Annotated in this window: 50 protein-coding genes and 1 pseudogene (2 of these 51 only partly in view); 38 read left to right on the top strand and 13 right to left on the bottom strand. The window is 70.5% G+C overall.

The window, feature by feature from the left end:
• Window positions 1-795, top strand: partial view of a tRNA pseudouridine(38-40) synthase TruA gene (truA, locus tag ACZ5CR_RS37480; RefSeq protein WP_468866130.1) — the 3' portion only. Its footprint begins 60 nt before the window's first position; the window shows 795 of its 855 coding nt (coding positions 61-855); the start codon falls outside the window, past its left edge; the stop codon is at window positions 793-795.
• Window positions 796-846: 51 nt separating this feature from the next.
• Here the strand turns inward: truA and ACZ5CR_RS37475 are convergent, their stop codons facing one another.
• Window positions 847-1,698, bottom strand: a complete 852-nt coding sequence (locus tag ACZ5CR_RS37475; protein WP_468866128.1) for a hypothetical protein — start codon at window positions 1,696-1,698, stop codon at window positions 847-849.
• Between the two features lie 73 nt (window positions 1,699-1,771).
• On the opposite strand from ACZ5CR_RS37475, the gene ACZ5CR_RS37470 reads away from it, so the two are divergent.
• From ACZ5CR_RS37470 to glmM, 4 genes are all read left to right on the top strand, one after another.
• Window positions 1,772-2,983 (top strand): glycosyltransferase family 87 protein, encoded by a 1,212-nt coding sequence (locus tag ACZ5CR_RS37470; protein ID WP_468866125.1) that lies wholly within the window; start codon window positions 1,772-1,774, stop codon window positions 2,981-2,983.
• Window positions 2,984-3,195: 212 nt separating this feature from the next.
• Window positions 3,196-3,639: a 50S ribosomal protein L13 gene (gene rplM / locus ACZ5CR_RS37465; RefSeq protein ID WP_468866123.1), complete on the top strand. Its 444-nt coding sequence runs from the start codon at window positions 3,196-3,198 to the stop codon at window positions 3,637-3,639.
• A 45-nt stretch (window positions 3,640-3,684) separates the two neighbouring features.
• A complete protein-coding gene (rpsI, locus tag ACZ5CR_RS37460; RefSeq protein ID WP_361716623.1) occupies window positions 3,685-4,206 on the top strand; it encodes a 30S ribosomal protein S9 in 522 nt (173 codons plus the stop codon).
• A gap of 145 nt (window positions 4,207-4,351) precedes the next feature.
• Window positions 4,352-5,710, top strand: coding sequence for a phosphoglucosamine mutase (glmM, locus tag ACZ5CR_RS37455; RefSeq protein ID WP_468866121.1), 1,359 nt, complete (start codon window positions 4,352-4,354; stop codon window positions 5,708-5,710).
• A 15-nt stretch (window positions 5,711-5,725) separates the two neighbouring features.
• On the opposite strand, the gene ACZ5CR_RS37450 is transcribed toward glmM, so the two are convergent.
• Window positions 5,726-6,673: a DUF389 domain-containing protein gene (locus ACZ5CR_RS37450; RefSeq protein ID WP_468866119.1), complete on the bottom strand. Its 948-nt coding sequence runs from the start codon at window positions 6,671-6,673 to the stop codon at window positions 5,726-5,728.
• 36 nt (window positions 6,674-6,709) lie between these two features.
• Window positions 6,710-7,708, bottom strand: a complete 999-nt coding sequence (gene coaA / locus ACZ5CR_RS37445) for a type I pantothenate kinase (protein ID WP_468866117.1) — start codon at window positions 7,706-7,708, stop codon at window positions 6,710-6,712.
• A 100-nt stretch (window positions 7,709-7,808) separates the two neighbouring features.
• Between coaA and ACZ5CR_RS37440 the strand changes: the two genes are divergently transcribed.
• From ACZ5CR_RS37440 to tsaE, 6 genes and pseudogenes are all read left to right on the top strand, one after another.
• Entirely contained in the window at window positions 7,809-8,177 is a 369-nt protein-coding gene (locus ACZ5CR_RS37440) for a holo-ACP synthase (protein WP_361837256.1), read from the top strand.
• Between the two features lie 49 nt (window positions 8,178-8,226).
• The gene (locus ACZ5CR_RS37435) at window positions 8,227-9,690 is read left to right on the top strand and encodes an NAD(P)H-hydrate dehydratase (RefSeq protein ID WP_468866115.1); all 1,464 of its coding nucleotides are present in this window, start codon (window positions 8,227-8,229) and stop codon (window positions 9,688-9,690) included.
• Window positions 9,691-10,143: 453 nt separating this feature from the next.
• Window positions 10,144-11,034 (top strand): L,D-transpeptidase family protein, encoded by an 891-nt coding sequence (locus ACZ5CR_RS37430; protein ID WP_468866113.1) that lies wholly within the window; start codon window positions 10,144-10,146, stop codon window positions 11,032-11,034.
• A gap of 50 nt (window positions 11,035-11,084) precedes the next feature.
• A complete protein-coding gene (gene alr, locus ACZ5CR_RS37425) occupies window positions 11,085-12,236 on the top strand; it encodes an alanine racemase (RefSeq protein ID WP_468866111.1) in 1,152 nt (383 codons plus the stop codon).
• Between the two features lie 13 nt (window positions 12,237-12,249).
• Window positions 12,250-13,549: pseudogene (locus ACZ5CR_RS37420) on the top strand (alpha/beta fold hydrolase).
• Window positions 13,482-14,000: a tRNA (adenosine(37)-N6)-threonylcarbamoyltransferase complex ATPase subunit type 1 TsaE gene (gene tsaE / locus ACZ5CR_RS37415; RefSeq protein ID WP_468866109.1), complete on the top strand. Its 519-nt coding sequence runs from the start codon at window positions 13,482-13,484 to the stop codon at window positions 13,998-14,000. The pseudogene ACZ5CR_RS37420 and the gene tsaE overlap by 68 nt, the downstream one beginning before the upstream one ends.
• A 442-nt stretch (window positions 14,001-14,442) precedes the next feature.
• On the opposite strand, the gene ACZ5CR_RS37410 is transcribed toward tsaE, so the two are convergent.
• Window positions 14,443-14,994: a hypothetical protein gene (locus ACZ5CR_RS37410; RefSeq protein ID WP_468866107.1), complete on the bottom strand. Its 552-nt coding sequence runs from the start codon at window positions 14,992-14,994 to the stop codon at window positions 14,443-14,445.
• A gap of 108 nt (window positions 14,995-15,102) precedes the next feature.
• Here ACZ5CR_RS37410 and tsaB point away from each other — a divergent pair, with 108 nt between their 5' ends.
• Genes tsaB through ACZ5CR_RS37390 form a run of 4 tightly spaced genes read left to right on the top strand, consistent with a single transcriptional unit; the run spans window position 15,103 to window position 17,627 of the window.
• Window positions 15,103-15,759, top strand: coding sequence for a tRNA (adenosine(37)-N6)-threonylcarbamoyltransferase complex dimerization subunit type 1 TsaB (tsaB, locus tag ACZ5CR_RS37405; RefSeq protein ID WP_468866105.1), 657 nt, complete (start codon window positions 15,103-15,105; stop codon window positions 15,757-15,759).
• Between the two features lie 29 nt (window positions 15,760-15,788).
• Window positions 15,789-16,262: a ribosomal protein S18-alanine N-acetyltransferase gene (gene rimI / locus ACZ5CR_RS37400; protein ID WP_468866143.1), complete on the top strand. Its 474-nt coding sequence runs from the start codon at window positions 15,789-15,791 to the stop codon at window positions 16,260-16,262.
• On the top strand, window positions 16,255-17,373 hold the full coding sequence (gene tsaD / locus ACZ5CR_RS37395) for a tRNA (adenosine(37)-N6)-threonylcarbamoyltransferase complex transferase subunit TsaD (protein ID WP_468866104.1): 1,119 nt from the start codon (window positions 16,255-16,257) through the stop codon (window positions 17,371-17,373). Before rimI ends, tsaD begins: the two co-directional genes overlap by 8 nt.
• Window positions 17,370-17,627, top strand: coding sequence for a hypothetical protein (locus tag ACZ5CR_RS37390; RefSeq protein ID WP_468866102.1), 258 nt, complete (start codon window positions 17,370-17,372; stop codon window positions 17,625-17,627). Before tsaD ends, ACZ5CR_RS37390 begins: the two co-directional genes overlap by 4 nt.
• A 22-nt stretch (window positions 17,628-17,649) precedes the next feature.
• Here the strand turns inward: ACZ5CR_RS37390 and ACZ5CR_RS37385 are convergent, their stop codons facing one another.
• Window positions 17,650-18,276: a TetR/AcrR family transcriptional regulator gene (locus tag ACZ5CR_RS37385; RefSeq protein WP_468866141.1), complete on the bottom strand. Its 627-nt coding sequence runs from the start codon at window positions 18,274-18,276 to the stop codon at window positions 17,650-17,652.
• Here ACZ5CR_RS37385 and ACZ5CR_RS37380 point away from each other — a divergent pair.
• Genes ACZ5CR_RS37380 through ACZ5CR_RS37370 form a run of 3 tightly spaced genes read left to right on the top strand, consistent with a single transcriptional unit; the run spans window position 18,206 to window position 20,766 of the window.
• A complete protein-coding gene (locus ACZ5CR_RS37380) occupies window positions 18,206-19,021 on the top strand; it encodes an MFS transporter (protein ID WP_468866138.1) in 816 nt (271 codons plus the stop codon). The genes ACZ5CR_RS37385 and ACZ5CR_RS37380 overlap by 71 nt on opposite strands.
• 42 nt (window positions 19,022-19,063) lie before the next feature.
• Window positions 19,064-19,420: a YciI family protein gene (locus tag ACZ5CR_RS37375; RefSeq protein WP_468866100.1), complete on the top strand. Its 357-nt coding sequence runs from the start codon at window positions 19,064-19,066 to the stop codon at window positions 19,418-19,420.
• Window positions 19,421-19,476: 56 nt separating this feature from the next.
• On the top strand, window positions 19,477-20,766 hold the full coding sequence (locus ACZ5CR_RS37370) for an RNA polymerase sigma factor (protein WP_468866098.1): 1,290 nt from the start codon (window positions 19,477-19,479) through the stop codon (window positions 20,764-20,766).
• Between the two features lie 121 nt (window positions 20,767-20,887).
• Here ACZ5CR_RS37370 and ACZ5CR_RS37365 read toward each other — a convergent pair whose 3' ends face one another.
• A complete protein-coding gene (locus tag ACZ5CR_RS37365) occupies window positions 20,888-22,099 on the bottom strand; it encodes a class I SAM-dependent methyltransferase (protein WP_468866096.1) in 1,212 nt (403 codons plus the stop codon).
• An 82-nt stretch (window positions 22,100-22,181) separates the two neighbouring features.
• On the opposite strand from ACZ5CR_RS37365, the gene ACZ5CR_RS37360 reads away from it, so the two are divergent.
• The 4 genes from ACZ5CR_RS37360 (at window position 22,182) to groL (ending at window position 25,760) form a co-directional block, all read left to right on the top strand.
• Entirely contained in the window at window positions 22,182-23,174 is a 993-nt protein-coding gene (locus ACZ5CR_RS37360; protein ID WP_468866093.1) for a polysaccharide deacetylase family protein, read from the top strand.
• Window positions 23,171-23,503: a hypothetical protein gene (locus ACZ5CR_RS37355; protein ID WP_468866091.1), complete on the top strand. Its 333-nt coding sequence runs from the start codon at window positions 23,171-23,173 to the stop codon at window positions 23,501-23,503. Before ACZ5CR_RS37360 ends, ACZ5CR_RS37355 begins: the two co-directional genes overlap by 4 nt.
• A 187-nt stretch (window positions 23,504-23,690) precedes the next feature.
• Window positions 23,691-23,999 carry a co-chaperone GroES gene (gene groES, locus ACZ5CR_RS37350; protein WP_006347174.1) on the top strand — a complete coding sequence of 103 codons (309 nt, stop codon included), beginning with the start codon at window positions 23,691-23,693 and terminating at the stop codon, window positions 23,997-23,999.
• Window positions 24,000-24,134: 135 nt separating this feature from the next.
• Window positions 24,135-25,760: a chaperonin GroEL gene (gene groL, locus ACZ5CR_RS37345; protein WP_468866089.1), complete on the top strand. Its 1,626-nt coding sequence runs from the start codon at window positions 24,135-24,137 to the stop codon at window positions 25,758-25,760.
• Window positions 25,761-25,908: 148 nt separating this feature from the next.
• Here the strand turns inward: groL and ACZ5CR_RS37340 are convergent, their stop codons facing one another.
• Both ACZ5CR_RS37340 and ACZ5CR_RS37335 read right to left on the bottom strand, forming a co-directional pair.
• Window positions 25,909-26,682, bottom strand: coding sequence for an SDR family NAD(P)-dependent oxidoreductase (locus ACZ5CR_RS37340; RefSeq protein ID WP_468866087.1), 774 nt, complete (start codon window positions 26,680-26,682; stop codon window positions 25,909-25,911).
• 9 nt (window positions 26,683-26,691) lie between these two features.
• Window positions 26,692-27,405, bottom strand: a complete 714-nt coding sequence (locus tag ACZ5CR_RS37335) for an MOSC domain-containing protein (protein WP_468866084.1) — start codon at window positions 27,403-27,405, stop codon at window positions 26,692-26,694.
• Between the two features lie 79 nt (window positions 27,406-27,484).
• On the opposite strand from ACZ5CR_RS37335, the gene ACZ5CR_RS37330 reads away from it, so the two are divergent.
• Window positions 27,485-28,381, top strand: coding sequence for a LysR family transcriptional regulator (locus ACZ5CR_RS37330; protein ID WP_468866082.1), 897 nt, complete (start codon window positions 27,485-27,487; stop codon window positions 28,379-28,381).
• A gap of 49 nt (window positions 28,382-28,430) precedes the next feature.
• On the opposite strand, the gene ACZ5CR_RS37325 is transcribed toward ACZ5CR_RS37330, so the two are convergent.
• Window positions 28,431-28,748 carry a WhiB family transcriptional regulator gene (locus ACZ5CR_RS37325; RefSeq protein WP_383275763.1) on the bottom strand — a complete coding sequence of 106 codons (318 nt, stop codon included), beginning with the start codon at window positions 28,746-28,748 and terminating at the stop codon, window positions 28,431-28,433.
• A 389-nt stretch (window positions 28,749-29,137) separates the two neighbouring features.
• Between ACZ5CR_RS37325 and ACZ5CR_RS37320 the strand changes: the two genes are divergently transcribed.
• The 4 genes from ACZ5CR_RS37320 (at window position 29,138) to ACZ5CR_RS37305 (ending at window position 33,508) form a co-directional block, all read left to right on the top strand.
• Window positions 29,138-29,749, top strand: a complete 612-nt coding sequence (locus ACZ5CR_RS37320; RefSeq protein WP_003948568.1) for a response regulator transcription factor — start codon at window positions 29,138-29,140, stop codon at window positions 29,747-29,749.
• Between the two features lie 266 nt (window positions 29,750-30,015).
• Window positions 30,016-30,591 carry a sigma-70 family RNA polymerase sigma factor gene (locus ACZ5CR_RS37315; RefSeq protein WP_389904291.1) on the top strand — a complete coding sequence of 192 codons (576 nt, stop codon included), beginning with the start codon at window positions 30,016-30,018 and terminating at the stop codon, window positions 30,589-30,591.
• A gap of 140 nt (window positions 30,592-30,731) precedes the next feature.
• Window positions 30,732-32,237 carry an IMP dehydrogenase gene (gene guaB, locus ACZ5CR_RS37310; RefSeq protein ID WP_468866079.1) on the top strand — a complete coding sequence of 502 codons (1,506 nt, stop codon included), beginning with the start codon at window positions 30,732-30,734 and terminating at the stop codon, window positions 32,235-32,237.
• Between the two features lie 146 nt (window positions 32,238-32,383).
• Window positions 32,384-33,508 (top strand): GuaB3 family IMP dehydrogenase-related protein, encoded by a 1,125-nt coding sequence (locus ACZ5CR_RS37305; RefSeq protein ID WP_383319643.1) that lies wholly within the window; start codon window positions 32,384-32,386, stop codon window positions 33,506-33,508.
• A 56-nt stretch (window positions 33,509-33,564) separates the two neighbouring features.
• Here ACZ5CR_RS37305 and ACZ5CR_RS37300 read toward each other — a convergent pair whose 3' ends face one another.
• Window positions 33,565-34,818, bottom strand: a complete 1,254-nt coding sequence (locus ACZ5CR_RS37300) for a nucleotide sugar dehydrogenase (protein WP_468866076.1) — start codon at window positions 34,816-34,818, stop codon at window positions 33,565-33,567.
• Window positions 34,819-35,057: 239 nt separating this feature from the next.
• Here ACZ5CR_RS37300 and ACZ5CR_RS37295 point away from each other — a divergent pair, with 239 nt between their 5' ends.
• Window positions 35,058-36,764, top strand: a complete 1,707-nt coding sequence (locus tag ACZ5CR_RS37295; RefSeq protein ID WP_468866074.1) for a glycerol-3-phosphate dehydrogenase/oxidase — start codon at window positions 35,058-35,060, stop codon at window positions 36,762-36,764.
• A gap of 203 nt (window positions 36,765-36,967) precedes the next feature.
• Here the strand turns inward: ACZ5CR_RS37295 and ACZ5CR_RS37290 are convergent, their stop codons facing one another.
• Complete coding sequence (locus ACZ5CR_RS37290; RefSeq protein ID WP_468866072.1) at window positions 36,968-37,111, bottom strand: hypothetical protein; 144 nt, start codon at window positions 37,109-37,111, stop codon at window positions 36,968-36,970.
• A gap of 135 nt (window positions 37,112-37,246) precedes the next feature.
• On the opposite strand from ACZ5CR_RS37290, the gene ACZ5CR_RS37285 reads away from it, so the two are divergent.
• The 7 genes from ACZ5CR_RS37285 (at window position 37,247) to ACZ5CR_RS37255 (ending at window position 52,121) form a co-directional block, all read left to right on the top strand.
• Window positions 37,247-39,409, top strand: coding sequence for a serine/threonine-protein kinase (locus tag ACZ5CR_RS37285; protein ID WP_468866070.1), 2,163 nt, complete (start codon window positions 37,247-37,249; stop codon window positions 39,407-39,409).
• Window positions 39,410-39,553: 144 nt separating this feature from the next.
• On the top strand, window positions 39,554-42,442 hold the full coding sequence (locus ACZ5CR_RS37280) for a protein kinase (protein WP_468866068.1): 2,889 nt from the start codon (window positions 39,554-39,556) through the stop codon (window positions 42,440-42,442).
• A gap of 412 nt (window positions 42,443-42,854) precedes the next feature.
• On the top strand, window positions 42,855-44,642 hold the full coding sequence (locus ACZ5CR_RS37275) for a serine/threonine-protein kinase (protein ID WP_468866136.1): 1,788 nt from the start codon (window positions 42,855-42,857) through the stop codon (window positions 44,640-44,642).
• 103 nt (window positions 44,643-44,745) lie between these two features.
• Entirely contained in the window at window positions 44,746-46,389 is a 1,644-nt protein-coding gene (locus ACZ5CR_RS37270) for a serine/threonine-protein kinase (RefSeq protein ID WP_468866066.1), read from the top strand.
• Between the two features lie 131 nt (window positions 46,390-46,520).
• The gene (locus ACZ5CR_RS37265) at window positions 46,521-48,392 is read left to right on the top strand and encodes a serine/threonine-protein kinase (protein WP_468866063.1); all 1,872 of its coding nucleotides are present in this window, start codon (window positions 46,521-46,523) and stop codon (window positions 48,390-48,392) included.
• Window positions 48,393-48,585: 193 nt separating this feature from the next.
• The gene (locus tag ACZ5CR_RS37260; RefSeq protein ID WP_468866062.1) at window positions 48,586-50,202 is read left to right on the top strand and encodes a succinic semialdehyde dehydrogenase; all 1,617 of its coding nucleotides are present in this window, start codon (window positions 48,586-48,588) and stop codon (window positions 50,200-50,202) included.
• An 80-nt stretch (window positions 50,203-50,282) separates the two neighbouring features.
• Entirely contained in the window at window positions 50,283-52,121 is a 1,839-nt protein-coding gene (locus ACZ5CR_RS37255; protein ID WP_468866059.1) for a GMC family oxidoreductase N-terminal domain-containing protein, read from the top strand.
• 159 nt (window positions 52,122-52,280) lie between these two features.
• On the opposite strand, the gene ACZ5CR_RS37250 is transcribed toward ACZ5CR_RS37255, so the two are convergent.
• Window positions 52,281-53,372, bottom strand: a complete 1,092-nt coding sequence (locus tag ACZ5CR_RS37250; protein WP_468866057.1) for an LPXTG cell wall anchor domain-containing protein — start codon at window positions 53,370-53,372, stop codon at window positions 52,281-52,283.
• Between the two features lie 159 nt (window positions 53,373-53,531).
• Between ACZ5CR_RS37250 and ACZ5CR_RS37245 the strand changes: the two genes are divergently transcribed.
• Window positions 53,532-53,969 carry a hypothetical protein gene (locus tag ACZ5CR_RS37245; protein ID WP_468866055.1) on the top strand — a complete coding sequence of 146 codons (438 nt, stop codon included), beginning with the start codon at window positions 53,532-53,534 and terminating at the stop codon, window positions 53,967-53,969.
• A gap of 351 nt (window positions 53,970-54,320) precedes the next feature.
• Window positions 54,321-54,905 (top strand): hypothetical protein, encoded by a 585-nt coding sequence (locus tag ACZ5CR_RS37240; RefSeq protein WP_468866054.1) that lies wholly within the window; start codon window positions 54,321-54,323, stop codon window positions 54,903-54,905.
• A 767-nt stretch (window positions 54,906-55,672) separates the two neighbouring features.
• Here the strand turns inward: ACZ5CR_RS37240 and ACZ5CR_RS37235 are convergent.
• Window positions 55,673-55,960, bottom strand: coding sequence for a chorismate mutase (locus ACZ5CR_RS37235; protein ID WP_361389652.1), 288 nt, complete (start codon window positions 55,958-55,960; stop codon window positions 55,673-55,675).
• A 516-nt stretch (window positions 55,961-56,476) separates the two neighbouring features.
• On the opposite strand from ACZ5CR_RS37235, the gene guaA reads away from it, so the two are divergent.
• Window positions 56,477-56,568, top strand: partial view of a glutamine-hydrolyzing GMP synthase gene (guaA, locus tag ACZ5CR_RS37230; protein WP_389904259.1) — the 5' portion only. It continues 1,495 nt past the right edge of the window; the window shows 92 of its 1,587 coding nt (coding positions 1-92); the start codon lies at window positions 56,477-56,479; its stop codon lies beyond the right edge, outside the window.

Below are 56,568 nucleotides of genomic sequence, written 5' to 3'. Positions count from 1 at the left end.
AAGGATTTCTCCGGCTGGGCCAAGCAGCGCCAGGGGCAGCGGACCGTCCAGCAGGAGATCGAGGACGCGCTGCGGACCGTGACGCGGTCGCAGGAGACGTACGAGCTGACCGTCGCGGGGCGGACCGACAGCGGGGTGCATGCCCGGGGGCAGGTCGCCCACGTCGATCTGCCGGAGAGTGTGTGGGCCGAGCACAGTGACAAGCTGCTGCGCAGGCTCGCGGGGCGCCTTCCGCACGATGTGCGGGTCTGGAAGGTGACCGAGGCCCCCGCGGGGTTCAACGCGCGGTTCGCGGCCGTGTGGCGGCGCTACGCCTATCGCGTGACCGATCACCCGGGCGGAGTCGACCCGCTGTTGCGCAGTCATGTGCTGTGGCACGACTGGGAGTTGGACCTCGACGCGATGAACGCCGCGGCGGAGAAGCTCCTCGGAGAGCATGATTTCGCCGCCTACTGCAAGAAGCGCGAGGGTGCCACGACCATTCGTACGCTCCAGGAACTGCGCTGGGAGCGGCGGCCGGACGGGATCCTCGAAGCGACCGTGCGCGCCGATGCCTTCTGCCACAACATGGTGCGGTCGCTGGTGGGGGCGATGCTGTTCGTGGGTGATGGGCACCGGCCCGTGGAATGGCCCGCCAAGGTGCTCGCCGCCGGGGTGCGGGACTCCGCCGTGCATGTCGTACGGCCGCACGGGCTGACCCTGGAGGAAGTCGGTTACCCCGCCGACGAGTTGCTCGCCGCGCGCAGCAAAGAAGCGCGCAACAAGCGGACGTTGCCCGGCGCCGGGTGCTGCTGAGCCCCGGCCTACGGACTAATCGGAAGCCCTGGCTTCCGGCTGCTCGGCGGGCTACTCGGGGGCGTTGGCCGCGGCGGAAGCCTGGGCCTCGCCCCGCCGGTTGATCTGGCCGAAGGCGAAGCGGGCCAGGTCGTCGCCGACCGTGTAGACCTTGCGCTCCTTCTCCGTGACGTCCTTGTCGCTGGTGAACCCGGACGTCGTGAAGTAGGCGTAGCGGCCGTAGGCGTTGTACGTGCCCCGGCAGACCGCCGTACGGCAGAAGCTGGGCACGCCCTTGCCGGGCAGCGAGATGACGAGGCCTTCGTTCGCCTGCTCGTTCACCTTCTTGGCCTGGGCCGCCGTGTCGAAGACGGCGACGCCGACCGTCACGGCGATGTTGTCCTTCACGTAGCTCGCGCGGAAGAGCTCGGTGCAGTCGTTCTTGGTGAGGATCGTGCCGAGCTTGTCCTGGGTGACGCTCGCGCACTTCTTCGTACTGTCCGTGGCGCCCTTCTTGTAGACGCGGTCGCCCGAGGTCAGCGACTTGCCCGGGAAGAGCGTGTCGGGGCCGAGCGGCGCCTTGTCCTTCTTGGCGCTGGAGATGAACTCCTTGGGGTCCGGCGGGGGCGGCGGTGTCGTCTTCTCGAACGACGGGCCGGGGTTCTCGCTCGCGCCCGGGATGTCCGCGGTCGAGGGCAGCTCGCTCGCCGGTTTGTTCGCGGCGGAGGTGTCGTCGCTGTTGGCGGAGACGACCGCCACGGCGACGGCGGCCGCGACCACGACGGTGGCGAGCGCGCCACCGCCGACCATCAGCCATTTGCGACGCCGGGCGCGCGATTCGGACGCCTCGGCGAGCGCCGCCCAGTCAGGGGTCTGCCCTGAATCCCCTGGACCCCACTGAGGTCCCCCTTGCCCAAAGCTCATGCGCCGCATCTTAGACGGGGAGTTGGGGATGTTGAGCGAGGGCAGGGGAGGGGTCCGACCTAGCCTGATCCATATGAATACGGGCAAAGTAGCTGTTAGCGGGTGGTTGTTGCGGCCGGCGACCTGGCACGCCTGGGCTGCGCTCGGGGCGGTGCTGCTCGCCGTGGCCGTCCGGGTGGGGCTGCGGCTCCCGGACGGCGGGATGGACAACGCCATCGTGGTGCGGGCGGCCGATGCCTGGCTCGACGGGCGTTCGCCCTATGCCGACCGGCACTTCCTCTATCTGCCGGGCGCCGTGCTCGCCGCGGTTCCGCAGACGCTGCTTCCGCAGTCCGTCGTGCGGTTCCTCGTCCCTGCGGGGGTCACGGCCTCGCTCGTCGTCGGCTGGGGGTGCGCGCTGCGGATCCACGGGGTGGCCTGGCGCAGCCGGTTCGCGGTGCTCGGCCTGCTGGCGCTCGCGCTGGGGTTCGCGCCGTTCGGGCACCTCGTCGACCTCGGCAACTGGACCGTGGCGTCGGCTGCCGCGCTGCCGCTCGCGCTGCTCCTCGTGTGCCGGGGGAAGTGGGTGGCCGCGGGTCTGGTGATCGGGGCGGCCGTCGCCGTGAAGCCGCTGCTCGCGCCGGTGGTGCTGCTCTTCGTCTTCGCGCGGCGGTGGCGGGGGCTCGGGTGCGCGGTGCTCGTGCCCGCGGTGGTGTCCGTGGGGGCGGCGCTCGCCATGCCGGACCCCGCGGGGTTCTTCACGCGGACGCTGCCGTTCCTGCTGCGGGGCGACGACAGCTTCGTACGGCTCTACGAGGCGTCGCCGGCCGCTGTCCTGCCGCGGCTCGGGGTGCCGCAGGGGGCGGCGTCGCTGCTCGCTCTCGTGGCCGCGGGTACGGGCCTGTGGTGCGCGTGGCGGCGCTGGCGGGGTGGTGCGGGGCCGCAGGAGCAGCGCGTGGTGGAGACGGCCGTGATGCTGATGCTGGCGGCCTTCCTGGTGTCGCGGCCGTCGTACGACCACTACCTGGTCGTCGTCGTGCCGCTGCTGCTCGCCGGGGTGCTCGTGCCGGGTGCGGTGGCCCGCCGGAAGTGGTTCTGGCTGGCGCTCGTCCCGCAGATTCCCGGGTTCACCTGGCCTTGGCTGGAACCCGGCACCCGGCGGGCTTTCCGGGACTGCGTCACCCTGTGTGTACTGGCCTTCACGGTCGCCCGGTCCTGCCTGCGGCCCAGTGCGGTTATCCTGGGTGGCGCAGAACCGCCTGAGGCGGTGGAGTCCGGGGTGCCGGTCTCCAGATCCGCGTTTTGACCCGTACGGGGCGGCGTGGGTATTCTCAAGGATTGTTATACGTATTGGCTTCGTCGTTCTCACGCGAAGGGCCCTTACGTAAGGTTCCCTGGAGCAGTTACCAGTGGCTCGCATACGGGCAGCGTCCCCGGCATTGTGAGCCCCAGCTGCATGATCGCTTCCGGGATGCCGTGTGTCTGGACCCCATCCACTGAAGAAGCGAAGGCTACGAAGTGCGTACGTACAGCCCCAAGCCCGGCGATGTGACCCGCCAGTGGCACGTCATCGACGCTCAGGACATCGTCCTGGGCCGTCTGGCGACCACTGCTGCCAACCTCCTGCGGGGCAAGCACAAGGCGATCTACGCGCCCCACATGGACATGGGCGACTTCGTCATCATCATCAACGCCGAGAAGGTTCACCTCTCCGGCAACAAGAAGACCCAGAAGATGGCGTACCGCCACTCCGGTTACCCGGGTGGTCTGCGTTCCGTCCGCTACGACGAGCTTCTTGAGAAGAACCCCGAGAAGGCCGTCGAGAAGGCCATCAAGGGCATGATCCCCAAGAACACCCTGGGCCGTCAGATGCTCTCGAAGCTGAAGATCTACGCGGGCGACCAGCACCCGCACGGCGCTCAGCAGCCGGTCCCGTTCGAGATCACCCAGGTCGCGCAGTAGTTCCGGCCACCACCCCCAAAGACGTAAGAAATTCTGAGGAGAATCGTGGCCGAGACCACCGTTGAGCAGCCGGTCGAAGAGACCGAGGTTGTTGACGTCGAGCAGTACACCACCGAGTCCGAGGTGCCCGTCGAGGGCGAGTACACCTCCGAGTCGAACGCCGCGCGCTTCGGCGACCCCCAGCCGGCCGCCGGCCTGGGCCGTCGCAAGAACGCCATCGCCCGCGTCCGGATCGTCCCGGGCACCGGCAAGTGGAAGGTCAACGGGCGCACGCTCGAGGACTACTTCCCGAACAAGGTTCACCAGCAGGAAGTCAACGAGCCCTTCAAGGTGCTCGAGCTCGACAACCGCTACGACGTCATCGCCCGCATCTCGGGTGGCGGCGTCTCCGGTCAGGCCGGTGCGCTCCGTCTCGGTGTCGCCCGTGCGCTGAACGAGGCCGACGTCGACAACAACCGCGCCGCCCTCAAGAAGGCCGGTTACCTCAAGCGTGACGACCGTGCGGTCGAGCGCAAGAAGGCCGGTCTCAAGAAGGCCCGCAAGGCTCCGCAGTACAGCAAGCGTTAATCTGCCTGCTTGTACTTTTCGTTCGCCCCGGCGGCACGTTGTGTGCTGCCGGGGCGTTCGTTTATCGGAAACCCTGGTGATCCTTCCTGGTGATCCGGGTCGGGACCCCGGTGATCCCGGGGTAGAAGTCCGGAGGAGGACAGCAGTGGGACGACTCTTCGGCACGGACGGCGTGCGCGGTGTCGCCAACGCGGATCTGACGGCCGAGCTCGCGCTCGGGCTCTCCGTGGCAGCGGCTCATGTGCTCGGCGAAGTGGGTACGTTCGAGGGCCATCGCCCGGTCGCGGTGGTCGGGCGGGATCCCCGCGCGTCAGGGGAGTTCCTGGAGGCCGCGGTGGTCGCCGGTCTCGCGAGCGCGGGCGTGGACGTCCAGCTCGTCGGTGTGCTGCCCACCCCCGCGGTGGCGCATCTCACCGGTGCGCTGGGCGCCGACCTCGGCGTGATGCTCTCCGCGAGCCACAACGCCATGCCGGACAACGGCATCAAGTTCTTCGCGCGCGGCGGCCACAAACTGGCCGACGAGCTCGAGGACCGCATCGAGTCCCTGTACGAGGAGCACCGCACCGGCGCTCCCTGGCAGCGCCCCACGGGCCAGGGCGTCGGCCGTGTACGGACGTACGACCAGGGCCTCGACCAGTACGTCGCCCATCTCCTGGGTGTCCTCCCCAACCGCCTCGACGGACTGAAGATCGTCCTCGACGAGGCGCACGGCGCCGCCGCCCGTGTCTCGCCCGAGGCGTTCGCGCGCGCCGGTGCCGAGATCATCACGATCGGCGCCAAGCCGGACGGCCTGAACATCAACGACGGCTGCGGATCCACGCACCTGGGCCTCCTGAAGGCCGCCGTCGTCGAGCACGGCGCCGACTTCGGTGTCGCGCACGACGGCGACGCGGACCGCTGCCTCGCCGTGGACCACACGGGTGCCGAGGTCGACGGCGACCAGATCCTCGCCGTCCTGGCGCTCGCCATGCGGGAGCACGGCACGCTGCGCGAGAACACCGTCGTCGCGACCGTCATGTCGAACCTGGGCTTCAAGCTCGCCATGGAGCGCGAGGGCCTCTCCCTCGTGCAGACCAACGTCGGCGACCGGTACGTCCTCGAATCGATGAAGCAGCACGGCTTCGCCCTCGGCGGCGAGCAGTCCGGGCACGTGATCATCCTCGACCACGCGACCACGGGCGACGGCACGCTGACGGGGCTTCTGCTCGCGGCGCGCGTCGCCGAGACCGGGCGCAGCCTCGCGGATCTCGCCGGGGTCATGGAGCGGCTTCCGCAGATCCTGATCAATGTGCCCGACGTCGACAAGTCGCGGGTCACGACCTCCGCCGAGCTGACGTCCGCCGTCGCCGAGGCCGAGCGTGAACTGGGCGCCACGGGACGGGTGCTGCTGCGCTCGTCCGGTACGGAGCCGTTGGTGCGCGTCATGGTCGAGGCCGCCGACATCGACCAGGCCCGGACCGTGGCCGGGCGGCTCGCCGACGTGGTGAAGTCCGCGCTGGGCTAGGGCCTCTCGGCCGGATCAGGCAGGGCGCTTCCTGGCCGTACGTTCGTGCTGTCTGGCCCAGAGGAACTTCTGGGCCAGCAGCGTGAGGGTGCCCGCCAGGACGATGCCCAACAGGTTGAGCAGGAGCTGCTCGGTGGAGCCCCACGCCTGCTTGTACTCGGCGTAGCTGAAGGCGACGGCGGCGTTCGCGGCAGCCGGGACCGTCGTCACCGAGATCGCCACTCCCACAAGGGCGCCCGACTTGGCCGAGGTGAGCGAGAGCGTGCCCGCCGCACCCGCGAGGACCGCCACGACGAACGAGAACCAGTCGGGGCGGTAGATGAAGTTCGTGTTCGGGCGCTCCGACTTCAGGGCGCCGTCGCTGAACAGGTTCATCGCGTCCATGAAGTAGCTGAAGCCGACGGTGACCACCATCGCGGCCGCGAAGCCCACGAGCATCGCGATCAGCGAGCGCAGGGCGAGCCGCGGGGCGCGCTGGACGAGCGCGGTGCAGAAGCCCGCCAGCGGGCCGAACTCGGGGCCCACCGCCATCGCGCCCACGATCAGGATCGCGTTGTCGAGGACCACACCGCAGGCCGCGATCATCGTGGCGATCGTGATGAAGGCCAAGTACGTGACCGAGAGCGTGGATTCCTCGTGCGTCGCGTCGGAGAGCTGCTCCCACAGGACCGCGTCGGCGCCCTCGCCCGGTGCGTCGTCCTCCGCCTTGTCGGCGCGGTGGGACAGGGACAGGTCGATGTTCTCGACCGCGATCGACCCCGACTCGTCGATGCCGAGTGAGCGCAGAGCGCCGATCAGTTCATCGCCCGCCTCGCGGGCCACGTCGCACATCACGACATCGCCCGCGGGGTTGCGGGCCGCACCCGGCACGACGGCGAGATGCGTGGCGCCGACCGTCTTCTCGATCAGGCGCACCACGTCGTCCGTCCTGTCGGCCGGGGTGATCAGGCGCAGATGCAGCATGCGCGCAGGGTATCCGGCTGTGCGCGGCCCACGGGATCAGAGCTTGCGCAGGCTCAGCTTGCGCACCTTGTGGTCGGAGCCCTTGCGGATGACCAGGGCGGCCCGGCCGCGCGTGGGGGCCACGTTCTCCAGGAGGTTGGGCTTGTTGATCGTGCGCCAGGTCGTGCGGGCGTAGTCCAGGGCCTCTTCCTCCGAGACCTGGGTGTACTTGCGGAAGTACGAGGACGGGTCCTTGAACGCCGTGTCGCGGAGCTTCTTGAAGCGGTTCAGGTACCAGCGCTCGATGTCCTCCTCGCGCGCGTCCACGTACACGCTGAAGTCGAAGTAGTCGGCCAGACCCACGCGGGTGCGGCCGTCCTTGCCGGGGAGCGCCGGCTGGAGGACGTTGATGCCCTCGACGATGAGGATGTCGGGGCGGCGGACCGTGAGGCGCTGGTCCGGGACGATGTCGTAGATCAGGTGGGAGTAGACGGGTGCCGTCACCTCGTCCTTGCCCGCCTTGATGTCCGCCACGAAGCGGGTCAGGGCCCTTCTGTCGTACGACTCCGGGAAGCCCTTCCTGGACATCAGGCCGCGGGCCTCCAGCTCCCTGGTGGGCAGGAGGAAGCCGTCCGTCGTCACGCGCTCGACGCGGGGGTGCTCGGGCCAGCGGGAGAGCAGGGCTTGGAGGAGTCGGGCGACGGTCGACTTGCCGACGGCCACCGAGCCCGCGACTCCTATGACGAAAGGCGTGCCCGACTGGGAGCCCTTCTCGCCGAGGAAGGTGTTCAGGGCGCCGCGCAGGCCGTCCGTGGCGCCCACGTAGAGGTTCAGGAGGCGGGAGAGCGGGAGATAGATGTCCCGCACCTCGTCCAGGTCGATGACATCGCCCAGGCCGCGCAGCTTCTCCAGCTCCGCGGCGGTCAGGGGAAGCGGCGTCTTGTCACGCAGGGCGCTCCACTCGGTGCGGGTGAGGTCGACGTAGGGAGTCGCCTCCGGCCTGTGCCGGTGGGCGCTCCGCGGGTTCGTCGGGGGTACGGAGACCGATGAGATCACAGTCCATTGTTACGGCTGTTTGAACGGGACGGGGGGTGGGGTGCGTCACCCTCCGCGGGGCTTGAACCGTTAGGGTGCGCGGGCTCGTAGGCTGCTGCTCGTGATTATTGGGGTCGGAATCGACGTGGCCGAGATCGAGCGGTTCGAGGCGGCGCTGGAGCGTACGGCCGGGATGGCGGGGCGTCTCTTCGTGGAGCGGGAGCTGCTGCTTCCGAGCGGGGAGCGGCGGGGGATCGCCTCGCTCGCGGCGCGGTTCGCCGCCAAGGAGGCGCTGGCCAAGGCGCTGGGCGCACCGGCGGGGCTGCGGTGGACGGACGCGGAGGTGTACGTCGAGGGGAGCGGGCAGCCGCGGCTGCGCGTGAAGGGGACGGTCGCCGCGCGGGCCGCCGAGCTGGGGGTGCGGTCGTGGCACGTCTCGCTCAGCCATGACGCGGGGGTGGCTTCCGCCGTGGTGATCGCTGAGGGGTAATGACGGCCGGGGGTAGGCGCTGTGCGCGGCGCTGGGTGACACTCGGGGTATGCGTACTGCGTACCCGGTGGAGACGGTCAGGGCTGCTGAGCGGGAGTTGATGGCTCGGGTGCCGGAAGGTGCCCTGATGCAGAGGGCCGCGGCGGGGCTCGCGGCGGTCTGCGCCGAGGTGCTCGGCAAGGTGTACGGGTCCCGGGTCGTGCTGCTCGTGGGCAGCGGGGACAACGGGGGCGACGCGCTGTACGCGGGGGCTCGGCTCGCCCGGCGAGGGGCGGGCGTTTCCGCGGTGCTGCTCTCACCCGAACGGGTGCATGCGGGTGGGCTCGGCGCCTTCCGTGCGGCCGGGGGGCGGGTCGCCGGTTCTGGGGATGTCGTGCGGGGGGCCGATCTCGTCGTTGACGGGATCGTGGGGATCGGGGGCAAGGGCGGGCTGCGGTCGCCCGCTGCTCAACTGGCGGGAGCTGTACGTGAGTCGGGGGCGCGCGTGGTCTGCGTCGACTTGCCGAGCGGTGTCGACGCGGACAGTGGTGTGGTCGCCGGGGAGGCCGTTCGGGCCGATGTGACGGTGACGTTCGGGGCGTACAAGCCGGGGCTGCTGATTGATCCCGGGCGGGAGTACGCGGGGGTGGTGCGGCTTGTCGACATCGGTCTTGAGCTGGGGGAGGGCGAGGGCGAGGGCGCGGGTGAGGGCCAGGGCGCGGTCGAGGCGCTTCAGTACGCCGATGTGGCCTCGCTCCTGCCGATGCCGACCGGCGAGAGCGACAAGTACCGGCGGGGTGTCGTGGGGATCGTCGCCGGGTCCGCCCGGTATCCCGGAGCCGCTGTCCTCGCCGTCGCCGGTGCGCTGCGGGGCGGGGCGGGGGCCGTGCGCTACGTGGGGCACGCCGCGGACGCGGTCATCGCGCGGTACCCGGAGACCCTCGTCTTCGAGGGGCCGCCTTCCAAGGCGGGGCGGGTGCAGGCCTGGGTGGTCGGCCCCGGGCTCGGGGACGACGCCGAGCGGCTCGCGGACGTGGTCGGCGCCGATGTGCCCGTGCTGATCGACGCGGACGGGTTGCGGCTCGCCGACGAGGCGGCGGTACGGGGGCGGAGCGCGCCCACTCTGCTGACGCCGCACGCGGGGGAGGCGGCTGCCCTGTTGGGGGTCGCGCGGGAGGAGGTCGAGCGCGGACGGCTCGCCGCTGTGCGGGAGTTGGCGGAGCGTTACGGGGCGACCGTGCTGCTCAAGGGGTCCACGACGCTTGTCGCGGGTGCCGGGGAGGGTGCCGGTTCCGGTGCCGTGCGGGTCAATCCGACAGGGACGCCCTGGCTCGCCACCGCGGGCAGTGGGGACGTCCTTTCGGGGCTCGCCGGGGCGTTGCTCGCGGCGGGTCTCGGCGCGGGGGACGCGGGGGCTGTGGGCGCTTATCTGCATGGGCTCGCCGGGCGGCTTGCGGCGGATGGGGCGCCGGTGGGGGCGCATGACGTGGCGGGGGCGATTCCGGTGGCTTGGCGGGATGTGCGGGGGGACTAGGGCTCGGCTTGGCTCGGCTTGGGTGTGTGTGGGGGTGTGGGGGGCTAGCGTCCGGCTTGGCGGGGTGGGGCGGTGCGGTGCGGGTTCGTCTTGGGGGCGGGGAGGCGTCGCGCGTGGCTGACGTGGTGCGGTGGGGGTTCGTTCTGGGGCCGGGCGGGGTCGCGCCGGTCTGTCCGTCCTCGGCATCTGCTGGTGGGCGTCCGACTGCTTCGGCGGGGAAGTGCCGTGAACCGTGCTCCGGCGGCGGAAGCACCGACACGTCCCCTCGCGTCTCGTTGCCGGGCCATCGGGTGCGTGGGCGGGAAGGCCTGTTCGGGCAGGGGGACGCGCGACCGCCCTTCGAAGTGGGCCGGAATGAACCGCTCCTGGGCCCGCGGCCCGTCCGCGCCCCTTCGGGTGACCCCCAGCGCGCGGCGCAGCGTGCCGGGTGTGGAGACGCGGTTCGCTCATCGCATGATCAGTAAGACAGCTCAGCGCGGCCTGCCCGTGCTGCTCGCGCTGGCCGCCGCCTTCCCCGCGGCCCCCGCGTCCGCCGACCCCACGCCGCCGAGCCCCGCGTCCCCCGGCGCCCACCTGGTCCCGGGCATCCCGCTGCCGCCCGCGCACCCGTGGCAGCTGGACACCCCGGACCAGGACATGGCGCCGGACGTCTACACCCCCAGCGCCGAAGAGGACGCCATCGAGCCGGACGACGCCGTCGGCGAGCAGCTCATCGAGTACGTGCCGCGCAGCGAGGTGGTCAGGAAGTCGGCCGCCGCCCGGTGCACCACGAGCACCGGCCCCCATCAGCGGCAGGCCGAGCGCTGGCTGAAACTCACCGTGGACGGCAAGCAGTCCCCCAAGGACTGCCGGGCGATCCGCGCCTTCCAGCGGAAGGAGGGGATCCGGCCCGCCATCGGATTCGCGGGCCCCACCACGTGGGCGCGGATGCGGCTCATCTCCTCCCGTGAGGCGCCGAACGCCGCGAAGAAGTGCCCCACGCGCGCGTACCGCGTGGCCTGCGTCGATCTGCGCAGGCAGCTGATGTGGGTGCAGAAGAGCAAGAAGGTGTTGCTCGGTCCGGTGCCGATCCGCAGTGGGCGGGCCGGGTACACGACCCGTACCGGCTGGAACAAGATCTACTGGAAGCACAAGAACCACTGGTCGTCGATCTACGAGACCCCCATGCCGTACAGCCAGTTCTTCAACGGCGGGCAGGCCTTCCACGGCATCTACGGCAACGTCTACAGCCCTCCTGGCTCGCGCGGCTGCGTGAACATGCGGATCGACGACGCGCGTGCGCTGTGGAAGACCCTGCGCAAGGGTGACCGGGTCTACGCGTGGGGCAGTAGGCCCGGGACCTGAGGCGCGCGGCTGCCAGGGTGTCAGCGGCCTCTGAGACACTGGTCGGCGATATGACTGAGACCGCACCCTTGCGTGCCCGCGCCGAGATCGACCTGGCCGCCCTCCGGGCCAACGTGCGGACTCTGCGCGCCCATGCGCCAGGCGCCGCCTTCATGGCCGTCGTGAAGGCCGACGCGTACGGCCACGGGATGGTGCCCTGCGCCAAGGCCGCCATCGAGGCGGGAGCCACCTGGGTGGGCACCGCGACCCCCGAGGAAGCGCTCGCGCTGCGGGCCGCCGGGATCAAGGGGCGTCTCATGTGCTGGCTGTGGACCCCGGGCGGCCCCTGGCGCGAGGGCATCGAAGCCGATCTCGACATGTCGGTGAGCGCGCTGTGGGCGCTGCGCGAAGTGGCGTCCGCGGCGCGGGCCGTGGGGCGTACGGCCCGTATCCAGCTGAAGGCCGACACCGGGCTCGGGCGGGGCGGCTGCATGCCCGCCGACTGGCCCGAGCTCGTCTCGCAGGCGCTCCAGGCCGAGGCCGAGGGCCTGGTGCGCGTCACCGGACTCTGGTCGCACTTCGCGTGTGCCGATGAGCCGGGGCATCCCTCCATCGCCCCTCAACTGGCGCTCTTCCGCGAGATGGTCGCCGCCGCGGAGGAGCGCGGGATCCGGCCCGAGGTGCGGCACATCGCCAATTCGCCGGGCACGCTCACGCTTCCGGAGACCCACTTCGACCTCGTACGCCCCGGGATCGCGATGTACGGGATCTCGCCGAGCCCCGAGGTGGGCACGTCCGAGCAGTTCGGGCTGCGCCCCGTCATGACGCTCAGCGCCTCGCTCGCCCTCGTGAAGCACGTTCCGGGGGGTCACGGCGTGAGTTACGGGCATCACTACGTCACGCCCGGTGAGACGACCCTCGGCCTCGTCCCTGTCGGGTACGGGGACGGGATCCCGCGCCACGCCTCCGGCACCGGCCCCGTGCTCGTCGGCGGCAAGTGGCGCACGATCGCCGGAAGGGTGGCGATGGACCAGTTCGTGGTCGACCTCGGCGGCGACGAGCCGGCGGTGGGCTCCGAAGCGGTCCTGTTCGGTCCCGGTGACCGGGGTGAGCCGACCGCCGAGGACTGGGCACAGGCGGCGGGCACCATCGCGTACGAGATCGTCACCCGCATCGGATCGCGTGTTCCGCGCGTCCATGTGAATGAGCGACCCGACGACTGAGTAGGAGCGGCACGTGAGTGAGACCAGCACGGGGGCGGCCGCGGAAGCGGTGACGGAAGTCGCGGCGGCGGCCGGCAACTGGCGCAGGGCGGGAATCGCCGGTGCCGCGATAGGCGTCGTCGCCGCGGGCGCGGCGGCCGGTGTCGCCATCGAGCGGCTGACCGTCGGGCGCGGCATGCGCAAGAAGGCGCGGCTCGCACTCGACGCGTCGGGGCCGTACGGATCGCTGCGCGGCATGCCGGGCCAGGCGTACGCGGACGACGGCACAGAGCTCTCGTACGAGGTCGACGAGATCGACAGGACGTCCGCGGACAGCACGCAGGCACCGCGCCGCCGCAGGCTCTTCGGGCGCAAGGCACCCGCTCCCGTCACGGTCGTCTTCAGCCATGGCTACTGCCTGAGCCAGGACTCCTGGCACTTCCAGCGGGCGGCCCTGCGCGGTGTCGTGCGCTCCGTGTACTGGGACCAGCGCAGCCACGGCCGGTCGGGGCGCGGCGCGGCGCAGCTTGCCGACAAGGCGCCCGTCTCCATCGACCAGCTGGGGCGGGACCTGAAGGCGGTCATCGACGCGGCGGCGCCCGAGGGGCCGCTGGTCCTGGTCGGGCACTCCATGGGCGGCATGACGACGATGGCCCTCGCCGACCACTTCCCCGAGCTGATCCGCGAGCGCGTCGTCGGCGTGGCCCTCATCGGTACGTCGTCGGGGCGGCTCGGCGAGGTCAACTTCGGTCTGCCGGTCGCCGGGATGAACGCCGTGCGGCGCGTGCTCCCCGGCGTGCTCAAGGCCCTGGGCTCCCAGGCCGATCTCGTGGAGAAGGGGCGGCGGGCCACCGCGGACCTCTTCGCGGGCATCATCAAGCGCTACTCGTTCTCGTCGAAGGACGTGGACCCGGCGATCTCGCGGTTCGCCGAGCGGATGATCGAGTCGACGCCCATCGACGTGGTCGCGGAGTTCTATCCGGCGTTCGCCGAGCACGACAAGACGGAGGCGCTGGGGCACTTCGCCGGGCTTCCGGTGCTCGTCCTTGCCGGTGACAAGGACCTGGTGACGCCCAGCGAGCACAGCGAGGTCATCGCCGATCTGCTCCCGGACGCCGAACTCGTCCTCGTCCCCGACGCCGGGCACCTGGTCATGATGGAGCACCCCGAGGTGGTCACGGACCGCATAGCGGACCTCCTCGCGCGCGCGGGCGCGGTTCCCGCGGCGGCCGACGCACGGTCGTCCAGCGGCTAACGTGGGTGGGCATGGAAGCACCGCACAACCCGGCCCCGGCCCCCGTGAACTCCCTCGGCATCACCGTCACATCGCCTGAGCAGATGGGCGACCTGGGTCGCCGCCTCGCCAAGCTGCTGCGCCCCGGCGACCTCGTGATGCTCACCGGCGAACTCGGCGCGGGCAAGACGACGCTGACCCGCGGCCTGGGCGATGGCCTCGGCGTCCGGGGCGCCGTCACATCGCCGACCTTCGTCATCGCCCGCGTCCATCCGTCCCTCTCCGACGGGCCGCCGCTGGTGCACGTGGACGCGTACCGCCTGGGCGGCGGGCTCGACGAGATGGAGGACCTCGACCTCGACGTCTCGCTGCCCGAATCGGTGATCGTCGTGGAGTGGGGCGACGGCAAGGTCGAGGAGCTCTCGGACGACCGGCTGCGCGTCGTCATCGACAGGACCGTCGGCGACACGACGGACGAGGTGCGCGAAGTGACGCTGACCGGGTTCGGGGCGCGGTGGGCGGAGGCCGATCTCACGCTGCTCTCGGCCTGACTACAGATCCCGGACCCCGGCCCCCGGACTCCCGACTCCCGCCCCCTGCTCCGGAGGATTCCCGACCCCCGACTCCCGCCCCCTGCACCGGAGGACTCCCGACCCCTGACTACCGGCCCCTGACTCTCGTCTTTCGGCCTGATCTTTGTCTTTTCGCCCGAACATTCCGACAGAGCGTCGGCAAGATGTTGCGCGGCGCGCATCGGGCGTGGTCACATGGATACCAGTACTGGTTAGGTCTACCTAACCACGTCTGCCCCCGGAGCCCAGGAGGCATCCATGTCGGCTTCAGAACGTGACGTAAAGCCCCGGCCGCACGGACTGTCGGGGCTGTCGGGGCCATCCGGGATTTCCATGCACGATCTGCTGGCGTCCTGTGCGGCCGCGAGCGCGGTCTCGACCCCGCCGCGCGCTCAGGCGCCCACGTCCGCGGGCGACGTCCCTACGGAACGACGACGACCTTCTTGCTGATCGTCGCGAACTCCCACATCGCGTTGCCGTCCTTGCGCGACTCGCGGATGCCGCCGGTCTTCTTCTCCGGGTCGGGCTTCGGCGTCGAGCCGTCCGTCGCCGCGCTGAAGCCGATCGCGATCCCGTCCACGCTCGCGAAACGCACGACGTGCTCGATCGCCACGCCGTCCGTTCCGGTGACGGTGCCCGAGCGCGAGGTGACGGCGTACGTGCCGGGTACCGGGTCCACCGTGCTCGGCGTGACCTTGAACGTGCGCTGCGCCTTGCCGGCGGCGCCGACCAGCCATACGCGGTCCTCGCCCACCGAGTAGACGACCCGCTCGCCCGCACCGGACTGCGCCGGGACCGCCGTCGGGTCGGCCTTGTCCTTGGGGGAGCGCGAGGCCGAGGCGGAGGGGGACGTCTCCGGCTTCTTGCCCAGACTGTCCGGCGCGCTGGCCGAGGCCTGGTAAGCGAGGAAGCCGACCGCGGCGATCGCGGCGGCGGTGAGCCCGGCCACGATTCCCGAGCTGCTCCTGGACACCTGCGCCACCCTCTTCGTACTCCGTACGGCTATGGGGTGACGTTAGCAGCAGGTGTGCGGCTTGTTCGGTCGGCCGTGCTGCGGGCGCCGGAGCCGTAGGCTATTCGCGTGCTCTTGCTCGCTCTGGATACCGCCACCCCCGCCGTCACCGTCGCGCTGCACGACGGCTCGTCCGTCGTCGCAGCCTCCAGTCAGGTGGACGCCCGCCGCCACGGTGAGCTGCTGCTTCCCGCCGTCGACCGGGTGCTCGCCGACGCGGGGCTGAAACTCGACGCCGTGACCGACATCGTCGTCGGCGTGGGCCCCGGCCCCTACACCGGTCTTCGCGTCGGCCTGATGACCGCCGAGACCTTCGGCCTCGCGCTCGGCGTGCCGGTGCACGGCGTGTGCACGCTCGACGGCCTCGCGCACGAGTCCGGCATCGAGAGCGGGCCCTTCGTCGTCGCCACGGACGCGCGGCGCAAGGAGGTCTACTGGGCGCGGTACGCGGACCCGCGCACCCGCCTCACCGAGGCCGCCGTGGACCGCCCCGCCGACATCGCGGACGAGGTGGCGGGCCTGCCCGCCGTCGGCGCCGGCGCGGTGCTCTACCCCGAAACGTTCCCCGACGCCCGCGCCCCCGAGAACGTGTCGGCGGCCTCGCTGGCCTCGCTCGCCGCCCAGAAGCTCGCCGCGGGCGAGGAGCTGCTGGCCCCCAGGCCGCTGTACCTGCGCCGCCCCGACGCGCAGGTCCCCAAAAACTACAAGGTGGTCACCCCCAAGTGACATCCGTGACGACAGCTGTCCTGCGCGAGATGCGCTGGTGGGACATCGAGCCCGTCTACGTCCTTGAGAAGGAGCTCTTCCCGGACGACACCTGGTCGCGCGGCATGTTCTGGTCCGAGCTCTCCCACGCGCGCGGGCCGCTGGCCAGCCGCCGCTATGTGGTGGCGACGGACGAGGGGCAGATCGTCGGGTACGCGGGACTCGCCTCCTCCGGCGACCAGGCCGACGTACAGACCATCGCGGTGGCCCCGAGCCATCGGCGCACCGGGCTCGGCTCCCGGCTCCTGACCGATCTGCTGCGCGCGGCGACCGCCTTCGAGTGCGCCGAGGTCCTCCTCGAGGTGCGGGTGGACAACACACGGGCGCAGAAGCTGTACGAGCGCTTCGGCTTCGAGCCCATCGGCTTCAGGCGCGGCTACTACCAGCCGGGCAACGTGGACGCCCTGGTGATGCGCCTGACCGACCCATCGACATCCGTACAAGGAACCGACACCCATGGCTGACTCGCGCGACCAACCCCTCGTTCTCGGCATCGAGACCTCCTGTGACGAGACCGGCGTCGGCATCGTCCGCGGCACCACCCTGCTCGCCGACGCCATCGCCTCCAGCGTCGACGAGCACGCGCGCTACGGCGGGGTCGTGCCCGAGGTCGCCTCGCGCGCGCACCTGGAGGCGATGGTGCCGACCATCGACCGTGCCCTGAAGGAGGCGGGGGTGTCGGCGAAGGACCTGGACGGCATCGCGGTGACCGCGGGGCCCGGTCTCGCGGGCGCGCTGCTCGTGGGCGTATCGGCGGCCAAGGCGTACGCGTACGCGCTCGGCAAGCCGCTCTACGGCGTCAACCACCTGGCGTCGCACATCTGCGTCGACCAGCTTGAACACGGCGCGCTGCCCGAGCCGACGATGGCGCTGCTCGTCTCCGGCGGCCACTCCTCGCTGCTGCTCTCCACCGACATCACGTCGGACGTACGTCCCCTGGGCGCGACCATCGACGACGCGGCGGGCGAGGCCTTCGACAAGATCGCGCGGGTGCTCAACCTGGGCTTCCCCGGCGGTCCCGTCATCGACCGGTACGCGAAGGAGGGCGACCCGAACGCGATCACCTTCCCGCGCGGCCTCACAGGGCCGCGCGACCCGGCGTACGACTTCTCCTTCTCAGGACTCAAGACGTCCGTCGCGCGCTGGATCGAGGCCAAGCGGGCCGCGGGCGAGGAGGTTCCCGTCCGCGACGTGTCGGCGTCCTTCCAGGAGGCGGTCGTCGACGTGCTGACCCGCAAGGCCGTGCGGGCCTGCAAGGACGAGGGCGTGGACCACCTGATGATCGGCGGCGGCGTGGCGGCCAACACGCGGCTGCGCGCGCTCGCCCAGGAGCGGTGCGAGGCGGCCGGGATCCGGCTGCGGGTGCCGCGCCCGAAGCTGTGCACGGACAACGGCGCGATGGTGGCCGCGCTCGGCGCGGAGATGGTGGCGCGCAACCGCTCGGCGTCCGACTGGGACCTGTCGGCGGACTCCTCCCTGCCGGTGACGGAACCGCACGTCCCGGGCCACTCGCACACGCACACGCACGCGCACGACCACGTGCACGAGGTCAGCAAGGAGAACCTGTACTCGTGACGGTCGCGCTGATGTGGGAGGCCCGCGCCACGGACGGACGGGGCGAGGAACTGCTCGCGTGGGCGCGGGCGCAGGTCCTTGACGGTGAGCCCGTGCGGCGGGAGAGCTTCCGTGCCCCGCAGGACCGGGTCCTCGTCCTGACCTGGTGGGACGCGCCGTACGACGCCGATCTCCCCGAAATCCCGGAGCCCGCGCCGGAGTTGGTGACGCGGGCGGTGCACCGGTGGCGCTTCGAGTCGGTCGGGCTCGGCTGAACGCGGAGTACGTCGGCGGGGGTCAGGGGCGGGCCGCCTGTCCCAGCAGCCCGTCGATGACGGCTCCCAGTTGCGTGGACGCGTCGTACTCCGCCGTCAGTTCCAGCCAGCGGTCGGCGAGTGCGCTCATGTGGGGCAGTTCGGCGGCGTCCGCTTCCGTGAGCATGTCGGGGAAGTAGCGCCTGCGGTCCGGCTCCTCGGCGCGGCGGGCCATCGCCTGACGGAAAGCCAGATCGCCGTAGACGCAAGTCCAGATCGTGCGGTAAGCGGCGACGGCCTGGGACTGTGTCAGTCCGCAGGCGAGGGAGCAGTCGATGATCTCCTCGACCATCCACAGGGCGCCCTTGTCGGTGAGGTCGCCCAGGCTCAGCACCTCGACCACCCAGGGCATCCGCGCCAGCGCGCCGTGCATGTGCAGGGAGACCGCGAGCAGCCTCTCGCGCGGATCGTCGGGGAGTTCGGGGCGCGGGACCGAGTCGGCGGTCCCCGACAGGGTGAGCATCAGGAGCTCGTCCTTGTCGCGTACGTGGTGGTAGAGCGCCATCGGGGTCGTGCCGACCTCCTTGGCCACCCGGCGCATGCTCAGCGCCGCGACGCCCTCCTCCTGGAGGATGCGGCGCGCGATGCCGACGATCGTGTCGAGGTCGATGCGGCTCGGGCGGCCACGCTTCTTCTTTTCGCCGCCTGATTTCTCCGGGCCTGGGCGTGTTTTGTCCGGGCCTGGGCCTGATCCCTCTGGACCGCTCTACCTCCAGGAGGTCATGTCGTACGGATCGACGCGGGCGGGGGCGGCGTTCCTGCCGTTCTGCGCGGGCGTCGTCGCCGGGTCGGTGATCTCGGCGCGCACGGCCGGGCGCTTCGGGGAGCGCGCGATTCTGGTGACCGGCGGCCTCCTCGGGGCGGCGGGGTTCGTGTGGTTCGCCCTCACCGTCGGCCCTGACGGCACCTTCCTGGGATCCATTCTTGGACCCTCGCTGGTGGCGAGCGTCGGCATCGGCATGTGCTTCGTGCCGCTGGGGACGGCGGCGACGTCCGGTGTCGCCGCCGAGGAGACCGGCATGGCATCGGGGCTGCTCAACAGCTCGCGCCAGCTGGGCGGTTCGCTGGGGCTCGCGGTGCTCGTGACGGTGGCGTCGGGCGTCACGGGGTCCATGGGGTCCACGGGATCCGGCCGGGGGCCGGGCGCGCTCGCGGACGGATACGCGACGGCGTTCGGCGTGGCCGCCGCGCTGCTCGTGGCGGCGGCGGTGGCCACGGCGGTGCTGCATCCGGCGCGCAGGCCCGCACGGCCCGCGGCCACGGAAACGTCCTTGGGCGCGCCCGCTCCGGAAGAAAGTCAGAAGAATCTCGGAGACGATGTCGATCCGGGCGTCTCCCGTTCGACGCAGGGGTGAGAGGCGGGGGATGCCCGCCGACAGCCGAAGGGAACGACCATCATGCCGCGCTATCTGACGATGATCCGCATCGACGAGAAGAACGCCCCCGAGGGCGGCCCGAGCCCCGAGATGGGCGAGCGTATGGGCGAGCTCCTCGAAGAGATCACCAAGGCCGGGGTGATGCTCGACACCGCGGGCCTCACCCCGAGTGCCCAGACCACTCAGGTGCACTGGAAGGGCGGCCAAGTGTCCGTCACGGACGGGCCGTTCACCGAGGCGAAGGAGGTCGTCGGCGGCTACTCGATCACGCAGTGCAAGGACAAGGCCGAGGCGATCGAGTGGGCGAGCCGGTTCCTGAAGACCCATGACGAGAAGTGGACCGTGACGGCGGAGGTCAGGGAGATCATCGAGGGCTGACGCGGCAGACGCCGGTCCTTTGCGGCGCGGCCGCGGGGGTGCTCTGATGGGTGGCCGTGACGGCCCACTCCCCAGAGCATCCCCGCCCCGAGACCCCCGGCGGCGTTCCACAGGCCCCCGACCGCGCGGTCGAGACCGTCTTCCGGATCGAGTCCCCGCGCCTCATCGCCGGTGTCGCGCGGATCGTGCGCGACGTGGGCATCGCGGAGGAGCTCGCGCAGGACGCGCTGGTCGCCGCCCTCGAACAGTGGCCGCGCACCGGCGTCCCCGACAACCCGGGCGCCTGGCTGATGACCACCGCCAAGCGCCGCGCCATCGACCTCGTACGCCGCAGGGAGCGCTACGCGAGCAAGCTTCAGGAGATGGGCCGCGACCTGGAGACGGCCCCGCCCCACGTGGACGAACCCGCCGACCTCGACGACGACCTCCTGCGCCTCGTCTTCACCGCCTGCCACCCCGTGCTCTCCGCCGAGGCCCGCATCGCACTCACGCTGCGGCTGCTCGGCGGCCTCACGACAGGGGAGATCGCCCGCGCGATGCTGGTCCCCGAGGCGACGGTGGCCCAGCGAGTCGTGCGCGCCAAACGCACCCTCGCCACCAAGGGCGTGCCCTTTGAAGTGCCGTACGGAGCCGAACGCGAGGCCCGGCTCGGGTCGGTGCTCGAAGTCATCTACCTCATCTTCAACGAGGGGTACGCGGCCACGGCGGGCGACGACTGGCTGCGCCCCTCCCTGTGCGAGGACGCCCTGCGTCTGGCCCGTGTGCTGGCCGCGCTGATGCCGCGGGAGGCCGAAGTGCACGGTCTCGCGGCGCTGTTGGAGCTCCAGGCGTCCCGCGCGGCGGCGCGGACGGGCCCCGAGGGTGAGCCGGTGCTCCTCGCCGACCAGGACCGCCGCCACTGGAACCGGCCGCTGATCCGGCGGGGCTTCGCGGCGCTCGCCCGCGCACACTCGGCGGCTCCGGGCGCGGCAGGACCGTACGCACTCCAGGCCGCGATCGCCGCCTGCCACGCGAACGCCCCTTCGTACGAGGAGACGGACTGGCCCCGGATCGTCACGCTGTACGGACTCCTTGCCGCCCGCGCTCCGTCACCGGTGGTCGAACTGAACCGCGCGGTGGCGGTGTCGATGGCCTCGGGACCGGCGCAGGCGCTGCGCCTGGTGGACGCGCTCGCGGACGAACCCGCCCTGAAGGACTACCACTTGCTGCCGAGCGTGCGGGGCGACCTGCTGATGAGGCTCGGGCGGGTGGCTCAGGCGCGGGAGGAGTTCGAGCGGGCGGCGGGGCTTACGCGCAATGAGCGGGAGCGGGAGTTGCTGCTGGGGCGGGCGGACGGGTGCGGGTAGGGGGCTCTGCGGGGTCCTGCGGGAGCTCTGCGGGGGCTTTCCCCCATCCCGCCCCATCCCGCCCCTTCCTGGAACCGGGGCTCCGCCCCAGAGCCCGTTCCTCGGACGCCGGAGGGCTGAACTATGCGACCGGCCGCCCGATCAACATCGTCGGCGCCCCCGCCACCCGGGTGAGGAACACGGTCGCCGAGTTGGCCCCCCGCGGCTTCACCTTCCGCCGCAGCTCCTCCGGCTCCACCGCGGACCCCCGCTTCTTCACCGTCAGGATCCCGACCTCCCGCTCCCGCAGCACCGCCTTCAACTTCTTCACGCCGAAGGGCAGTTGATCGGTGATCTCGTACGCCACCGCGTACGGCGTCGCGTGCAGCGAGTCGGAGGTGACGTACGCGATGGTCTCGTCGATGAGGCCGCCCTCCACCCGCGCGGCCACCTCCGCCACCAGGTGCGCGCGGATGACGGCGCCGTCCGGCTCGTACAGATAGCGGCCCACCGGCCGCACCCCGGGATCCGGCAGCATCGCGTCGAGCGAGGACCACAGGGACGCGCCCGATGGCAGCAGCGTCGCGCGGTGCGACGACGGGGTGTCCGTGCCGAACCACAGCACGGCCTCCTTCACGTCCCCGCCGTCCGAGATCCACTCCGCCGCGGCCTCGGCGGGAACCGCCTCGTGCGGAATGCCGGGGGCGATCTTCAGCGCCGCGTGCGGGGCCTTGCGGGCGGCCTGGACGGCCCAGGAGAGGGGCGGCGAGTAGGCCTCGGGGTCGAAGATGCGGCCCCGCCCGCCACGCCGTGCGGGGTCCACGAAGACGGCGTCGTACGCGGCTGTGTCGACCTCGGTGACATCGGCCTCGCGCACCTCGATGAGGTCGGAGAGCCCCAGCGCGTCCGCGTTCGCCCGCGCCACCGCGCACGTCAGCGGGTCACGGTCGACGGCGAGGACGGCGATTCCGGCCCGGGCGAGGGCGATCGCGTCGCCGCCGATGCCGCAGCACAGATCGGCCACGCTCCGTACGCCGAGGGACTTGAAGCTCTCGGCGCGGTGCACGGCCACGCTCGTGCGCGTCGCCTGTTCGACGCCGTTCGGAGTGAAGAACATCCGCCCCGCGTCATCGGCGCCGAACTTCGCCACCGCACGCCGCCGCAGCCGCGCCTGCGCGAGCACCGCGGTGACGAGATCCGCCGGATGCTCGCGGCGCAGGCGGGTGGCGACGGCGAGCTCCCGGGCCGGATCGGCCTCCCGCACCTCGTCGAGATCGAGCAGCGACCGGCCTTCGGCGGTCAGCAGCGCGGAGAAGGAGGCCAGGGCGGAGTCGAGGTCGTTCACCCGGTCCATTGTGGGCCAGTCGGTGGATGGTGCGCGCCCGGCGGCGGTGTCGGCCCGGTGGCAGGGCCGTGAGCTGCAAAGATCCGGCGCCATGCAACTGGTACGACAAAACGACAAATTCAGTGCAAGACGGAAGAGCCGGGGGTGGGGTCGGGCGCGGGATCGGGTGGGTCGCGCGAGGGGTTCGGCGCGCGGCCGGGCGAGGGGCCGGGTGCGGGCCGGGGCGGCCGTGCTCGTCGTCGCCGCGATCGCCTCCGGCTGCGCCTCGGGCGCCGACGGGGGAGCCAACCCCGCACCCGGTCAGCAGCGCCTGGACGCGCCGCCCGCCCGCGCCCTCGACTCCTACGCCCAGAAACTGCGCGTCGCCGAGGTCGCGCGCGCCGCCGCCGCGAAACGCTGGGGCCTGGCGAAGACCCCGCTGACCGCGCCGGCCGCCCCCGCCGCGAAGGCGAGGATCACCACGCGCAAGGGGTTCGAGGTCAAGGGGCAGGCGAGTCTGCCGCCCGTCTTCACGACCATCCCGACCAAGAAGAAGGTCGTCTTCCTGACCATCGACGACGGCGCCGAGAAGGACCCGGCGCTGCTCAAGATGATGGGCGAACTGAAGATCCCGTACACCGCGTTCCTCAGTGACTATCTGGTCAAGGAGGACTACGGCTACTTCAAGAAGATGCAGTCCCGCGGCGTCACGCTGAACAACCACACCCTCAACCACCGCTATCTGCCGGGGCTTTCGTACGAGGGCCAGCGGCGCGAGATCTGCGGCATGCAAAACATCATCCACAAGCGCTACGGCAAGCGGCCCGAACTCTTCCGGCCGCCGTACGGCAACTACAACGTGGACACCCTGCGTGCCGCCAAGTCCTGCGGGATCAAGGCCGTGCCGCTGTGGGCGTCCGAGGCCTTCGCCGACCACATGGAGTGGCGCGAGTGGGACCGGGACCTGCACCCCGGCGACATCATCCTCACGCACTTCCGGGGGCGCGAGGACTGGAAGGGCACGATGCCGGACATGATCCGCAAGGTCATGAAGACGGTCACCGACAAGGGGTACGCGGTGGCCAGGCTCGAGGACTACCTGTGACCCGGCGGGCGCGGGCGCACCGCTGCTTCGCGGCGGCGCTCGCGGTCGGCGTGCTCGCGCCCGCGCTGCTCACCGGGTGCGCGCAGTCGGTGGACCCGATCGAGCGCCTCGGCAGAAAAGCGGCGGAGAAGGTCCCGCCGCGCAAACCGACGTCGTCGCCCGACTGCGCCCCGGCCGCCGGACCGGCGGACGCGGGGCGGCACGGGCACGCGGCGGGGGAGGCGGGGCCGGAGCCGGAACCTCCGGAGTACGGAAAGCGTTGCCGGGACGGGCGCACGGCACCCTCCGTGCCCCCGCAAGGCACCCCTCTCCCGCAGGAACTTCCATAAGACCCGCGTCAGTGAATTGGCACTCCGCTTGACCGAGTGCTAATCGCCGTCCTAGTCTCGGCCTTGGCACTCACCACTGGAGAGTGCCAACCAGCGACGGGCAGGTCCGGCACCCGCGACGACGGATCCACCTGGTCGCCACCCCAGACTGTTAACCCCGTAGATCTCCGAAGGGGGAGACCGGATCGTGACGACCGCAAGCTCCAAGGTTGCCATCAAGCCGCTTGAGGACCGCATTGTGGTCCAGCCGCTCGACGCCGAGCAGACCACGGCCTCCGGCCTGGTCATTCCGGACACCGCGAAGGAGAAGCCCCAGGAGGGTGCTGTCCTCGCCGTGGGCCCGGGCCGCTTCGAGAACGGCGAGCGCCTGCCGCTCGACGTCAAGGTCGGCGACGTCGTGCTGTACAGCAAGTACGGCGGCACCGAGGTGAAGTACAACGGCGACGAGTACCTCGTCCTCTCGGCTCGCGACGTGCTCGCGATCGTCGAGAAGTAATTCACCGCTTCACGGCTTTACCTGCTTCACCAGCAGATTTGCTTTTGAGTTGCGCCCCTGGTCACCCCGCTGATTGCCGGGCGGCGAGGGGCGCAGTTCGTTAACCCGAGTTTTCGAGAGGGCTGAATCGCTCCCATGGCGAAGATCCTGAAGTTCGACGAGGACGCCCGTCGCGCCCTTGAGCGCGGCGTCAACAAGCTTGCCGACACGGTCAAGGTGACGATCGGTCCCCGCGGCCGCAACGTCGTCATCGACAAGAAGTTCGGCGCCCCCACCATCACCAACGACGGTGTCACGATCGCCCGCGAGGTCGAGATCGACGACCCGTACGAGAACCTCGGCGCGCAGCTCGTCAAGGAGGTGGCGACCAAGACCAACGACATCGCGGGTGACGGCACCACCACCGCGACCGTGCTCGCCCAGGCCCTGGTCAAGGAAGGCCTGCGCAACGTAGCCGCCGGCGCCTCCCCGGCCGCCCTGAAGAAGGGCATCGACGCCGCCGTCAAGGCCGTCTCCGACGAGCTCCTCGCGACCGCGCGCCCGATCGACGACAAGGCCGACATCGCGGCCGTCGCCGGTCTGTCCGCCCAGGACCCGCAGGTCGGCGAGCTCATCGCCGAGGCGATGGACAAGGTCGGCAAGGACGGTGTCATCACCGTCGAGGAGTCCAACACCTTCGGTCTTGAGCTCGACTTCACCGAGGGCATGGCCTTCGACAAGGGCTACCTGTCGCCGTACATGGTGTCCGACCAGGAGCGTATGGAGGCCGTCCTCGACGACCCGTACATCCTGATCCACCAGGGCAAGATCTCCTCCATCCAGGACCTCCTGCCGCTGCTCGAGAAGGTCATCCAGACCAACGCCTCGAAGCCGCTCCTGATCATCGCCGAGGACGTCGAGGGCGAAGCCCTGTCGACCCTGGTCGTGAACAAGATCCGTGGCACCTTCAACGCCGTCGCGGTGAAGGCCCCCGGCTTCGGCGACCGCCGCAAGGCCATGCTCGGTGACCTCGCCACCCTCACCGGTGCCACCGTCATCGCCGAAGAGGTCGGCCTCAAGCTCGACCAGGTCGGCCTCGACGTGCTCGGCACCGCGCGCCGCGTGACCGTCACGAAGGACGACACCACCGTCGTCGACGGTGGCGGCGACGCCTCCGAGGTCGCGGGCCGCGTCAACCAGATCAAGGCCGAGATCGAGTCCACGGACTCGGACTGGGACCGCGAGAAGCTGCAGGAGCGCCTGGCGAAGCTCGCCGGTGGCGTCTGCGTGATCAAGGTCGGCGCAGCCACCGAGGTCGAGCTCAAGGAGAAGAAGCACCGTCTGGAGGACGCCATCTCCGCGACCCGCGCCGCGGTCGAGGAGGGCATCGTCTCCGGTGGTGGCTCCGCTCTGGTGCACGCCGCCAAGGTGCTGGGCGACTCCCTCGGCAAGGAGGGCGACGAGGCCACCGGTGTCGCCGTCGTCCGCCGCGCCGCCGTCGAGCCGCTGCGCTGGATCGCCGAGAACGCCGGCCTCGAGGGCTACGTCATCACCTCGAAGGTCGCCGAGCTCGACAAGGGCTTCGGCTTCAACGCCGCGACCGGTGAGTACGGCGACCTGGTCAAGGCCGGCGTCATCGACCCGGTCAAGGTCACCCGCTCCGCCCTGGAGAACGCCGCGTCCATCGCCTCGCTGCTCCTCACGACCGAGACCCTGGTCGTCGAGAAGCCGGCCGAGGAAGAGGGCGACGCCGGTGGCCACGGCCACGGTCACTCCCACTGACGCTCGCGCGTAGCTGTGACGGAGGCCCGGCACCCCGCTTTGGGGGTGCCGGGCCTCCGTGCGTTTGTGGGTGCGGGCCGTCGTGGCTTGTCGCGCAGTTCCCCGCGCCCCTTAAGGGGCGCTCTCCTTGCTGCGGCCGTACTTCCGTCTACTGCGGGCCGTACTTCCGTCCCGTCCGTGACGTCACTCCGCCGAGCAGTGCCCTCGGCGTCACCTTCACCACTCCCATCAATGCCTTGTACCGCGGGTCCGGGATGGAGAGGGTCTTGCCGCGCGACAGGTCGGCCAGCGCCGCCCCGACCAGCTTGTCCGCGTCGAGCCACATCCACTTGGGGATGTTGGACGTGCCCATCCCGGCGCGCTCATGGAACTCGGTCCGTACGAATCCGGGGCACAGGGCCATGAGACGCACCCCGGAACCGGCCAGATCCTTCGCCGCTCCCTGCGTGAACTGCACGACCCAGGCCTTCGACGCGCCGTAGGTACCGCGCGGCACGAACGCCGCCACCGACGCGACGTTGACGACGCCGCCGCGGCCCCGCTCGCGCATCGACTCCGTCGCCGCCGACGTAAGCCGGAGCACCGCCTCGCAGTGCACCTTGAGCATCGTCAGCTCGTCCTCGATCGACACTTCCAGGTACTGGCCCTTGTTGCCGAACCCGGCGTTGTTCACAAGGAGGTCGACCGGACTCCTGCGGTCCGCGAGCCGCTTCTCGACGGCGGCGATCCCGTCGTCCGTCGCGAGGTCCGCGGTGAGGACCTCCGCCTCGATGCCGTGCCGGTCGTGCAGTTCGGTCGCCTGCTCGCGCAGCCGCTCGGTGTTCCGTGCCACCAGGACCAAGTTGTGGCCGTCACCGGCGAGGCGCCGGGCGAAGGCCGCGCCGATACCGGCGGTCGATCCCGTAATCAGAGCCGTAGTCATGGCCCAAGGCTAGTGAGAACCGGTGACCGCTGTGTCGCCCGGACGGCCTCCAGGACCGCCCCCGTACTTCTCCACGTGCTTCCGGGCCGTCTCGATCAACTCGGAGTGCAGCGCTTCGCCCGCGGCGAGCAGGTCCGGCAGCAGGTTGCGCTCCGTCGTGACGGCCCTGAACTGGAGGGACACGGTGACGTCGTGCTCCGGCCTGTGCACGATCTCGATCGTGTCCCCGCCGCGGATCTCACCCGGTTCGATCACCCGCAGATAGGCGCCGGGAGCCCCCTGCCGCGTGAAGCGCTTGACCCATCCGCTCTCCCCGAGATGGCCCTGGAACGTCCGGCAGGGGATGCGGCCCGATGTCACTTCGAGGAGCAGATCGGGGCCGACGCGCCAGCGCTCGCCGATCTTCGCGCCGCTCACGTCGATCCCGGACGTCGTGAGGTTCTCGCCGAAGGAGCCGCCCGCGAGCGGATGGCCGAGCAGGCGTTCCCACGCGTCGAGGTCCTCGCGCGCGTAGGCGTACACCGCCTGGTCGTCACCGCCGTGGTGCCGCAGATCGCAGACGTCGTCCCCGGCGAGCCCACTCCCGGCGACCCCCTTCGGGCCGGGAGCCACCACCCGTACGGCTCCTTCGACGGGTCGCTTGTCGATGCCGGTGCCGCCCGAGGGAGCGTCCGTGTACTCCACGGCCTTGAACCGGCCCGTATTCACAGAGAGAAGCTTCATGACGGAAGGCTAGGCGCGTCCACTCAAAGCGTCGACGCATTATTGGGCGTCTGATCCAAGCGTCACTTATGCTTGATCCATGATTGAGGCCCGCCATCTCCGCGTCCTGCGTGCGGTCGCCGCCACCGGCTCCTTCTCGGCCGCGGCGCGCGACCTCGGCTGCACCCAGCCGGCCGTCAGCCAGCAGATGAAGGCACTCGAAGCCTCCGCCGGCACGACGCTGCTGATCCGCACGGGCCGCGAGATGCGCCTGACCCAGGCGGGCGAGGCCCTGGTCCGGCACGCCGCCGGGATCCTGGCCGGTCTGACCGCCGCCGAGGAGGAGGTCGCCGCCATCGCGGGCCTGCGGGCGGGCCGGGTCCGCCTCGTCTCCTTCCCCAGCGGCAGCTCGACGCTGGTGCCGAGCGCGCTCGCCGCCCTGCGCGCCGCGCACCCCGGCACCCGGGTCTCGCTCGTGGAGGCCGAACCGCCGCGCTCGGTCGAGATGCTGCGCGAGGGCGACTGCGACGTGGCGCTCGCCTTCCGCTACGACGGCGCGTCCGCCGCCGAGGAGTGGGACGACCTGGTCGTCCGTCCCCTGCTCGCCGACCGGCTCGTCGGTCTCGTGCCCGAGGGGCACCGGCTCGCCAAGGCGGATGCGGTCGCCATCGGGGAACTGGCCGACGAGCCGTGGATCGCGGGCTGTCCGCGCTGTCGCAGGCAGCTGGTCGAGGTCTGCGAAGGGGCGGGTTTCGTGCCCCGCATCGATTTCGCGACCGACGACTATCCGGCGGTGATCGGCCTGGTCGGCGCGGGCCTGGGAGTGGCGGTGCTGCCCGAGCTCGCCATCGAGTCCGTGCGCCCCAAAGGTGCACGCACAGTGACGGTGGAGCCCGCCGTCCAGCGCGAGATCGTGGCGCTCACCCTGCCGGATCTGGCACAGGTGCCCGCGGTGGCCGCCACGCTCGACCACCTCGCGAGGGCCGCGGAGCGCTGAGTGCGCCTCCGTCCTGTCCTGTCGGGTGCGCCTATGAAGAAACGTTCCTTCAGGCCGATGCCGACGGTGCGGACGTCGTGACGAGGCGGTTGCGGGCACGGCCCATGAGCTCCTCGCGCTCGTCCTCGGTGAGCCCGCCCCAGACGCCGTACGGCTCCCGTACCGCGAGGGCGTGAGCGGCGCACTCCGCACGTACCGGGCACCGCATGCAGACCTCCTTGGCGGAGTTCTCACGCGCGCTGCGTGCCGCGCCCCGCTCGCCCTCGGGATGGAAGAAGAGCGAGCTGTCGACGCCGCGGCAGGCCGCGAGGAGCTGCCAGTCCCAGAGATCTGCGTTCGGTCCGGGAAGGCGGGAGAAATCTGCCATTGCTTGTCTCCTGGTAGCCGTTATGCGCGGATACGGTGCCCATGACCGTACATCTACTGTCTAAGGAGATGAAAATATGACTCATTGGAAAATCTAGCCACAGACACCAGCAAAAGGGAAGGAAAGCGGCTAAATGGGGCATGGGTTGTGATGAAAGGTTGAGGGTCTCTTGCGCCGCCTGCTCTGTGTCCGCGCCCTCACGTAGAGTGCCGAACGAGGCCGACCGCCCCGTAACTCTTTCGGGTGACCGTCGTTGAGTGTGCGAGGCGGTTGAAAGAAGAAGCGCTCGGGCACATGTCCGAGAGCGTCAACCGCGCAGGTGACGAATATGTACCAGCCTGGAGGCTCAAGGTGACGCGCAGCAGCTGTGAGAGCCGCGGAGGACAGTCATGACATCCGTCCTCGTCTGCGACGACTCCCCGCTTGCCCGAGAGGCGCTCCGCCGCGCGGTCGCGACCGTGCCCGGCGTCGAGCGCGTGACGACAGCGGCCAACGGCGAGGAAGTCCTCCGCCGCTGGGGCGCCGACCGCTCGGACTTGATTTTGATGGACGTACGCATGCCCGGTCTGGGCGGCGTCGAGACGGTCCGGCGGCTGCTGTCCGCCGACCCCGGTGCGCGCATCATCATGCTCACCGTGGCCGAGGATCTGGACGGTGTCGCGCTCGCGGTCGCCGCCGGTGCCCGCGGCTATCTGCACAAGGACGCCTCGCGCGCCGAGCTGCGCGCGACCGTCACGCAGGCGCTCGCCGACCCGACGTGGCGACTGGCTCCGCGCAGACTGCGTTCGGCCGAGATGGGCGCGGCGCCCACACTCACCGCGCGTGAGATCCAGGTGCTCGAGGGCATGAGCCACGGCCGGTCCAACGCCGAGATCGGACGTGAGCTTTTTCTCTCCGAGGACACGGTCAAGACCCACGCCAGGCGGTTGTTCAAGAAGCTCGGCGCCTCGGACCGCGCGCACGCCGTGGCGCTCGGTTTCCGCTGGGGCCTGGTCCGATAGGTGTGCCGCCGTGCGGGCACGGCGACCCCCGCCCGCTGTGTGGTGGGCGGGGTGACGGACGCCCGTCGCTCCCTTTCTCGGGAGCGGTTGCCGTTGCTTCGCCGCCGATGCCGCATCCTTGAGGTGTGGAGTTCCTCGGGGACAGGTCGGTCGAGCGGGAGGGGAGGGCGCACGAGATGAGTTCCGGCGCACCTGCTCATAACGCTTCGGTGCACAACTACGGACGTGGTGCCACGGATCAATCAGCGCCAAGGCACCATGGACCGATGCGCGATGACAAGACGACGGTGATCGGTGCCCTCGTCCTTCGCGCGGTCGAGGGTGATGACCAGGCGACGCACGATCTCCTGGCTCATGTGCACCCTCTGGCGCTGCGGTACTGCCGCACGCGGCTCTCTCGACTGCCCGGTGACGCACGGCACTTCGTCGAGGACCTGGCGCAGGAAGTCTGCGTCGCGGTCCTTCTCGCCCTGCCGCGGTACAAGGACACGGGGCGCCCCTTCGAAGCGTTCGTCTTCGCGATCGCGGCGCACAAGGTCGCCGACCTGCAGCGCGCGGCGATGCGCCACCCCGGCTCGACGGCGGTGCCGTCGGACGAGATGCCGGAGCGGCCCGACGACTCCCTCGGTCCTGAGGAGCGCGCGCTGCTCAGTAGCGATGCCGAATGGGCCAAGAAGCTCATGGCCAACCTCTCGGAGAACCAGCGTGAGCTGCTGCTCCTGAGGATCGCGGTCGGGCTCACCGCCGAGGAGACCGGGCAGATGCTGGGGATGTCCCCGGGCGCCGTGCGCGTCGCGCAGCACCGGGCGCTGAGCCGCCTGCGGGCCCTTGCCGAGCAGTAGTACGCAGCCTCGGCCGCGTACGTGTGCGTATACGTGTGAACGTACAAAGTAAGCCGATGATCTTGATCGTGGAATGAGACACCCTCGGTTCCCGTTAGCATGGACATCCGCACCGATCAAGGCCATTTGGGGAAGGTGTCATGACTGCAAACGTCGACGGAGTGCCCGAGAAGTTCGCGACGCTCGGGCTGACCTACGACGACGTGCTGTTGCTGCCGGGCGCGTCGGAAGTCCTCCCGAACGCGGTCGACACCTCGTCCCGCATCTCCCGCAACGTCCACGTGAACATCCCGCTGCTCTCGGCGGCGATGGACAAGGTCACCGAGGCCCGCATGGCCATCGCCATGGCGCGGCAGGGCGGCGTCGGCGTGCTGCACCGCAACCTGTCGATCGAGGACCAGGTCAACCAGGTCGACCTCGTGAAGCGCTCCGAGTCCGGCATGGTGACCGACCCGATCACCGTGCACCCGGACGCGACGCTGGCGGAGGCCGACGCGCTCTGTGCCAAGTTCCGCATCAGCGGCGTCCCGGTGACCGACCCGGCGGGCAAGCTGCTCGGCATCGTCACCAACCGCGACATGGCCTTCGAGAACGACCGCAGCCGTCAGGTGCGCGAGGTCATGACGCCCATGCCGCTCGTGACCGGCAAGGTCGGCATCAGCGGTGTGGACGCCATGGAGCTCCTGCGCCGCCACAAGATCGAGAAGCTGCCGCTCGTCGACGACGCGGGGGTCCTCAAGGGCCTCATCACCGTCAAGGACTTCAAGAAGGCCGAGCAGTACCCGAACGCCGCCAAGGACGCCGAGGGCCGTCTCCTCGTCGGTGCCGCCGTCGGCGCGAGCCCCGAGGCACTTGAGCGCGCGCAGGCCCTTGCCGCCGCCGGGGTCGACTTCCTGATCGTCGACACCTCGCACGGGCACAACAGCAACGCCCTGAGCTGGATGTCGAAGATCAAGTCGGGCGTGAACGTCGACGTCATCGGTGGCAACGTAGCGACGCGTGACGGCGCCCAGGCGCTCATCGACGCCGGTGTCGACGGCGTCAAGGTCGGCGTCGGACCGGGTTCCATCTGCACCACGCGCGTGGTCGCCGGAATCGGCGTTCCGCAGGTCACCGCCATCTACGAAGCCGCTGTCGCGGCGCGTGCGGCCGGAGTCCCGGTCATCGGCGACGGCGGCCTCCAGTACTCCGGTGACATCGGCAAGGCGCTGGCCGCCGGCGCCGACACCGTGATGCTCGGCTCGCTGCTCGCGGGCTGCGAGGAGTCGCCGGGTGAGCTGATGTTCATCAACGGCAAGCAGTTCAAGTCCTACCGCGGCATGGGTTCGCTCGGTGCCATGCAGGGCCGCGGCCAGGGACGTTCGTACTCGAAGGACCGCTACTTCCAGGCGGAGGTCTCCTCGGACGACAAGCTCGTGCCCGAGGGCATCGAGGGCCAGGTGCCCTACCGCGGCCCGCTGGCCAACGTGCTGCACCAGCTCGTCGGCGGCCTGCGCCAGACGATGGGTTACGTGGGCGCCGCCTCCGTCGACGAGATGGAGTCCAAGGGCCGCTTCGTGCGCATCACGTCCGCGGGCCTCAAGGAGAGCCACCCGCACGACATCCAGATGACGGTCGAGGCGCCGAACTACACGAACAAGCGCTGACCCGATTTCGCCGCGCACGCGCGCGTGGGGGCGGTCCGGATTCCCGGGGCCGCCCCCTTCGCGCGCGTCGGGGATACTGGAACGGCAGACCGAGTGCAAGTGCCTAAGAAGTGCGAAGTACCGAAGAAAGCTGAAGGGCCACCCACGTGACTGAGATCGAGATCGGGCGCGGCAAGCGCGGCCGCCGCGCGTACGCCTTCGACGACATCGCCGTCGTGCCGAGCCGTCGTACCCGCGACCCGAAGGAGGTCTCGATCGCCTGGCAGATCGACGCCTACCGCTTCGAGCTGCCCTTCCTGGCGGCGCCGATGGATTCGGTCGTCTCTCCGCAGACCGCGATCCGCATCGGCGAGCTGGGTGGTCTGGGCGTACTGAACCTCGAGGGCCTGTGGACGCGGTACGAGGACCCGCAGCCGCTGCTCGACGAGATCGCGGAGCTGGACACCGACAACGCGACGCGGCGCCTCCAGGAGATCTACGCGGCTCCGATCCAGGCCGACCTGATCGGGCAGCGCATCAAGGAGGTGCGCGACTCGGGCGTGGTCACCGCCGCCGCGCTCTCCCCGCAGCGCACCGCGGAGTTCTCCAAGGCCGTCGTGGACGCCGGTGTCGACATCTTCGTCATCCGCGGCACCACCGTCTCCGCCGAGCACGTCTCCGGTGCCGCCGAGCCGCTCAACCTCAAGCAGTTCATCTACGAGCTCGACGTGCCGGTCATCGTCGGCGGCTGCGCCACGTACACCGCGGCGCTGCACCTGATGCGCACGGGCGCGGCCGGTGTCCTCGTCGGCTTCGGCGGCGGCGCCGCGCACACCACGCGCAACGTCCTGGGCATCCAGGTGCCGATGGCCACCGCCGTCGCGGATGTCGCGGCGGCCCGCCGTGACTACATGGACGAGTCCGGCGGCCGGTACGTGCACGTCATCGCGGACGGCGGCGTGGGCTGGTCCGGCGACCTGCCCAAGGCCATCGCCTGCGGCGCCGACTCGGTGATGATCGGCTCCCCGCTGGCGCGCGCCACGGACGCGCCCGGCAAGGGGCACCACTGGGGCATGGAGGCCGTGCACGAGGACGTGCCGCGCGGCAAGCGCGTCGACCTCGGTGTGGTCGGCACGACGGAGGAGATCCTCAGCGGTCCCTCGCACATCCCGGACGGCTCGATGAACTTCTTCGGGGCGCTGCGCCGGGCGATGGCGACGACGGGCTACAGCGAGCTCAAGGAGTTCCAGCGCGTCGAGGTGACGGTCGCGGACTCGCAGCACTCGCGGTAACGCTTCTTGTTCCACGAAGGGCCCCGGTACTCGTACCGGGGCCCTTCGTGCGTGCGTCACAGGCGGTGGGCCGCGCCCGCCGGGGTCGCGCCTCGCGTGTCGAGGAGCAGCTGGGCCTTCACGGCGAGACCTTGCAGGTCGTACGTGCGGTGGTGCTGGAGCAGGATCGTGAGGTCGGCGTCGGCCGCGGCTTCGTAGAGGGAGTCCGCGCGGGGGACGGGGTGGCCGAGCACGCTCCAGCTGGGCACGTAGGGGTCGTGGTAGCTGACGGCGGCGCCCATCTCCATCAGGCGGGTCGCGACCTCCTGGGCGGGGGAGCCCTGCTGGTCGGCGAGGTCGGGCTTGTAGGTGACGCCGAGGAGCAGGACGCGGGCGCCGCGGGCGGACTTGCCGTGCTCGTTGAGCAGGGTCGCCGAGCGCTGGATCACGTACCGGGGCATGCGGTCGTTGACCTGCTGGGCCAGTTCGACCATGCGCAGGCCGCGTGTGCCGCGGCCGGGGCCGGGGATGTCCAGGGGGACGCCGTGGCCGCCGACGCCGGGGCCGGGGCGGAAGGCCTGGAAGCCGAAGGGCTTGGTCTCGGCGCAGCGGATGACGTCCCACAGGTCGATGCTCAGGTCGTGGCAGAGCACGGCCATCTCATTGACCAGGGCCATGTTCACGTGCCGGTAGTTGGTCTCCAGGAGATGCACGGTCTCGGCCTCACGCGGGCCACGCGCGCGTACGACCTTGTCGGTGAGGCGGCCGTAGAAGGCGGCTGCCGACTCGGTGCAGGCCGGGGTGAGACCGCCGATGACCTTGGGGGTGCCCGCGTAGCCGTGGGTGCGGTTGCCGGGGTCGAGGCGGCCGGGCGAGTGCGCCAGGTGGAAGTCCCGGCCCGCGCGCAGTCCCGAGCCCTCTTCGAGGATGGGGCGGAGGAATTCCTCCGTGGTTCCGGGGTACGCGGGTGACTCGAGGATGACCGTGGTGTGCGGGCGCAGGCGCGCGGCCAGGGCGCGGGCGGCGTCGGCCACCTGGCTCAGGTCGAGGGTGCGGTCGGCTGCCGGAGGAGTGGGAGCGCAGATGACCGCGGTGCGGACCCGGCCGAGCTCGACCGGGTTTGTGGTGGGCCGGAAACCCCCCGAGAGCATCCGGCGGACATCGGCGGCGGTGAGGGTTCCCTCGGCGCCGTCGCAGGGCAGGCGGCCGTTTGCCAGGTCGACGGCGCGGGCCGGGTCGTAGCCGATGGTGGCGATGCCGCCGGAGACGGCGGCCTGGGCGAGGGGCAGGCCGAGGCGGCCGAGACCGATGACGGCGAGATCTGCGGGCATGGCGGTGGGCCGTCCTCCCAATAGCCGGAGCGGGACGAGCGCGCAAGCCCTGTGGACAAGGTGGACCAGCGCAATGTCAGACTAGGAGTAAATATGACCGTTACGCGGCATTGTGCTGTGTCGGGCGTCGGAGTGTTGGCCGCGAGTTGTCCACAGGCGGCGGCCGAACTCAGCGGACACGGCCAGAATCTGGGCATGATGTGAGCGCGACCACACCCGACAGCTAGCGGGAGGCAGCGATGAGGACAGCGACCTTGGGACCGGTGGAGCGCGCCGAGTCACTTGCGGGAATGGCCGAGCGGGAGCTGGATGTCCTGGTCGTGGGCGCGGGAGTGGTCGGTGCGGGCACCGCACTGGACGCCGTGACCCGCGGCCTGTCCACCGGCCTCGTCGAGGCACGGGACTGGGCTTCGGGCACGTCGAGCCGGTCGAGCAAGTTGATCCACGGCGGCCTGCGCTATCTGGAGATGCTCGACTTCGCGCTGGTGCGCGAGGCGCTGAAGGAGCGTGGCCTGCTCCTGGAGCGGCTCGCCCCGCACCTCGTGAAGCCGGTGCCGTTCCTCTACCCCTTGCAGCACAAGGGCTGGGAGCGGATCTATGCCGGGTCGGGCGTCGCGTTGTACGACGCCATGTCGATGTCGCGTGGACACGGCCGCGGCCTCCCCATGCACCGCCACCTGACCCGGCGTCACGCCCTGCGCGTCGCCCCGTGTCTGAAGAAGGACGCCCTGGTGGGGGCCATGCAGTACTACGACGCGCAGATGGACGACGCGCGCTACGTGGCCACGCTGGTGCGCACAGCGGCGGCGTACGGCGCCAAGGTCGCCAACCGCGCCCGCGTGACCGGCTTCCTGCGCGAGGGCGAACGTGTCGTCGGCGCCACGGTGCGGGACGTGGAGGGCGGCGGGGAGTACGAGGTCCGGGCCAAGCAGGTGGTCAACGCCACCGGTGTGTGGACGGACGACACGCAGGCGATGGTCGGGGAGCGCGGTCAGTTCCACGTCCGGGCGTCCAAAGGCATCCATCTGGTCGTACCGAAGGACCGGATCAACTCGACGACCGGTCTCATCCTGCGGACGGAGAAGAGCGTCCTCTTCGTCATTCCGTGGGGCCGCCACTGGATCGTCGGGACGACCGACACCGAATGGGACCTGGACAAGGCGCATCCGGCGGCGTCCAGCGCCGACATCGACTATCTCCTCGAGCATGTGAACTCGGTGCTCGGCGTGCCCCTCTCGCGGGACGACGTCCAAGGGGTGTACGCGGGGCTCCGGCCGCTGCTCGCCGGTGAGTCGGACGCCACGAGCAAGCTGTCGCGCGAGCACACGGTGGCTCATCCGGCGCCGGGCCTCGTGGTCATCGCGGGTGGCAAGTACACGACGTACCGCGTGATGGCGAAGGACGCCGTGGACGAGGCGGTGCACGGCCTCGACCAGCGGGTCGCCGACTGTGTCACCGAGGACATTCCGCTGGTCGGCGCCGAGGGGTACAAGGCGCTGTGGAACGCGCGCGCCAGGATCGCGGCCCGCACAGGCCTTCATGTGGTGCGCGTGGAACACCTGTTGAACCGGTACGGATCGCTGGCGGAGGAGGTCCTCGCGCTCATCACGGCCGATCCCACGCTGGGCGAGCCGTTGCCGGCCGCTGACGACTATCTGCGCGCCGAGATCGTCTATGCCGCGTCGCACGAGGGCGCACGGCACCTGGACGACGTGCTGACCCGGCGCACGCGCATCTCGATCGAGACGTTCGACCGGGGCACGCGCAGTGCGCGGGTGTGCGCGGAGTTGATGGCGCCGGTCCTCGGCTGGGACAAGGACCAGGTGGAGCGGGAGGTACAGCACTACGAGAAGCGGGTGGAGGCGGAGCGGGAGTCGCAGCGGCAGCCGGACGACCTGACGGCGGACGCGGCGCGGCTGGGGGCGCCGGACATCGTTCCGCTCTAGATGTACTGACCCGTGAGGTTGGGCACTCCTGAGGGGCCCGGTCGACGCGAAGCCCCACCGGCCGGAACTCGGCCTCCAGGAGCTTCCGTTCAAGGGCCGGGCCCGCTGCCTTACCGGTGTGGCCCCCGGACCGTGGTGCCGCGAGGCCGCTTCCGCGGGTGGGGACATATGCCGTGACCATGGGGCTTCGCGGGCCAACAGCGTCACGGCGGGGCCTTGCTTCGGGTGACGAGCAACGGAAGAGTGGCGTCCGCGGCCGGTTTCGCGGCCGGCGGCGCACTGGCGGAAGTCAGGCCCATGAGGGTCACCGCAAGGGGTACGGCCAGCAGCGCCCGTCGAATGGGCACGGTGGTCTCTCCTTGTGCGGAGCCCCTCATGAGGGACGTTGGACCCTGGGCGTAGACCGGTCCCGAAGTAAGGGACAATGAAGGCTCTGTCAGGGCGGGTTGCGCGGGTAGCAGCGGTAGCAGCAGAGGGGACGCATGTCGGACGCGGAGAAGGCGGGTCAGTCCCGTCAGGACCAGAGCGAACGTCTCCTCTCCGGGCGCTACCGGCTGGGCGAGGTGCTCGGCCGCGGCGGAATGGGAACCGTCTGGCGCGCCAAGGACGAGACGCTCGGCCGTACGGTCGCGGTGAAGGAACTCCGCTTTCCCTCGAGCATCGACGAGGAAGAGAAGCGGCGGCTCATCACGCGTACGTTGCGTGAGGCCAAGGCGATCGCACGGATCCGCAACACCAGCGCGGTGACCGTGTACGACGTGGTCGACGAGGACGACCGGCCGTGGATCGTGATGGAGCTCGTCGAGGGCAAGTCGCTCGCCGAGGCCCTGCGCGAGGACGGGCTGCTCACGCCGAGGCGCGCGGCCGAGGTCGGCCTCGCGGTGCTCGACGTGCTGCGTTCCGCGCACCGCGAGGGGATTCTGCACCGCGACGTGAAGCCGTCCAACGTGCTGATCGCCGAGGACGGGCGCGTCGTCCTCACGGACTTCGGTATCGCGCAGGTCGAGGGCGACCCGTCGATCACGTCCACCGGCATGCTCGTCGGCGCCCCCTCGTACATCTCGCCCGAGCGGGCCCGTGGGCACAAGCCGGGTCCGGCGGCCGACCTGTGGTCGCTGGGCGGGCTGCTGTACGCGGCTGTGGAGGGCGTGCCTCCGTACGACAAGGGGTCGGCGATCGCGACCCTGACCGCGGTCATGACCGAGGACGTCGAACAGCCGACGAACGCCGGGCCGTTGGAGAAGGTCATCTACGGCCTGCTCGCCAAGGACCCCGAGCAGCGGCTCGACGACGCGGCGGCGCGGGCGTTCCTGCTCGACGTGATCCACGCGCCCGAGGTCAAGGACGAGCCGGAGCCGGTCGACGCGACGAAGGTCGTGCCGCTGCCTCCGGTGCCGCCGTCCTTGGGCAAGCGCTTCGGCAAGAGCAAGGGCAAGAGCCAGGGCAAGGGCAAGAGCAAGTCGGGCGCGGCGGCTGGTGGCGTGGCCGCGGGTGCCGCCGGTTCGGCGGCTGTGTCTGCGTCTGCGGCTGCGTCCGCGCCGGTCGGGACCTCTGAGACCGCGGGGTCCTCCGTCAACTCGGGCGCGAGCTCGGGCACGAAATCGGACGTGAACTCCGGTGCGGGCGCGGGCTCGGACTCCGGTGCCGGTAGGGGCGAGGAGACCGCTGACCGGCTGAAGGGTGCGCTCCGGTCGGTGCGGAACGCGGCGGCTGCGGCCACCGCGCGGGGTGCGGGTGCGGGTGCGGGCGCCGGGGCTGGGGCGGCCTCCGGGACTGCTGCTTCTGCTGAGGGCTCTGGTACTCCCTCGGCTCCTTCCGCTCCCGCGACGCCGCCGCGTGCGACGCCTCCCAAGGCCTCGCTCACCGACGTCGTGCCTCGGCGCACGCTCGTGATCTTCTCGCTGGCGCTCGCGATCGCGGTGCTCGGGACCGTCCTTGCCTTCTCGCTGAGCGGCGGGGACGAGAGCGGTGCGGGGGACAGCAAGAACGACGGCGACAAGACCACGTCCAGCGGGGCGACCGCGGGCGGCGGCCAGAAGGACAAGGAGACGGACAAGGGCGCCGGGCAGGACGGCGGTGCCGACAAGGGCAAGGGCAAGGACGAGGCGGGCGCGAGCGCGGGCTCTGACGAGAGCTCCGGTTCGGACGAGGACAAGGACCAGGGCGAGAGCGGCGACGACGGCAAGGACGACTCCGGCAAGAAGCCGGATGACGGCGCCGAGTCGACGTACAAGCACTCCCAAGGGTTCTCGGTGGGTCTGCCCAAGGGCTGGAAGTACCAGTCCACGGCGGCCGCGGGCGCGCGTTTCTCCGGGCCGAACGGCCAGAAGCTGCTGATCGGCTGGACGTCCACTCCCAAGTCCGACCCCGTGAGCGACTGGAAGAAGCAGGAGTCGTACATGGTCCGGTCGCAGTACAAGCGGATCCGGATAGAGAAGGCCGACTACCGCGGCTGGAACACGGCCGACTGGGAGTTCACGTACGTCGACGGCGGCACGAAGTTCCGCTCGATAGACCGCGGGTTCGTCGTCAACGGCGGTCTGGGCTACGGAATGATGTACACGGCCAAGGCCGACAAGTGGGACAGCGACGAGCGCAAGGACGCGTGGCAGACCCTCACGAAGTCGTTCAAGCCGAAGAAGTAGTTCGCGACGGGTCTCGGTGAGATCTGGAATCCCCTCAATGTGGTTTGCCTCCGGCACGTATCGTGAGTGCTTGCGGACCGTACGCAGCCGCAACAAGGCGTAACACGAACGGAATTGACCACCGGGCGGATGCGGGGAGGTGTCGTGGACGAATACGCGGGGCGGGTGCTCGCCGACCGCTATCGCCTCCCGCTGCCTCCCGCGGACGAGTACGAACTTGCCGAGACGCGGGCCTTCGATACGTACAGCGGGCAGGAAGTCCTGGTCAGACAGGTTCCGTTGCCCGAGGTCGTCGATGCGGAAGTGCTTGAGTTCGATGAGCGTGACATCCCGGAGGGAGAGCTTCCGGCGGGGTTCGTGAGCGCGGGAGCGGTGCGTCGGCCCTCGGCGCGTACGACGCGCAGGCCGTCGGACCCGGCGGTGCGGCGCGCGATAGAGGCGGCACAGGCCGCCGCGCAGATACCCGACCACCCTCGGCTCGACCAGGTCTTCGACGTGTTCGCCGAGGGCGGTTCGCTGTGGATAGTCAGCGAGTTGGTGGCGGCGAGGCCGCTGGCCGCGCTGCTCGCGGACCGGCCGTTAAGCCCGTATCGGGCGGCGGAGATCGCGTCGGACGTGGTGACGGCGCTGCGGGTGCTGCACGCGCACGGCTGGGTCCACCGGAACATCACCGCTCGCACGGTCCTGGTCTGCGACGACGGCAGGGTGGTCCTCACGGGCCTCGCGGCGGGCGCGGCGGAAGAGGCGCTGTGCGGGTACGACCCTCGGCCCGAGGAGTACTTCGCGGGCTTTGAGGGCGGGGCTGACGGCCATGTGGGTGGTGTTGGTGGTGCCGGTAGTGGTGGTGCTGATGGTGCTGGTGGTGAGTCTGAGGCAGATGAGCCTGATGAGGTCTACGAGATTGATGAGGCTGAGGGTTCGCGTGGGCATGCCGCGATCGAGGCAGCCCCGGCCGTGGAGCCCGAGGGTGACGCACGGGCGGCACGGTCCAGCGCGATAGCCGAGTATCGCGCGGGGGCGCGGGCCGCGGCGCGGGGCGGAGAGTTGCCGGGCCCCAGGGACGGCGGGACGGGCGACGAGGAAGGGCCGCGCGGGTATGGCGCGGAGGACGGCAACGGGGGTGCGGCCGAGGTCGAGGTCGCCGGGCGGATCCTGGATCCGTACGGCGTCGGGGGTACGAAGCAGTGGCACGGAGCCGTGCCGAGGAGTGGGAGCGCGGGCGCGGGGGCGTCGAGTTCTGGTGCGCCGAGCTCTGGCGCGGAGAACGGCGGCGGCGCTTCCGGACACAACGGCGGTGCTTCCGACCACAGCGGTCCTTCCGGACACAACGGCGGCGGGTCCGGCCACAGCGATGCTTCCGGGCACCACGGCGGCGGGTCCGGACACAACGGCGGCGGGTCCGGTCGTCCCACGTCACGTAATGACGCCCCAGGCTCCGCGGTCAGCAGAGGCGGTCCTGGCTCCATCCCCGCCCCCGCCACTCCCGCCCCCGCCACTCCAGTCCCCACCGCCGCTCCCTCCGCATCCGGCCACAGTTACTGGGACGCCCTCGTCGCCGAGCGGAGCGGCGCCCGGCGTGGCCCCGCCACCGCTCTTGCCGCGGAGCGGGCCCGTCACGCCCGGATGACCGTGGTCGGAGGCGTGACCGAGCGGTGGTCGCCCGAGCAGGCCGGGCCCGTGCACGAGAACTGGCAGCTCGCCCCGCCCATCGGACCCGCGACCGACCTCTGGGCGCTGGGCGCCCTGCTCTTCCGGGCCGTACAGGGCCACGCGCCCTACCCGGAGGAGAGCACCTTCGAGCTCGTCCAGCTGGTGTGCGCCGAGCCGCCCGCCTACGCGGAGGAGTGCGGGCCGCTGCGGCCCGTCGTCGAGTCGTTGCTGCGGCAGGACCCCACCGAGCGGCTCGACTTCGAGGAGCTGAACGGCTGGCTGCGTTCGCTGGTCCGCTCGGCGCCCGAGCCGGAAGCCGGCGTGAACGTCGTGCCCGCGCCGCCGTTCGACGCCAGGCGGCTGCCCGTCGTACGCCGTCGAGGTGATCTCGTACGTCGCAAGAAGCGGCGTACACCCGAGAAGCGGGGCGCCTCCGCGCCCGTCGCCAACCCGACGTCGAACCGGCAGAACGGGCGGCACAAGCACAAGCAGCCCAAGCGGGGGCGGGAGCGGGAGCGGGAAGCCAGGATGGCGTCCGTGGCGCCCGCAGCCGCACCCGCGCCCAAGCGCAGCGATGCACCCAAGCCGAAGCCCAGGCCAAGGCCCAAGCGGGGCGACGCGCCGAAGCGGAGCGGCGTGCCCAAGCAGAGCGGGTCGGGGCGGCCGCGCTCGCTGGGGCGACTCCTGCTCATCCTCGTCCTGGTCGGGCTCGTCGCGGCGCTCGCGTACGCCGTGGCCTTCATGCCCAAGTCGGGGAAGAACGAGGGCAGCGACCGTGCGGGCTCCGCGGGGAACCCCGGCAGCAGCCAGGCGCCCGAACCCGGCAGCAGCCCCAGCGCCCGACCCAGCGAGGACGGCAAGTCCGACCGGCCGAGCGACAAGCCCGAGAAGAGCCCGGACACGGAGAAGACGCAGACCGGCGGGCCCGATCTGCCGCGCGGCTTCACGCTCCGCAAGGACGCGGAGGGCTTTAGGGTCGCCGTCGCGAGCGGCTGGGACCGGCAGCCCAAGAACGGCCGGGGCCAGGTCGTCTACTCGCACGGAGACTTCGAGCTGATCGTCGTGCCGGGGCGGGACGGCACGGACGAGTACGGCAAGGACCCGATGAAGTATCAGCGCGAGCACGAGCGCGAGCTGCAGCCGTTCCGCGACTCGACCTGGGCCACGTCCAGCGGGATGCGCACGGTGGAGGTCGGCGGGCGGACCATGGCCGAGGGGCAGTTCACCTGGCAGGATGCGGAGGGACGCGAGACCTTCGTACGGAATCTCGCGATGCCCGTCGGCGGGAAGTACCACGTGGTGCAGATCCGGGGGCCGGAAGCCGAGCGTGACGAGGTGTCGCGTCTCTTCGAGCAGGCTTCGGCCACGTATCGGGCCGACTGAGACAGGTCGTTCGCGGGTTGTCGGGTGGGGTGTCCGCAGGGTGTCCGCGGTTCATTCGAGGGTCGACCGCGGGTCGTCCGCGGGTCGTTCGTGGGTCGTTCGTGGGTCTTCCCCGCCTATTTCCCGCGTTCTCCCCGTGTTCTTCCCGCGTCCTTCGCGGTCATGAACGGCCCTGGAAGTTCACATACGTTCATAAAATTTCACAGGTGTTCTTAGATGGTCATGAGTGTTCGAAAACATTCATGGACGCTGAATTAACCCTCTGATCAGCGGTAGTTGGTGTCCCGGAACGCCCCGTTTAGCTGCGTCACGCGTCACAGTGAGGTCTCTGAGCACCCCCGGAGGTTCCCCGTACGCCTCCCGCTCCCTAACCTGGGCCATGTCAGAACCATTGCGGGGGATCGTGAATCAGATGCAAGGCCTGCTCCTCGCGGGCCGCTACCGGCTCGGTGAGTCCATAGGCCGCGGTGGCATGGGACGAGTGTGGCGGGCGCACGACGAGGTGCTGCACCGCACTGTCGCCGTCAAGGAGCTGACGGCCGCGCAGTTCGTGCAGGAGGCCGACCGCGCGGTCCTTTTCGCGCGCACGCACGCGGAGGCGCGGGCCGCCGCCAGGATCAACCACCCCGCGGTCGTCACCGTCCACGACGTCCTGGAGTACGACGCCAGGCCCTGGATCGTGATGGAGCTCGTCGAGGGCTGTTCGCTCGCGGACGCCGTCAAGGACCGGGGCCGCATCGAGCCCGTCGAGGCCGCCCGTATCGGCCTGTGGACGCTGAAGGCCCTGCGCGCCGCGCACGCCGCCGGGGTCCTGCACCGCGACGTCAAGCCCGGCAACGTCCTCCTGTCGAACGACGGGCGCATCCTGCTCACCGACTTCGGGATCGCCGCGATCGAGGGGGACTCGACGATCACGCGGACCGGCGAGGTCGTCGGCTCCGTCGACTATCTGGCGCCCGAGCGGGTCAGCGGCGCCAACCCCGGGCCCGCGTCGGATCTGTGGGCACTCGGCGCCACGCTGTACACGGCGGTCGAGGGGAACTCCCCGTTCCGGCGCACGTCGCCGATCGGCACGATGCAGGCCGTGGTCGCGGAGGAGCCCGCGCCGCCCGAGCACGCGGGGGCGCTCGCCACCGTCATCAGCGCGTTCCTGCGCAAGGACCCGGACACCCGGCCGACCGCGGAAGCGGCCGAGCTGATGCTCGCCGAGGCCGCGGAGGGGCGGCCGCCGAGCTCCGGTCCCGCGTACGTGCCGACGCAGGTCCACGCCACGTCCCAACAGCCGCAGTCCCAGCCGCAGCCGCAGTCCCAGCAACAGTCGCAGTCCCAGCAACAGCCGTACGCGCAGACGCCGCAGCCCGGCACCGTCACCCAAGGAACCGGAACCGGCTACGACTCCGGCAGCAGCAGCAGCAGCAGCAACAACGGCTACGGCTACGGCTACGGCTCCGGAAACAACACCGGGTACGACTCCGGAAACAACACCGGGGTCGGAACGGGAACAGGAACCGGCACAGGCACCGGCCCCAACTCCGCACTCCACCACTCCGGCACCGTCGTCCACGGCGCCCACCAGCCCCCGTACAAGACCCCGAAGCGCCGCAAGTGGCCCGCGATCGTCGCCGTGGCCGCGCTGGTCGTGCTGCTCGGCGGCGGAACCGCCGGCTACCTGTACTTCGAGAACGAGGACAACGGCAGTACGCAGCAGTCCAGTGACGACGGAAAGCCGGGCAAGGCCGTCGGCGGCATACCCGACGGCTGGCACCGAGTGAAGGACGCCGGGGGCTTCAGCCTCATGCTTCCCAAGGGCTGGGAGCGCGAGGCCAACGGCAGCCAGATCGACTACACCCCGGACCACGGACGGCACTTCGTACGCATCAGTGTCGACCGCAACACGACGTTCGAGAGCCCCTACCGGCATCAGCTGGAGCTGGAGAAGAACCTGCGGCCCAAGCTGCCCAACTACAAGAGGCTGCAGCTGGACCAGAACACCTACCGCGACCGACAGGGCGCGCTCTGGGAGTTCAGCTGGACGGCGGGGGCGAACGACACGACCGCGGGCCCGCGCCGCGCCATCTCACAGAGCTATATCAGCCGTGACGGCGTCGAGTACGTGATCTACATGTCGTCCCCCGCCGCCGACTGGGACAAGGCGCGGCAGCAGTTCGACGCGATACTCCTGGGCTGGCGGGAGGGCTGAACACGGCCGTCCGCACCCGGGGCTGCTGGGACAAGCGGCCGGAACCAGTCCGCCGCTCGGGCCCACAGGGTCCGTCCGCACACCTGTGGGGCATGATGGCCGCATGGGGAGCGTGGGGGACAACGCCCGGATCATAGCTGGCCGTTACCGCCTGGATGTGCGGCTCGGCAGGGGTGGCATGGGCGTGGTCTGGCAGGCCACGGATCAGTTCCTCGGCCGCCGGGTCGCCGTCAAGGAACTGGCGCTCGACGACACGCTCTCCGAATCCGACGCGATTCAGCAGGTCGAACGCACCCTGCGCGAGGCGCGGGCGGCGGCTCAGCTCCAGCATCCGCACATCATCGTCGTCCACGATGTCGTCGTACAGAGCGACCATCCGTACATCGTCATGGAGTTGATCGAGGGCGGTTCGCTGGCCGGGCGGATCTCGCGCTCGGGTCCGATGCACGCGCGGGCGGTGGCCCGGATGGGCATCGATCTGCTCGGGGCGCTGCGCGTCGCGCACGCCGCCGGGGTCCTGCACCGCGACATCAAGCCCGCCAACGTCCTCATGGAGGAGGCGACCGGGCGTGTCGTCCTCACCGACTTCGGGATCGCGCAGGTCAGCGGGGCGACGACGCTCACGGAGATCGGGTCCTTCGTGGGCTCTCCCGAGTACACGGCGCCCGAGCGGATGTCGGGCGAGCGGACGGGGCCCGAGTCCGACCTCTGGTCGCTCGGCGCGCTCCTGGTCGCCGCCGTGACCGGCGAGTCGCCCTTCCGCCGGGACTCGATCAGCCAGGTGCTGCACGCCGTCGTCTTCGACGAGATCCGCCCGCCGCCCGCCGCCGCACCGCTGCTGCCCGTCATCCTCGGTCTCCTCGAACGTGACCCGGACCGGCGGCTCGGCGTGGACGGTGCCGAGGGGCTGCTGCGGACGTACGTCGAGACGGGACGGATGCCGTCGACACCCGCGGGCCGGGCCGGCGGGCAGCCTTCGGCGCTGCCGGGCGGGCGGCCCGGCGGCTACACGCCCACCTACCGTGACCTGCCCATCCGTCCGCCGGGCCAAGCGGCGGAGCCATCGCGACGCCGTCGCCGCGCCATGCTGATCGCCGCCGCGCTGGTGGCCGCGGTGGCAGGGGCAGGGGTGTCCGCCGTGCTCCTGCTGAGCAGGGACGGTGGGAGGGGCGGCGGTACGCCGTCGACGCCGGCCTCGCAGAGTTCGCAGACCGGGCCGACGCAGACGGGGAGTTCCTCGCCTTCGCCGACCCCGACGGTGACGGTGACACGCGGCTCCCGCACCCCGAAGCCCTCGACGCCCGAGGCCCCCGAGGGCTACCGCGTCACGCCGGACCGCAGGGGCTTCACGCTCGCCGTGCCGGACGGCTTCACGCGCGAGGTGGACGGGCCCCGCGTCTTCTACAAGTCGCCGGGCGGCACCTTCCGCATAGGCATCAAGAGTTCAGCCACGGAGCCGGGCGGCCCGCTCGCCGTGCAGCGCCGCGCCGACGAGAAGGGGCCGAAGAACAACCCCGGTTACCGGGACGGCGAGGTCACCGAGACCTCGCACAACGGACGGACCGCGGCGCTCTGGCAGTTCAGCTGGGACGGCTTCACGGCGGCGGAGGGCGACCGGCACACGTTCGACCTGTGCTGGGAGGAGGGCGGTCGGATGTACGACGTGTGGGTCTCGGCGCCGGTCGGCAGGGCCAAGGAGGCCAGGCGATATTTCGACACGGCGGTGGACTCGTTCGTGCGCCGCTGAGGTCCGGACGTACGCCGCTGAGGCCCGGACGTACGCCGCTGAGGTCCGGCCCTGCGGCCCGGCGCATCACCCCTGTCACAACTCGGTGACCTGGGTGGAACCCGAGGCGTCGGCAAGGTAGTGATGTGGCCATGAGCAATGACGGGGGAGCCTCCTACGGCCCGTACGAACCCACCAGTTTCGGACTTCAGCCGCCGCAGCCCGGCGTCCCCGGACAGGGGGAACAGCAACAGGGCGGCCATCAACAGGGCGGGCAGCAACAGGGCGGGCAGTACGGTCAGGACGGCAATCCGTACGCCCAGGAGCCGCCGCAGCAGCAGGCGCAGCCGTACCCGCAGTCACAGCAGCAGACAGCGCGGCACCCCGCGGGTCCGCAGCACCCCGCAGGCCCGCAGCACCCCGCCGCGCCGACGCCGCCCCCCTCCCCGTACGCCCAGCCCACGCAGATGGTCCCGAATCAGCCGTCCGAGCCGTCCGAGCCGGATCCGGGCGCGGGGCGTCTGATCGCGGGCCGTTACCGCCTGCTGTCCAAGCTCGGCCACGGCGGCATGGGCACGGTCTGGCGTGCGAAGGACGAGACGGTGGACCGCGAGGTCGCCGTCAAGGAACCCCGCATCCCCGACCACCTGCCCGAGCGCGAGCGCGCCAACGTCTTCGAACGGATGCGCCGCGAGGCGCGCGCCGCGGCCCGTCTCGACCACCCGGCCGTGGTCAACGTCCACGACGTGGCGGTGGAGGACGGCCAGCCGTGGATCGTCATGGAGCTGGTCCAGGGCCGCTCGCTCGGCGCCGCGCTCCAGGAGGGCACGCTGGGCGCCCGCGACGCCGCACGGATCGGTCTTGAGGTCCTCGGCGCCCTGGACGCCGCCCACCAGGCGGGCATCCTGCACCGTGACGTCAAGCCGGACAACGTGATGCTGGGGCAGCACGACCGGGTCATCCTCACCGACTTCGGCATCGCCCAGATCGAGGGCGAGACGAATCTGACGGACACGGGTGGTTTCGTCGGCTCGCCCGAGTTCATCGCCCCGGAGCGGGTGTTGGGCCAGCGGCCAGGACCCGCGTCGGACCTCTGGTCGCTCGGCGTGGTCCTCTATGCCGCGACGGAGGGCGTCTCGCCGTTCCGTCGCAACAACACCCCGGCGACGCTTCAGTCCGTCCTGAACGCGACACCGGCGGCGCCCGCGTCGGCCTCGGGCCCGCTCGCCCAGGCGATCAACGGCCTCCTGGTCAAGGAGCCGGGCCAGCGCCCGCGCGCGGCACAGGTCCGCGCCCTCCTGGAGGAAGCGGCACAGCCGCCGCAGGCGGCGCCCACGCAGGTCGTCACGGTCAACGGTGACGGACGCGGCGGCGGAAAGGGCAGTGGCACGGGCAGTGGCAAGGGCGTCTTCCTCAGCCGCAAGGCGCTCGTCGTCATCGCGGGTGTGGCCGTCGCGGCCGTGGCGGCGGGCGTCCTTGTGGTCCTGAACCCCTTCGGGGGCTCGGACACGGAAGGCTGGAAGGACCACGAGTCGAAGGTGGTCGGCGCCACCGTCTCCGCGCCGGAGCACTACGTGGAGAGCAAGCCCGAGGACACCGACTCGGACAAGACCTGGGTCAGATACACCGACCCCAGTGGCGCCATCTTCATCACGCTCGACCTCGCCGAGAAGAAGGACACCTCCCAGGAGATCCTCGGGTCCGCCGCCTCCCAGGCGTACGCCGACATGGAGGACTTCAAGGCGAGCGGCGAGACCTCGTTCAGCCACATGTCCAGCGATCCGGCTCCGGACGGAACGACGGCCGACGCCAAGTACAAGGAGCGGAAGGCCGCCGAGAACACGGTCAAGTACACCGACTCGGAGACCGAGCAGCCGCACGAGGCCAAGATCCTCTACTACCGGACCGACTCCGGGAACATGTACCGGCTGTGGATCGACTACCCGGGCAAGGGCGACTTCACGGAGCGGGGCCGCGAGGTGGCCAGGACCGCCATCGAGAATCTGGGGATCGACAAGCTCTGACACCGCCTTCGACCCCGCGGCCTCCCGCTGCCTCTGTTGACTCCTTGTTGACTCCTTCCGGGCGCTGCGGACACCTGCTAAGCCCCTGATCAGGGGCTTTACCGCCAGCGATCGCTGGCACGGTGTGTGTGCTCGGTGAAAGCTGATTACCGACGGGTACCCAAAACTCTGACCTGGGCCTACGCTCACCACCATGACGGACTCGCAGGCGACCGCAGCGCCCCTCGGAACGAACCCGACAGCCGCCGCTCCCGAAGGCGCGCGCACCACCGCCGACGTGGTGACTCCCGAGCTGATCGCGCAGCTCACCCGGGACGTCATCGGCACGGGACGGACCGCCAACCACACGCCGTTCACCGGCGAGAAGCTGGCCGACCTGCCCGAGTCCACCCCCGAGGACGTGGCCACCGCCTTCGAGCGCGCCCGCGTGGCCCAGGTCGCCTGGGAGCGCACCCCGGTCCGCCGCCGCGCCGCGGTCCTGCTCCGCTTCCACGACCTGGTCCTGCAGCGCCAGGCCGAGGTCCTCGACCTCATCCAGCTGGAGACCGGCAAGGCCCGGCTGCACGCGCACGAGGAGCTGCAGGCCGTCGCCGTCGCCGCGCGGCACTACGGCCGCAAGGCCCCCGCGTATCTGAACCCCAAGCGGCACACCGGCGTCGTACCGACCCTCACGAAGGTCACCGAGAACCGTCAGCCGCGCGGTGTCGTCGGCCAGATCGCCCCCTGGAACTACCCCCTTGAGCTCTCCATCGGCGACGCTCTGCCCGCGCTCGTCGCGGGCAACGCGCTGGTGATGAAGCCCGACACGGAGACCTGCCTGACCGCCCTGTGGGCCCGCGACCTCATCATCGAGGCCGGTCTGCCCGCCGAGGTCTTCCAGGTGGTCCTCGGCGACGGCCCTGTCATCGGCCCCGAGATCGTCAAGCACGCCGACTACGTCTCCTTCACCGGCTCCACCCGCGTCGGCCGCGAGGTCGCACAGGGCGCCGCGGGCCGACTCGTCGGCGTCTCGCTCGAACTCGGCGGCAAGAACGCCATGCTGGTCCTGCACGACGCCGACATAGACAAGGCGGCGGCGGGCGCGGTGCGCGCCTGCTTCTCGTCGGCGGGCCAGCTGTGCATCTCCATCGAGCGGTTGTACGTCCACGAGTCGATCGCGGACGAGTTCGTCGAGCGTTTCGCGACGCGCACGAAGGCGATGCGGCTCGGCCGTTCCCTCGCGTACGGCGCCGATATGGGCTCGCTGGTCGGCGAGCGGCAGCTGGAGACCACCAAGCGGCACGTCGACGAGGCGGTCGCCAAGGGCGCCACGCTGATCGCGGGCGGCGTCGCCCGGCCCGACATCGGCCCCTTCTTCTTCGAGCCGACCATCCTGGACGGCGTCGAGTCCCCGATGGCGGTGTGCGGCGAGGAGACCTTCGGCCCGGTCGTCTCCGTCTACCGCTTCACCGACGAGAACGAAGCGGTCGACCTCGCCAACTCCACGTCCTACGGCCTGAACTCCTCGGTCTGGACGAAGGACGGCAGCCGTGGACGCAAGATCGCGACCCGCCTGCGCACCGGCACGGTCAACGTGAACGAGGGCTTCGCGCCCGCCTACGGCAGCGTGCAGTCGCCGATGGGAGGCATGAAGGACTCGGGCCTGGGCCGACGGCACGGTTCCGAGGGCATCCTGAAGTACACCGAGGCGCAGACCGTCGCGCACCAGCGGCTGATGCCGCTCGCGCCGTCCTTCGGCATGGACGACGAGAAGTACGCGGCGTTCATGAGCCTGAGCCTGAAAGTCATGAAGTCGCTGCGCATGCGCTAGAGGGCTAGAGGTCCGCTATAGGTCCGCAAGAGGCCAGTTCTCAACCTGCGCCAGAGGTCAGTTCTCAATGAGGAGAGTCAATGTCACAGGAGAACTCTGTCCAGAAACAGCCGGACAGTGAGACGGGTGGGTACGACGACGCGTCCTACGACTACGACGTCATCGTCGTCGGTTCGGGCTTCGGCGGCTCCGTCTCCGCCCTGCGTCTGACGGAGAAGGGCTACCGCGTCGGCGTACTCGAAGCGGGGCGCCGCTTCACCCGCCAGACGCTCCCGAAGAACTCCTGGGACCTCAAGAACTACCTCTGGGCCCCGGCCCTTGGCCTCTACGGCATCCAGCGCATCCACCTGCTCGGCAATGTGATGGTGCTCGCCGGGGCGGGCGTCGGCGGAGGTTCGCTGAACTACGCGAACACGCTCTACGTACCCCCCACGCCGTTCTTCGAGGACGCGCAGTGGAAGGACATCACGGACTGGCAGGACGAGCTCAGCCCCTACTACGAGCAGGCCAAGCGCATGCTCGGGGTGCGGATCAACCCGACCACGACTCCGTCCGACGTCCACCTGAAGGCGACCGCCCAGGCCATGGGGGTGGGCGACAGCTTCCACATGGCGCCGGTCGGCGTCTTCTTCGGCGACGAGCAGGACGCCTCAGGTACTTCAACGGCCAAGCCGGGCGAGGAAGTTCCCGACCCCTACTTCGGAGGCGCGGGCCCCTCGCGCAAGGCATGCAGCGAATGCGGCGAGTGCATGACGGGCTGTCGGCACGGCGCGAAGAACACCCTCAACGAGAACTATCTCTACCTGGCGGAGAAGGCGGGCGCCGTCATCCACCCGATGACGTCCGTGGTCACCGTCACCGAGGACTCGCGGGGCGGATTCGCCGTCGCCACGCTGCCCACCGACAGCAAGCGCAAGGGCAAGGGGCGTACGTTCACGGCACGCCGGGTCGTCGTCGCCGCGGGAACCTACGGCACGCAGACGCTCCTGCACCGCATGAAGGACACCGGCCTGCTCCCGCAGATCTCGGCACGGCTCGGCGCGCTGACCCGCACCAACTCCGAGGCCCTGGTCGGCTCGCAGACCACCGACCGCCGCTACCGCAAGCGGCACGGCATCGAGAAGGCGGACTTCACCAAGGGCGTGGCGATCACCTCGTCGATCCACCCGAACGCCACCACGCACATCGAGCCGGTCCGCTACGGCAAGAAGTCCAACGCGATGGGCGGCCTGACGATCCTGCAGGTGCCGTACAGCATCAAGGGCGGCGGCAAGGCGCGCGTCACGGGATGGCTCGGCAACGTCGCCAAGCACCCGTGGCTGATGGTCCGTTCGCTCTCCAACCGGCGCTGGTCGGAGCGGACCATCATCGGCCTCGTCATGCAGACGCTCGACAACTCCCTGACCACGTACCGCAAGGAGAAGGGCATCGGCAAGGGCCTGCTGACCGCACGGCAGGGCCACGGCGCGCCCAACCCGACGCAGATCCCCGAGGCCACCGAGGCGGCGACGCTGCTCGCCGACGAGATCAACGGCTTCGCGGGGTCGAACGTCGGCGAGCTGATGGGCACCCCGCTGACCGCGCACTTCCTGGGTGGCTGCCCGATCGGCGACTCCGCGGAGACCGGGGTCATCGACCCCTACCACCGCCTCTACGGCCACCCCGGCATCTCGGTCGTCGACGGCGCTGCGGTCTCCGCGAACCTGGGCGTGAATCCCTCCCTGACGATCACCGCGCAGGCCGAGCGCGCGATGTCGTTCTGGCCCAACAAGGGTGGTGAGGACACGCGTCCCGCGCAGGGCGCGCAGTACGTACGTATCGCCGCCGTCGAGCCGAAGACCCCGGCGGTACCGGCGGACGCGTTCGGCGCGCTGAAGCTTCCCTTCCTGGGGATGCCCGCGGTGCCGGCCAAGAAGTAGCCCGGAAAGCAGCCCGGGCCGCGACCTGATCCGCGTACGCGAAGTACCTGAAGTACGCGAAGTACGCGAAGTGCATGAAGTACGCGAAAGGACCTGCGCCCCCCTCCGAGCGCAGGTCCTTTCGTGCGCCGTTACCTACCGGCGTGCTGACGCGCGTGCTTACGCGGTGGCGTCGGCCTTCTTGCGGCGGACGGCGAAGACCGCGCCCGCACCGGCGATGACGGCGACACCGCCGACGAGGCCGATGGTCGGCAGCGCGGAGCTGGAGCCGGTCTCGGCGAGGCTGCCGGTCGTCGGGATCACCTTGGCGCCGCCCTGGGGCTTCTTGCCGACGGTGGGCTTCTTTTCGCCCTTGTTCTCCTCGGCCTTGCCCGGGTTCTCATTGCCGCTGCCGGGCTTCAGGACCGTGAACTCGTAGTACGAGAAAGACTCGTGCACGCAGTTCTGCTCGGAGTCGAGGTAGCCGCCGAGGCCGAGCGCGTAGCCGTCACCGGCCGGGGCCTTGGCGCTGATGTTGAGGCGCAGCTTGATGTCGACCTTGTCCTTGGCGCCCAGCTCGGTGGAGCCGAAGTAGATGCCGCCCGAGACCTCGTCCGCGATGGACTCCCAGGCCTTGGAGTCGGGGTTGAAGTACTGGATCTGCGCGTAGTCGGCGAGCCAGTCCTTCTCCTTCTCGCTGTCCGTGAAGCTGTCCACGGCGGCGAGCCACTGGACCTCGCCGAGGTCCTCGTCGGTCGGGTTGGCGGCGGTCAGCTTGAACTGGTGCCAGCCACTGCCTGCGACGATCTTGCCGGGCAGACCCGAGAGGCCGATCTCCAGCTTCGAGTCGACGTCCGTGCCGTCCTCGTCGACCGGGCACTGCGAGGGCTCCTCGGTGGGCTCCTCGGTCGGGTCGTCCGTCTCGGGGGGCTCGGTCGCGGGCTTGCCCGTCTCGACCGGCGGGGTCGTCGCGGGCGGCGTGGCCGGGGGCGTCTCGGCGGGTGTGGTCGGCGGAGTCTCGGCGGGCGTGCTCGGGGGCGTCTCGGACGCGGGGGCCGTCGAGCTCGGAGGCGGAGTGGTGTCCCCGGCCGTCGCGAAGGCGGCGGGGGCCGAAAGGAGCGCGATCGGGGCTATGGCAGCGGTCGCAGCCGCGGCGGCCATGACACGACGGAGCTTCATGAAGACCTCAGTCAGTCCGGCGTACCACCTGGTGGGCGATACGGAGGTGGAGGCCTCCGCGGTGGGGACGCGGGTGTGGCCGTTGTTACGCATGCATGACCTGCGTCCCCTGTGAATGGTTGTCCTTTACTTCACATAATTCTTATGTGGCGTGGATCACATGGGTTGTGTGTCCATTGCCGGGTGGCGTAGAAATTCCTCCGCTCTACGGTGATTCGCCGGGAGCAAGTGCGGCGGCAGCGAGGGGGCGGCGTGGCGGAGCCGGATGAGATACCGGACCAGAGACCCGATCGGATATCGGACCAGATACCCGACCGGATACCGGACGACGTGTGGGAGCGGTTCGAGCGCGACAGCCTGCGCGACATCCGTTCATCGGCGCCGAAGGAGCCGTCCGCGCGGGCGCGCATGGTGGCCGAGCGGCTGCGGCGCCTCGACGAGGAGGCGGCGCGCCAACAGGCGGCGGACTCCCGGGCCCTGGGCCGCAGGCGCAGGAAGCGCAAGGCGGCGAAAGGGGAGGGTGCCGCCGGGGCGTGGCGCCCTGACGAGTGGCGGGCGGGGCCGACCGGGCCGCGTCGCGGCGGGCGTTCGGAGCGCAGCCGCCGGGTGTGGAGCGTGGTGATCGTGGTGGGCGGCATGGCGCTGGCGATCGTGCTCCTGAGTCCGTTCCGGTTCTGGATCTGGCGGTAGCGGTAGCGGTCGCGGGAGTTGGCGGTTGCGGGAGCCGCATAGTGGGCGGCAGCGGGAGCCCGCGGTGGGCGGATTCGGGGTGGTGGGTCCCGGACGGGGAACCGTTCGTAACGATCTTCCGTCGTAGGAGAGGTGCGGGTGACTCCGCATGCTGCGAGGTGAAAGTGGGGGATCGGGGACGTGAAGTCGGCAGTGTGGCGTGGCGTGGTGTCCGTCTCGGCGGCAGCGGTGCTGGGTTTGACGGCGGCGTGCAGCGGAAGTGACGGCGGCAGCGCCGGCAAGGGTGATGAGGGTGGCGACGGGGGCGGGAAGCCGTCGGCGTCTGCGCAGGACCCTGGTGCCTCTTCCGCCGTGGCGAAGCTGCAGAAGGCGGCTCTGGCCTCGGGTGACGTAAAGAAGTACGAGGTCGAGGAGGCGCCGGCGAAGGCGGTTGGGGAAGGGCGCGCGACCCCGGCCGACTGCCGCCCGCTGTCCGAGTGGCTCGACGCCAACACCCCGCGGAAGTCGAAGGCTCACATCAGCCGCACGCTGAGCAGCACCGACGTCGAGAACACCACGGCGACCGAGGTCGTGCTGTTCGCGTACGGCCAGGGTGACGCCGAGAAGACCATGGACGAGCTGCGTACGGCGACGAAGTCGAAGAAGTGCGCCACGTTCGGGAACGGCAGCCACCGCTACTTCGGTGTCAGGCCGCAGCCCGCGCCCGTCACCGGCGACGAGGCCGTCTCGTACAAGCTCGCGAATCGTGCCGATGAGTTCCTCGAACGGCACCGCGTCTCGGTCGTACGCAGCGGCTCGACGGTGATCGCCTTCCGCGCTGTGAACGTCTTCGACCCGCAGCCGGCCGGGGCGGACGCGGGCGTGAACCCGGCCGACCCGGTGGTGGCCGACGCGATCGTCGACGCGCAGATCGCGAAGCTGGCGGGAACGAAGTAGTTACGGCAGGAAGTCGTCACGGCACGGAGTAGTGACGGCAGGGAGTAGTGACGTCAGGAAGCAGTCATGGCAGACCGAAGGGCCCCGCGGGACGGATCCGCGGGGCCCTTTGGCTGTCAGCACCGACGTCAGGGCAGCGTCGGTGCCACGGAGCGGCGCCGGGGGAGTGCGCCGCGAGTCGGGAGGCGCCAGCGGCCGCCCCGGCGCACGGGGGGCGCACTAGTGGTCTCGACCAATGGCAATTGAGTTGTGCACTGCCGCGCTTGCGGCTGTTCTGCTAGGCATCGTGCTGGATGCGCCGTGACCCGCGCAACCGGTTCGACGTGATCCTGACGAACAGGGACAGCTGGGGCGTTCCGAGGGGACGGAACACCCGAAGAGCTGAGGGACCGGGGACTTGTAAACGGTGGGGGGCGCTTGGGGGGCGTTCGGGATCCGCTGGGGCCGGTCGGCGGGAACGGCCGACCGGGGAAGCTTGAGGGACGGAGGCCGGTCGGCTCCGGGCGTCCCCGAAGCCGACCGTTCCCTGGGTGACCGGGCATGCTGTCCCCTGCCGTCCGGTCACGTCTCTGGAGCGAGGTCCCACGGCACACACGAGGTGTGTACCTCATCGCTCCAGCGGAGCCACGCGTGGTTTTTCCGTGCCCGCCCCTGGCTGGCACGGACATCGGGACCAACGAAGTCCCTCCGGGCCCGGTCACGCGCCGTACGGGTGAGAGCGGACCCGAACTCAGGTCCGGTGGAACCCGCGGCGCGCACAGCAGGGTTCAGACCCGGCCCCTGCACAGTTCGAGGAGCGTCATCGCGAGCGACGTACCGGGCTTGCCGAGCGCGTCCCTGTAGTGGCCGAGGACCTCCATCTCGCGGGAGAGGTTCACGCGACGGCCGCCCGAGCCGATGCGGGCCTCCTGGATGACGGCCGAGACAGCCATCCGTTCCTGTACGAGACCGATGATGCGGTCGTCGAGTGCGTCGATGCGGTCGCGCGCACCCTCGATCACGTCGGCGGCCTCGGGGGTGCGGGCGCCGGTCTTGTCGGTCGTGGCGATGGTCATGTGGGGCTCCTCATCGGATGTGGATCACGTGGATCACATGAATCACGTGGATCTCGGTGGATCTGGGTGGATCCCGGTGGAGTGCCCCGGAGCGACAAGGCCCGGAAATGACAGAACGCCCCGGGCCTTGTCGGCCCGGGGCGCCTGGGAAGTCGCTTGTCAGTGGATCAAGCAGCTCGACCATGGCAGCCGGCGGGCCGGTTGCCATAGGTAAAGAGGAAGCTCAGGTGCTTGGTCACGAGGCCAGTATGCCCCCATGCGCGCGTTCTCGGTCAACACGGGTTCCGCCACGGCTCGGATGCTGAGACGCCGTCCGGCGTCGCTGTGTGCGGGGAGAGCTCTGCCGGATGCTCGGACGCCAGAGGCGGGACTTGGGGCCGGGCTTGGGGCGGGGCTCCGTCGGATGCGACGAAGGGGGTGTCCGCGGGCCCGTTAGAATCGACAAAACAGACCCCTGCTCACGCACGAGCCCCAGCTCACGCGCAAGCTCACGCTCAACGCCGGAAGGCCGCCGCCGTGCCATCAGCGTCCCCCGCTGCCGCCGCCCCCGACACCGTTCTGGTCGTCGACTTCGGAGCGCAGTACGCCCAGCTCATCGCCCGCCGCGT

This window comes from Streptomyces sp. NPDC031274, assembly GCF_055570235.1.
Note: the sequence above shows the minus strand (reverse complement) of the source record. Positions and strands in the feature narration are given on the sequence as shown.

Excerpts from the sequence above, each read along its gene's own strand:
- ACZ5CR_RS37475 (WP_468866128.1), bottom strand. The coding sequence starts at position 1,698 with ATGAGCTTTGGGCAAGGGGGACCTCAGTGGGGTCCAGGGGATTCAGGG.
- ACZ5CR_RS37470 (WP_468866125.1), top strand. The coding sequence starts at position 1,772 with ATGAATACGGGCAAAGTAGCTGTTAGCGGGTGGTTGTTGCGGCCGGCG.
- ACZ5CR_RS37450 (WP_468866119.1), bottom strand. The coding sequence starts at position 6,673 with ATGCTGCATCTGCGCCTGATCACCCCGGCCGACAGGACGGACGACGTG.
- ACZ5CR_RS37435 (WP_468866115.1), top strand. The coding sequence starts at position 8,227 with ATGCGTACTGCGTACCCGGTGGAGACGGTCAGGGCTGCTGAGCGGGAG.
- ACZ5CR_RS37430 (WP_468866113.1), top strand. The coding sequence starts at position 10,144 with ATGATCAGTAAGACAGCTCAGCGCGGCCTGCCCGTGCTGCTCGCGCTG.
- alr (WP_468866111.1), top strand. The coding sequence starts at position 11,085 with ATGACTGAGACCGCACCCTTGCGTGCCCGCGCCGAGATCGACCTGGCC.
- tsaE (WP_468866109.1), top strand. The coding sequence starts at position 13,482 with ATGGAAGCACCGCACAACCCGGCCCCGGCCCCCGTGAACTCCCTCGGC.
- rimI (WP_468866143.1), top strand. The coding sequence starts at position 15,789 with ATGCGCTGGTGGGACATCGAGCCCGTCTACGTCCTTGAGAAGGAGCTC.
- tsaD (WP_468866104.1), top strand. The coding sequence starts at position 16,255 with ATGGCTGACTCGCGCGACCAACCCCTCGTTCTCGGCATCGAGACCTCC.
- ACZ5CR_RS37380 (WP_468866138.1), top strand. The coding sequence starts at position 18,206 with ATGCTCAGCGCCGCGACGCCCTCCTCCTGGAGGATGCGGCGCGCGATG.
- ACZ5CR_RS37375 (WP_468866100.1), top strand. The coding sequence starts at position 19,064 with ATGCCGCGCTATCTGACGATGATCCGCATCGACGAGAAGAACGCCCCC.
- ACZ5CR_RS37365 (WP_468866096.1), bottom strand. The coding sequence starts at position 22,099 with ATGGACCGGGTGAACGACCTCGACTCCGCCCTGGCCTCCTTCTCCGCG.
- ACZ5CR_RS37360 (WP_468866093.1), top strand. The coding sequence starts at position 22,182 with ATGCAACTGGTACGACAAAACGACAAATTCAGTGCAAGACGGAAGAGC.
- groL (WP_468866089.1), top strand. The coding sequence starts at position 24,135 with ATGGCGAAGATCCTGAAGTTCGACGAGGACGCCCGTCGCGCCCTTGAG.
- ACZ5CR_RS37340 (WP_468866087.1), bottom strand. The coding sequence starts at position 26,682 with ATGACTACGGCTCTGATTACGGGATCGACCGCCGGTATCGGCGCGGCC.
- ACZ5CR_RS37335 (WP_468866084.1), bottom strand. The coding sequence starts at position 27,405 with ATGAAGCTTCTCTCTGTGAATACGGGCCGGTTCAAGGCCGTGGAGTAC.
- ACZ5CR_RS37330 (WP_468866082.1), top strand. The coding sequence starts at position 27,485 with ATGATTGAGGCCCGCCATCTCCGCGTCCTGCGTGCGGTCGCCGCCACC.
- ACZ5CR_RS37325 (WP_383275763.1), bottom strand. The coding sequence starts at position 28,748 with ATGGCAGATTTCTCCCGCCTTCCCGGACCGAACGCAGATCTCTGGGAC.
- ACZ5CR_RS37320 (WP_003948568.1), top strand. The coding sequence starts at position 29,138 with ATGACATCCGTCCTCGTCTGCGACGACTCCCCGCTTGCCCGAGAGGCG.
- ACZ5CR_RS37315 (WP_389904291.1), top strand. The coding sequence starts at position 30,016 with ATGCGCGATGACAAGACGACGGTGATCGGTGCCCTCGTCCTTCGCGCG.
- guaB (WP_468866079.1), top strand. The coding sequence starts at position 30,732 with ATGACTGCAAACGTCGACGGAGTGCCCGAGAAGTTCGCGACGCTCGGG.
- ACZ5CR_RS37300 (WP_468866076.1), bottom strand. The coding sequence starts at position 34,818 with ATGCCCGCAGATCTCGCCGTCATCGGTCTCGGCCGCCTCGGCCTGCCC.
- ACZ5CR_RS37295 (WP_468866074.1), top strand. The coding sequence starts at position 35,058 with ATGAGGACAGCGACCTTGGGACCGGTGGAGCGCGCCGAGTCACTTGCG.
- ACZ5CR_RS37285 (WP_468866070.1), top strand. The coding sequence starts at position 37,247 with ATGTCGGACGCGGAGAAGGCGGGTCAGTCCCGTCAGGACCAGAGCGAA.
- ACZ5CR_RS37275 (WP_468866136.1), top strand. The coding sequence starts at position 42,855 with ATGCAAGGCCTGCTCCTCGCGGGCCGCTACCGGCTCGGTGAGTCCATA.
- ACZ5CR_RS37270 (WP_468866066.1), top strand. The coding sequence starts at position 44,746 with ATGGGGAGCGTGGGGGACAACGCCCGGATCATAGCTGGCCGTTACCGC.
- ACZ5CR_RS37265 (WP_468866063.1), top strand. The coding sequence starts at position 46,521 with ATGAGCAATGACGGGGGAGCCTCCTACGGCCCGTACGAACCCACCAGT.
- ACZ5CR_RS37260 (WP_468866062.1), top strand. The coding sequence starts at position 48,586 with ATGACGGACTCGCAGGCGACCGCAGCGCCCCTCGGAACGAACCCGACA.
- ACZ5CR_RS37255 (WP_468866059.1), top strand. The coding sequence starts at position 50,283 with ATGTCACAGGAGAACTCTGTCCAGAAACAGCCGGACAGTGAGACGGGT.
- ACZ5CR_RS37250 (WP_468866057.1), bottom strand. The coding sequence starts at position 53,372 with ATGCGTAACAACGGCCACACCCGCGTCCCCACCGCGGAGGCCTCCACC.
- ACZ5CR_RS37235 (WP_361389652.1), bottom strand. The coding sequence starts at position 55,960 with ATGACCATCGCCACGACCGACAAGACCGGCGCCCGCACCCCCGAGGCC.